The 53732-nt window shown below is 42.1% G+C and carries 53 protein-coding genes, 1 tRNA gene and 1 rRNA gene; 52 read left to right on the top strand and 3 right to left on the bottom strand.

Annotated features, from left to right (window positions below; all coding sequences use genetic code 11):
* The 12 genes from rrf to rsmI all read left to right on the top strand — a co-directional run.
* A 5S ribosomal RNA gene (gene rrf, locus ACFQ38_RS19060) occupies window positions 1-78 on the top strand; the annotation flags it as partial.
* A gap of 441 nt (window positions 79-519) precedes the next feature.
* Entirely contained in the window at window positions 520-981 is a 462-nt protein-coding gene (locus ACFQ38_RS05135; protein ID WP_336825541.1) for a hypothetical protein, read from the top strand.
* 344 nt (window positions 982-1325) lie between these two features.
* A complete protein-coding gene (locus ACFQ38_RS05130; RefSeq protein WP_381479950.1) occupies window positions 1326-2765 on the top strand; it encodes an aminotransferase class I/II-fold pyridoxal phosphate-dependent enzyme in 1440 nt (479 codons plus the stop codon).
* Window positions 2759-3397, top strand: coding sequence for a dTMP kinase (tmk, locus tag ACFQ38_RS05125; RefSeq protein ID WP_336825545.1), 639 nt, complete (start codon window positions 2759-2761; stop codon window positions 3395-3397). The genes ACFQ38_RS05130 and tmk overlap by 7 nt, the downstream gene beginning before the upstream one ends.
* Before the next feature lie 221 nt (window positions 3398-3618).
* Window positions 3619-3948 (top strand): cyclic-di-AMP receptor, encoded by a 330-nt coding sequence (locus tag ACFQ38_RS05120; protein ID WP_336825547.1) that lies wholly within the window; start codon window positions 3619-3621, stop codon window positions 3946-3948.
* Window positions 3949-3966: 18 nt separating this feature from the next.
* Window positions 3967-4407: a YaaR family protein gene (locus ACFQ38_RS05115; protein ID WP_336825549.1), complete on the top strand. Its 441-nt coding sequence runs from the start codon at window positions 3967-3969 to the stop codon at window positions 4405-4407.
* A gap of 51 nt (window positions 4408-4458) precedes the next feature.
* Window positions 4459-5463 carry a DNA polymerase III subunit delta' gene (gene holB / locus ACFQ38_RS05110; protein ID WP_336825551.1) on the top strand — a complete coding sequence of 335 codons (1005 nt, stop codon included), beginning with the start codon at window positions 4459-4461 and terminating at the stop codon, window positions 5461-5463.
* The gene (locus ACFQ38_RS05105; protein ID WP_336825553.1) at window positions 5456-6283 is read left to right on the top strand and encodes a PSP1 domain-containing protein; all 828 of its coding nucleotides are present in this window, start codon (window positions 5456-5458) and stop codon (window positions 6281-6283) included. The genes holB and ACFQ38_RS05105 overlap by 8 nt, the downstream gene beginning before the upstream one ends.
* A gap of 13 nt (window positions 6284-6296) precedes the next feature.
* Window positions 6297-6653 carry a DNA replication initiation control protein YabA gene (gene yabA / locus ACFQ38_RS05100; protein ID WP_336825554.1) on the top strand — a complete coding sequence of 119 codons (357 nt, stop codon included), beginning with the start codon at window positions 6297-6299 and terminating at the stop codon, window positions 6651-6653.
* 65 nt (window positions 6654-6718) lie between these two features.
* Entirely contained in the window at window positions 6719-7468 is a 750-nt protein-coding gene (locus tag ACFQ38_RS05095; protein WP_336825556.1) for a tRNA1(Val) (adenine(37)-N6)-methyltransferase, read from the top strand.
* Window positions 7452-7721 carry a GIY-YIG nuclease family protein gene (locus tag ACFQ38_RS05090; RefSeq protein WP_336825558.1) on the top strand — a complete coding sequence of 90 codons (270 nt, stop codon included), beginning with the start codon at window positions 7452-7454 and terminating at the stop codon, window positions 7719-7721. The genes ACFQ38_RS05095 and ACFQ38_RS05090 overlap by 17 nt, the downstream gene beginning before the upstream one ends.
* Window positions 7718-8593, top strand: a complete 876-nt coding sequence (gene rsmI / locus ACFQ38_RS05085; protein ID WP_336825560.1) for a 16S rRNA (cytidine(1402)-2'-O)-methyltransferase — start codon at window positions 7718-7720, stop codon at window positions 8591-8593. Before ACFQ38_RS05090 ends, rsmI begins: the two co-directional genes overlap by 4 nt.
* A 56-nt stretch (window positions 8594-8649) precedes the next feature.
* Here the strand turns inward: rsmI and ACFQ38_RS05080 are convergent, their stop codons facing one another.
* Complete coding sequence (locus tag ACFQ38_RS05080; protein ID WP_336824309.1) at window positions 8650-8925, bottom strand: AbrB/MazE/SpoVT family DNA-binding domain-containing protein; 276 nt, start codon at window positions 8923-8925, stop codon at window positions 8650-8652.
* A gap of 429 nt (window positions 8926-9354) precedes the next feature.
* Here ACFQ38_RS05080 and metG point away from each other — a divergent pair, with 429 nt between their 5' ends.
* From metG to spoVT, 18 genes are all read left to right on the top strand, one after another.
* Entirely contained in the window at window positions 9355-11307 is a 1953-nt protein-coding gene (gene metG, locus ACFQ38_RS05075; protein WP_381479948.1) for a methionine--tRNA ligase, read from the top strand.
* Between the two features lie 129 nt (window positions 11308-11436).
* Window positions 11437-12207, top strand: coding sequence for a TatD family hydrolase (locus ACFQ38_RS05070; protein WP_381479947.1), 771 nt, complete (start codon window positions 11437-11439; stop codon window positions 12205-12207).
* 269 nt (window positions 12208-12476) lie between these two features.
* Entirely contained in the window at window positions 12477-13700 is a 1224-nt protein-coding gene (locus ACFQ38_RS05065; protein WP_381479946.1) for a ubiquitin-like domain-containing protein, read from the top strand.
* A gap of 257 nt (window positions 13701-13957) precedes the next feature.
* Window positions 13958-14518: a ribonuclease M5 gene (rnmV, locus tag ACFQ38_RS05060; RefSeq protein ID WP_381479945.1), complete on the top strand. Its 561-nt coding sequence runs from the start codon at window positions 13958-13960 to the stop codon at window positions 14516-14518.
* Entirely contained in the window at window positions 14511-15404 is an 894-nt protein-coding gene (gene rsmA / locus ACFQ38_RS05055; RefSeq protein WP_336824304.1) for a 16S rRNA (adenine(1518)-N(6)/adenine(1519)-N(6))-dimethyltransferase RsmA, read from the top strand. The genes rnmV and rsmA overlap by 8 nt, the downstream gene beginning before the upstream one ends.
* A gap of 145 nt (window positions 15405-15549) precedes the next feature.
* Window positions 15550-15816 carry a biofilm formation stimulator Veg gene (gene veg, locus ACFQ38_RS05050; protein ID WP_336824303.1) on the top strand — a complete coding sequence of 89 codons (267 nt, stop codon included), beginning with the start codon at window positions 15550-15552 and terminating at the stop codon, window positions 15814-15816.
* Window positions 15817-15934: 118 nt separating this feature from the next.
* Entirely contained in the window at window positions 15935-16120 is a 186-nt protein-coding gene (locus ACFQ38_RS05045; protein WP_336824302.1) for a small, acid-soluble spore protein, alpha/beta type, read from the top strand.
* A 327-nt stretch (window positions 16121-16447) separates the two neighbouring features.
* The gene (gene ispE / locus ACFQ38_RS05040) at window positions 16448-17314 is read left to right on the top strand and encodes a 4-(cytidine 5'-diphospho)-2-C-methyl-D-erythritol kinase (protein WP_336824301.1); all 867 of its coding nucleotides are present in this window, start codon (window positions 16448-16450) and stop codon (window positions 17312-17314) included.
* Between the two features lie 279 nt (window positions 17315-17593).
* The gene (gene purR / locus ACFQ38_RS05035; RefSeq protein WP_381479944.1) at window positions 17594-18427 is read left to right on the top strand and encodes a pur operon repressor; all 834 of its coding nucleotides are present in this window, start codon (window positions 17594-17596) and stop codon (window positions 18425-18427) included.
* Window positions 18424-18798 carry a RidA family protein gene (locus tag ACFQ38_RS05030; protein ID WP_381479943.1) on the top strand — a complete coding sequence of 125 codons (375 nt, stop codon included), beginning with the start codon at window positions 18424-18426 and terminating at the stop codon, window positions 18796-18798. The genes purR and ACFQ38_RS05030 overlap by 4 nt, the downstream gene beginning before the upstream one ends.
* A 210-nt stretch (window positions 18799-19008) precedes the next feature.
* Complete coding sequence (spoVG, locus tag ACFQ38_RS05025) at window positions 19009-19293, top strand: septation regulator SpoVG (protein ID WP_336824298.1); 285 nt, start codon at window positions 19009-19011, stop codon at window positions 19291-19293.
* 293 nt (window positions 19294-19586) lie between these two features.
* The gene (gene glmU / locus ACFQ38_RS05020) at window positions 19587-20957 is read left to right on the top strand and encodes a bifunctional UDP-N-acetylglucosamine diphosphorylase/glucosamine-1-phosphate N-acetyltransferase GlmU (RefSeq protein ID WP_336824297.1); all 1371 of its coding nucleotides are present in this window, start codon (window positions 19587-19589) and stop codon (window positions 20955-20957) included.
* A gap of 14 nt (window positions 20958-20971) precedes the next feature.
* Window positions 20972-21931, top strand: coding sequence for a ribose-phosphate diphosphokinase (locus ACFQ38_RS05015; protein ID WP_336824296.1), 960 nt, complete (start codon window positions 20972-20974; stop codon window positions 21929-21931).
* An 83-nt stretch (window positions 21932-22014) separates the two neighbouring features.
* Window positions 22015-22635 (top strand): 50S ribosomal protein L25/general stress protein Ctc, encoded by a 621-nt coding sequence (locus ACFQ38_RS05010; RefSeq protein WP_381479941.1) that lies wholly within the window; start codon window positions 22015-22017, stop codon window positions 22633-22635.
* Window positions 22636-22918: 283 nt separating this feature from the next.
* Window positions 22919-23491: an aminoacyl-tRNA hydrolase gene (gene pth, locus ACFQ38_RS05005; protein WP_381479953.1), complete on the top strand. Its 573-nt coding sequence runs from the start codon at window positions 22919-22921 to the stop codon at window positions 23489-23491.
* An 85-nt stretch (window positions 23492-23576) separates the two neighbouring features.
* On the top strand, window positions 23577-23807 hold the full coding sequence (locus ACFQ38_RS05000; RefSeq protein ID WP_336824294.1) for an anti-sigma-F factor Fin: 231 nt from the start codon (window positions 23577-23579) through the stop codon (window positions 23805-23807).
* A 231-nt stretch (window positions 23808-24038) separates the two neighbouring features.
* Window positions 24039-27572 (top strand): transcription-repair coupling factor, encoded by a 3534-nt coding sequence (mfd, locus tag ACFQ38_RS04995; RefSeq protein ID WP_381479940.1) that lies wholly within the window; start codon window positions 24039-24041, stop codon window positions 27570-27572.
* An 89-nt stretch (window positions 27573-27661) separates the two neighbouring features.
* The gene (gene spoVT / locus ACFQ38_RS04990) at window positions 27662-28198 is read left to right on the top strand and encodes a stage V sporulation protein T (RefSeq protein WP_336824292.1); all 537 of its coding nucleotides are present in this window, start codon (window positions 27662-27664) and stop codon (window positions 28196-28198) included.
* Between the two features lie 1233 nt (window positions 28199-29431).
* Here spoVT and ACFQ38_RS04985 read toward each other — a convergent pair.
* On the bottom strand, window positions 29432-29980 hold the full coding sequence (locus ACFQ38_RS04985) for a GNAT family N-acetyltransferase (RefSeq protein WP_381479938.1): 549 nt from the start codon (window positions 29978-29980) through the stop codon (window positions 29432-29434).
* Window positions 29981-30304: 324 nt separating this feature from the next.
* Here ACFQ38_RS04985 and ACFQ38_RS04980 point away from each other — a divergent pair, with 324 nt between their 5' ends.
* The 8 genes from ACFQ38_RS04980 to ACFQ38_RS04945 all read left to right on the top strand — a co-directional run bounded on the left by ACFQ38_RS04980 (window position 30305) and on the right by ACFQ38_RS04945 (window position 36469).
* Window positions 30305-31897 (top strand): putative polysaccharide biosynthesis protein, encoded by a 1593-nt coding sequence (locus ACFQ38_RS04980; protein WP_381479937.1) that lies wholly within the window; start codon window positions 30305-30307, stop codon window positions 31895-31897.
* Window positions 31898-31902: 5 nt separating this feature from the next.
* Window positions 31903-33360, top strand: a complete 1458-nt coding sequence (yabN, locus tag ACFQ38_RS04975; protein ID WP_381479936.1) for a bifunctional methyltransferase/pyrophosphohydrolase YabN — start codon at window positions 31903-31905, stop codon at window positions 33358-33360.
* Window positions 33357-33647 carry an RNA-binding S4 domain-containing protein gene (locus ACFQ38_RS04970; protein ID WP_336824288.1) on the top strand — a complete coding sequence of 97 codons (291 nt, stop codon included), beginning with the start codon at window positions 33357-33359 and terminating at the stop codon, window positions 33645-33647. The genes yabN and ACFQ38_RS04970 overlap by 4 nt, the downstream gene beginning before the upstream one ends.
* A gap of 417 nt (window positions 33648-34064) precedes the next feature.
* Complete coding sequence (gene yabP / locus ACFQ38_RS04965; RefSeq protein WP_336824287.1) at window positions 34065-34361, top strand: sporulation protein YabP; 297 nt, start codon at window positions 34065-34067, stop codon at window positions 34359-34361.
* Window positions 34358-34825 (top strand): spore cortex biosynthesis protein YabQ, encoded by a 468-nt coding sequence (yabQ, locus tag ACFQ38_RS04960; RefSeq protein WP_336824286.1) that lies wholly within the window; start codon window positions 34358-34360, stop codon window positions 34823-34825. The genes yabP and yabQ overlap by 4 nt, the downstream gene beginning before the upstream one ends.
* 54 nt (window positions 34826-34879) lie before the next feature.
* Complete coding sequence (locus ACFQ38_RS04955; protein ID WP_381479933.1) at window positions 34880-35293, top strand: FtsB family cell division protein; 414 nt, start codon at window positions 34880-34882, stop codon at window positions 35291-35293.
* Window positions 35294-35422: 129 nt separating this feature from the next.
* Window positions 35423-35839 (top strand): S1 domain-containing RNA-binding protein, encoded by a 417-nt coding sequence (locus ACFQ38_RS04950; protein WP_336824284.1) that lies wholly within the window; start codon window positions 35423-35425, stop codon window positions 35837-35839.
* 147 nt (window positions 35840-35986) lie between these two features.
* A complete protein-coding gene (locus ACFQ38_RS04945; RefSeq protein ID WP_381479932.1) occupies window positions 35987-36469 on the top strand; it encodes a DinB family protein in 483 nt (160 codons plus the stop codon).
* Window positions 36470-36507: 38 nt separating this feature from the next.
* On the opposite strand, the gene ACFQ38_RS04940 is transcribed toward ACFQ38_RS04945, so the two are convergent.
* Window positions 36508-36581 (bottom strand) — tRNA-Met (locus ACFQ38_RS04940).
* A 406-nt stretch (window positions 36582-36987) separates the two neighbouring features.
* Between ACFQ38_RS04940 and ACFQ38_RS04935 the strand changes: the two genes are divergently transcribed.
* The 14 genes from ACFQ38_RS04935 to lysS all read left to right on the top strand — a co-directional run bounded on the left by ACFQ38_RS04935 (window position 36988) and on the right by lysS (window position 53382).
* On the top strand, window positions 36988-39411 hold the full coding sequence (locus ACFQ38_RS04935) for a SpoIIE family protein phosphatase (RefSeq protein WP_381479931.1): 2424 nt from the start codon (window positions 36988-36990) through the stop codon (window positions 39409-39411).
* Window positions 39412-39443: 32 nt separating this feature from the next.
* Window positions 39444-40877, top strand: coding sequence for a tRNA lysidine(34) synthetase TilS (gene tilS / locus ACFQ38_RS04930; protein ID WP_381479929.1), 1434 nt, complete (start codon window positions 39444-39446; stop codon window positions 40875-40877).
* Window positions 40871-41413 carry a hypoxanthine phosphoribosyltransferase gene (gene hpt, locus ACFQ38_RS04925; protein WP_381479928.1) on the top strand — a complete coding sequence of 181 codons (543 nt, stop codon included), beginning with the start codon at window positions 40871-40873 and terminating at the stop codon, window positions 41411-41413. Before tilS ends, hpt begins: the two co-directional genes overlap by 7 nt.
* Before the next feature lie 231 nt (window positions 41414-41644).
* Entirely contained in the window at window positions 41645-43663 is a 2019-nt protein-coding gene (gene ftsH / locus ACFQ38_RS04920) for an ATP-dependent zinc metalloprotease FtsH (protein WP_381479927.1), read from the top strand.
* Between the two features lie 269 nt (window positions 43664-43932).
* Window positions 43933-44697 carry a type III pantothenate kinase gene (locus tag ACFQ38_RS04915; RefSeq protein WP_336824275.1) on the top strand — a complete coding sequence of 255 codons (765 nt, stop codon included), beginning with the start codon at window positions 43933-43935 and terminating at the stop codon, window positions 44695-44697.
* A 12-nt stretch (window positions 44698-44709) separates the two neighbouring features.
* On the top strand, window positions 44710-45600 hold the full coding sequence (gene hslO, locus ACFQ38_RS04910) for an Hsp33 family molecular chaperone HslO (protein ID WP_336824274.1): 891 nt from the start codon (window positions 44710-44712) through the stop codon (window positions 45598-45600).
* A complete protein-coding gene (locus tag ACFQ38_RS04905; RefSeq protein WP_456242985.1) occupies window positions 45491-46498 on the top strand; it encodes a peptidyl-prolyl cis-trans isomerase in 1008 nt (335 codons plus the stop codon). The genes hslO and ACFQ38_RS04905 overlap by 110 nt, the downstream gene beginning before the upstream one ends.
* A 124-nt stretch (window positions 46499-46622) precedes the next feature.
* Window positions 46623-47549, top strand: coding sequence for a cysteine synthase A (cysK, locus tag ACFQ38_RS04900; protein WP_381479924.1), 927 nt, complete (start codon window positions 46623-46625; stop codon window positions 47547-47549).
* Between the two features lie 109 nt (window positions 47550-47658).
* Window positions 47659-49062 carry an anthranilate synthase component I family protein gene (locus ACFQ38_RS04895; RefSeq protein ID WP_381479923.1) on the top strand — a complete coding sequence of 468 codons (1404 nt, stop codon included), beginning with the start codon at window positions 47659-47661 and terminating at the stop codon, window positions 49060-49062.
* Complete coding sequence (gene pabC, locus ACFQ38_RS04890) at window positions 49059-49910, top strand: aminodeoxychorismate lyase (RefSeq protein ID WP_381479922.1); 852 nt, start codon at window positions 49059-49061, stop codon at window positions 49908-49910. Before ACFQ38_RS04895 ends, pabC begins: the two co-directional genes overlap by 4 nt.
* A gap of 5 nt (window positions 49911-49915) precedes the next feature.
* Window positions 49916-50776: a dihydropteroate synthase gene (gene folP / locus ACFQ38_RS04885; protein WP_381479952.1), complete on the top strand. Its 861-nt coding sequence runs from the start codon at window positions 49916-49918 to the stop codon at window positions 50774-50776.
* A gap of 14 nt (window positions 50777-50790) precedes the next feature.
* The gene (gene folB, locus ACFQ38_RS04880; RefSeq protein ID WP_336824268.1) at window positions 50791-51159 is read left to right on the top strand and encodes a dihydroneopterin aldolase; all 369 of its coding nucleotides are present in this window, start codon (window positions 50791-50793) and stop codon (window positions 51157-51159) included.
* A complete protein-coding gene (gene folK, locus ACFQ38_RS04875; protein ID WP_381479921.1) occupies window positions 51156-51665 on the top strand; it encodes a 2-amino-4-hydroxy-6-hydroxymethyldihydropteridine diphosphokinase in 510 nt (169 codons plus the stop codon). Before folB ends, folK begins: the two co-directional genes overlap by 4 nt.
* Before the next feature lie 226 nt (window positions 51666-51891).
* On the top strand, window positions 51892-53382 hold the full coding sequence (gene lysS / locus ACFQ38_RS04870) for a lysine--tRNA ligase (protein WP_381479920.1): 1491 nt from the start codon (window positions 51892-51894) through the stop codon (window positions 53380-53382).
* The last annotated feature ends 350 nt before the right edge of the window (window positions 53383-53732 follow it).

Here is a 53732-nt window from a genome sequence, read left to right as displayed (position 1 = left end):
CCCGAACACGGAAGTTAAGCTCTTCAGCGCTGATGGTAGTGGGGGGCTTCCCCCTGTGAGAGTAAGACGTCGCCAGGCAAAGGCCATTCCCTGTGGGGAATGGCTTTTTTTGTGCGTTTAATAAGCAAACTTTTGATTTGTCTATTTCATTTCCTTCGATAGTTTTGCGACCTAACAAATCTTTTTCTTTTTTGAACCCTGCATTTATAAAGGAATAAATTTATAGGGGGCTGAATTATATTCATGTTGAATCGTAATTACATTGTTTTACGGATAGTTAAATAAGACCTTATTATCTATCACAACAAAAATGGTTATAGAAGCTCTTCTGTATTCTCCTGAATGCAAGAAAGACTTTTCTTTCCTCATTGTGGAAAGAGTTCCTTTAGTTCATTATAGAATGGTAGGAGCATTAGGTTCCTCGTAATATACGGTCCGAAGAATTAAGGGGAGTGGTATCGCATAGCGTTTGTTGACGAAGAACAAACCGCTTTCTCCGAGCATATTGTGCAACGCCTTATGGTAGATGAGATGATTTCCTATGAATTAGTTCCTGCCAATGAAGCGAAAGAGCTGTTGACCGACCAGGAGGTGCAAGGCATTGTGATGTTAGAGAAAGGAATTGCAGAAAAGCATCGAAATGGCGAAATTGCCGTTTATTTTCAACCTTCTCCGGGCATGCCGACTGCACCTCTCATCGAACAGCAAGTAATTCAGATTTTGAACAGCATCAATATTTACGCTGCTGCAGTAAAGGTCGGCAGCGACTATCTGAACGAACAATGGGAGACTGTCTATAGCAAGCTTACCGAGAATGAAGGACTGCTTCCAGCATGGACTGAACAAAGATCAATCAATTTCGCTGGAAATTCGATGATCGGAGTTTCCTACAGCTCCACTGGTTTCTCCATTATTCCGGTGTCTCAGCTTGTTGACAAACGCTCGCATACTGCGTTGCTCGTCTCGCTCGTCCCCTCATGAACCTTAAGTTCTATTCGGGTCTTCGCTCGACTTCACGCGGGCTCACAGGAAGCGAGTCATGCAACCGTTGCCAATCGAACGGCGAGGGGTTCGATTTGCCGTATTTCTGCGTTCTTTGCAGAAATTAGGGCACCTCTAGGACGTGGCGTTCTTAGGTTCCCTTCCTTGACAAGCGTTTTCAAGCCAAGCTGGGCAAACACCTATCTCATGACTACAAACCTTAAAAGACTGTAGACAAAGTAAAAAGATACTTTGTCTACAGTCTGTGACACCGGAGATTTCCGGTGTCTTTTTATACTTCCTCCTCTATAATAGGAAGTGCGTAAAGGAAGTGGAACGTTAAAATGAAGCAAGAGAACCGTCCGCTTGTGCGGGCTTTACAAACTTTTAAGAGTCAGGAACCAATATCATTTCACGTACCAGGGCACAAGCATGGTCTTCTATCAGACTTGCCGGATGAATTGGGAAAAGCTTTAACTTATGACGTTACAGAATTGTCCGGATTGGACGACCTCCATGAGCCAGAAGGCGTTATCCAGGAAGCCGAAGAACTTCTTTCAACACTTTATCAATCCAACCAAAGTTTTTTTCTTGTCAACGGTTCTACGGTAGGGAATTTGGCGATGATCTATGCTACTTGCCAAGCGAATGATACGATTATTGTTCAGCGCAATGCACATAAGTCAATTTTCAATGCGATTGAATTAACAGGCGCCCGTCCTGTGCTACTTTCTCCTCCGTGGGATGAATATACACGGACACCGGGTATACTGACGCTATCACAAGTTAAAGAGGCATTAGTAGCATATCCAGATGCGAAAGGAATTGTTTTAACGTACCCTACTTATTATGGTGTAGTGGGTGAAGGACTTCGAAAGATTATCGAACTTTGCCATGAACGTTCTATTCCGGTACTCGTAGATGAGGCGCATGGAGCGCACTTTATCGCTGGTCGATCATTTCCGGATTCTGCTTTGGAGGCCGGGGCAGATGTCGTTGTCCACTCCGCACATAAGACATTGCCCGCGATGACGATGGCATCTTATTTACATGTGAAGTCAAATATAGTATCGGTTGATAGAATTGCACATTATTTAACGATGCTTCAATCAAGCAGTCCTTCCTATTTATTAATGGCATCGTTAGATGATGCGCGTGCATATGTGCAATCCTATACACTTGAGGATGAAAGGCATTTCATGAATACACGGAAGTTTTTTATAGACAAATTGCGCGAACTACAGAATATTGAGGTGGTCGAGACCGACGATCCATTAAAATTATTGATCCGCAAAAAGGGATATTCAGGGTTTTCGCTCCTATCAGAGTTTGAAAAGCAAGGCATTTTCGCTGAGCTTGCGGACCCGTTTCAAGTGTTGTTCGTCTTGCCATTATTGAAAGAGAAGACAAATTACATGTATGAAGAAAGCGTGGAAAGGATTAAAAGGGCAGTCCGCCGATTAAATGAAAAAGATATGGAAGAAGAGGCGGAGGTTATTTTATTAGATGAAGGCATTTCCACACTGTCTTACCCGATTCAAGAGTTGAACGGTATGAAAAAGGAATGGCGCCCAATGGACCAAGCGGAAGGCTGTATTGCTGCATCCTCGATTATTCCTTATCCGCCGGGCATCCCTTTATTAATTGGTGGTGAAAGGGTAACTGAAAAACATATTAAAAGGCTCGAACAGTATCTTCGTTTACAGGCGAAGTTTCAGGGAGCTATTCGAATAGAAGAGCGGCAAATAGAAGTAGCCGTTATAGATGGAGGCATATCATGTTGAAAAATGGGGTATTTATTACCTTTGAGGGGCCGGATGGTGCAGGAAAAACAACTGTGCTTGGCGAAATAGTAAAGAGGTTGGAAGAGAAGGGTGTTTCAGTCGTAGCAACGAGAGAACCAGGTGGCATCCGGATTGCTGAAAAAATTCGGAATGTCATATTGGATAATGAACATCAAGAAATGGATAGCCGGACAGAGGCCTTGCTATATGCCGCTGCGCGCAGACAGCACTTGGCAGAAAAAGTTCTGCCGGCATTGCAAGAAGGAAAAATCGTCCTTTGCGATCGTTTTGTTGACAGCTCGCTTGCCTATCAAGGAATGGGGCGTGGATTAGGAATGGATGAAGTCATGTCCATCAATGCTTTTGCAATTGATGGCACAATGCCGGATCTGACTATATACTTTGACATCACTCCGGAAGAAGGGCTGCAAAGAATTGGTAAAAACGAGGCACGTGAACAAAACCGCTTGGACAACGAAAGCATGCGCTTCCACAAAAACGTCTACGAAGGCTATCAAAAGCTGTTAAAACAATATCCAAAGCGCATCATCTCAGTAGACGCTACAAAACCGTTATTAGAAGTAACAGAAAACGTATGGAAAATCATAAGTGCACAACTCAACCAAGAGTGAAAATCATGATATAATAAACAAAAGCGGAGGGGGGCGTATAGCTCCGACAGGCGTTGGAAGACTTAAAATAAAGGCGCTTTATGCCTTTACTTTTAAGTCTGAAACGACCCGAGGAGCTGCTGCCTCTTGCAGTGACTTAAAGAAGGAGCGAGTTACTCCACTTTAATAACAGTTCTAAATTACTATCGTTAACATAAAATGATTAAAAAGGAGAGATTACCGTGAAATTGATTGTGGCAGTTGTACAGGACCAAGATAGCAACCGATTATCTGCGGCTTTAACGAAGAATGACTTCCGGGCAACAAAATTAGCGAGTACCGGAGGATTTCTTAGATCTGGAAACACAACTTTTTTAATCGGGACAGATGATAGCTTAGTGCCAAAGGCAATGGAGCTTATAAGGGAAAATTGTCGTTCACGGGATCAGATGGTAGCACCAGTTTCTCCGATGGGTGGAAATGCGGATTCTTATATCCCTTATCCGGTGGAAGTAGAAGTTGGCGGGGCGACAGTATTTGTTCTTCCAATTGAACAATTTCATCATTTTTGATGAATGAGGTGAATGGAAATGAAAGTAAATAGCGATTATCGGACCGGCATGGAGAAATTGAGGAATGATCCTTTACGGTCGCAGCAGAATGGTGCAAAATTCGGCAACATGGTACTGAAACATGGCGAGCGCCTTCATGGCGAGCAAATTACAAGACTATTAGGTGATATTTCTACTGCTGGAGATCGACTTGCCCGTTCTCGTAATTTGAGAGATATGGCTAAATTTAAAATGCTTGTCCGTCGCTTTTTACAAGAGGCTGTAGAATCAGGGATGTCTTTGAAACAATCCCATACTTGGAATCAATATGGAGAAGGCCGCAGACTGAAAATTGTCCAAACAATTGATGAGAAACTTATCGAATTGGCGGAAGCCTTGTTGAATGAAGAGCAAACATCAATTGATTTATTAGATAAAATTGGTGAAATCAAAGGGCTTCTTATTAATTTATATACATGACCCGTGTTTTTGATAAACACGGTTTTTTTACAACAAAGAGGAGGTGTCAGCTTGGAAAATAGGAAAAGAGATATTCAATCCCGTCAAAAAGTAGCGATTGATCGGCTACGTACTTCTTTTCTTAATAATCGGATTGCCCATGCTTACCTATTCGATGGAGAAGCAGGAACAGGAAAAGAGGAGGCTGCAATTTATTTTTCCAAGCTGCTTTTATGTGGACAGCCTACAGAAGGTGTTCCATGTGAAACATGCCCTTCTTGCCGAAGAATTGAAACAGGTATTCATCCGAACGTTACGATTGTTCGACCAGATGGACAAGATATTAAAAAAGAACAGATGTCTTCATTAATTATGAAAATGACGAAAAAAGGATACGAGGCAGGTAGAAAAATATATATCATTACACAAGCTGAGAAAATGAATACGGCTGCTGCAAATACATTGCTTAAATTTTTGGAAGAGCCAGATGGCGAAGTGACAGCAATTCTTACAACAAATTCATACCAAACGATCCTTCCTACAATTCAATCTCGGTGTCAGCGGATCAACTTTCTTTCTCCGCAGAGGGAGGATATGATAGAAGAGCTTGTAAGACGTGGCATTACAGCATCGATGGCGGCTTCAGTAACTTCAATTACTGCGGATATTGAGCAGGCAAATGAACTTGCTCAGGAAGATCAGTTTGCACACATTAGAAAAACAGTGTTAAAATTGATTGAAGCATCGGATCGCAATGTAAATGAGGCGCTTCTGTTCATCCAATCGGAATGGGTGTCAACATTGAAGGAAAGAGAAGATATTGAAATGGGTCTAGATTTGCTTCTCTATGCCTTCCGTGATATCGTTGCGATAAAGGCGGGATTACCGTCAACATTGACTTTCCCTGACCAGCAACAAGTTTTCAACAATATGTCGATGAAAATGACCTATAGCCGATTATCTGAAAATATGGAAGCGGTTTTACAGGCGAAAAAGAAGTTAAAAGGCAATATGAACCGCACCCTTTTGATGGAACAATTGGTGCTCAATTTGCAGGAGGGGTTAACGCTTGTATAAAGTTGTAGGTGTCCGCTTTAAAAAAGCGGGTAAAATATATTATTTCGATCCACTCGATTATCTACTTAATGTAGGGGATTATGTTATCGTAGAAACAGCACGTGGCATCGAATATGGTAAAGTTGCAAGTCATGTGAGAGAAGTTGAAGAAAATGATATCGTCTTACCATTAAAAAAAATCATACGCAAAGCGCTCGTTGAGGATCAGGTGATTGTTGAAGAGAACCGTCTCGAAGCAGAGATAGCTTTTGAAAAATGCGTAGATAAAATCCGTGAGCACGGATTGGAAATGAAACTGGTGGACGTTGAATATACATTTGACCGGAATAAGATTGTCTTTTATTTTACTGCTGAAGGAAGAGTTGATTTCCGAAATCTTGTCAAAGACCTTGCCGCTATTTTTAGGACTCGGATTGAATTGAGGCAAATCGGCGTAAGGGATGAGGCAAAAATGCTTGGCGGTATTGGACCTTGTGGCAGAATGCTTTGCTGCTCGACATTTTTAGGGGATTTCGAGCCTGTCTCGATTAAAATGGCGAAAGATCAAAATCTTTCCCTCAACCCTTCGAAAATTTCAGGGCTATGTGGTCGTCTCATGTGTTGCCTGAAGTATGAGAATGACGAGTATGAAAAAGCGAAAGAGCTCATGCCGGACATTGGCGAAAAAGTTCAAACGCCGGAAGGTCCAGGAAAAGTAGTCGGGTTAAATTTATTGGAAAGGGTTTTACAAGTCAGTTTGACTGAGCATGAGCAAACATTAGAATATGCTTGGGAAGAAATAGCAGGTCGTGAAGAAACGATTGCTCAATTGACGAAATAACGAGGTGAACAAGTTGAAAGAAGGGAACTTTCTCGATAGAGTAATGGATTTTGAACAGCAATTAGAATCCATCCATGAGCAATTCCGGGATATTATAGGATTTGTAGCAAAGTTGACGGAAGAGAACCATTCACTTCAACTAGAAAATCACCATCTCCGGGAGCGGCTAAATGAGCTGGATAAGGTGCATGCATTGGATGCACAACACCCACCCGAAAAATCGCATAAGGTTGATATCGGTGAAGGGGTAGACAATTTAGCGAGAATATATAATGAAGGATATCATGTTTGCAATGTCCATTACGGCAGTAGCCGAAAAGGGGAAGACTGTCTGTTTTGCCTCGCATTCCTAAGCAAACAAAATGTGTGATTTTTAATAAATATTAAGGGGCCGATCAACAGGATCGGCTCCTTTGTTCGTAAAAGGAGATAAAAATGGAGATAAAGTTAAAAGAGGACGAACGGTTGGACTATTTATTGGCGGAAAACTTGCGGATTATCCAAAGTCCCTCTGTATTTTCATTTTCATTAGACGCTGTGCTTCTCGCAAAATTTGCTTATGTGCCAATACGTGCCGGTAAAATCGTAGATCTTTGTGCAGGAAACGGGGCAATCCCTCTTTTTTTAAGCGCACGCACAAAAGCCCATATAACTGCAGTTGAACTACAGGAAAGACTTGCCGAAATGGCGAATCGGAGTGTTGAATACAACGGATTGGGCATGCAAATTGAAGTGCGACAAGACAATGTTGTTGGAATTGCCTCGAAAATTGGGTATGAAAAATATGATACAGTCACTTGCAATCCTCCTTATTTTCCTGCGATCGATGCGAGCGAAAAAAACATTCGTGAGCACGTAGCAATTGCAAGGCACGAAATTCATTTAACTCTTGAGCAAGCGGTGCAATCAGCTAGCGAACTGCTCAAACAAGGCGGAAAAGCTGCATTTGTCCATCGTCCGGGCCGCTTATTAGATATTGTAACTGCTATGCGAGCAAACCGTTTGGAGCCTAAGCGGATTCGCTTCGTTTATCCAAAAGAAGGGCGTGAAGCGAATACTTTGCTAATTGAAGGCATTAAGGACGGCAAGCCTGATTTGAAAGTCTTACCGCCGCTATTTGTTTATGGTTCGGATGGTGAATATACCGAAGAAGTGAGGCAACTGTTATATGGAGAAGAACAGTAATCATGTGTTTTACGTATTGGAATGCAATGATGGCTCGTACTATGCAGGTTATACGAATGATTTGGAAAAGAGGGTACGAGTCCATAATGAAGGAAAAGGAGCAAAATATACACGTGCAAAATTGCCCGTTCGCTGTATTTTTCATGAAAAATATAATACAAAAAGAGCTGCCATGCAGGCAGAGTATCGTTTTAAACAGTTAACGAGAAGAGCTAAGATGCAGTATATCCGGGAGGGAAAAACAGGCGAATGAAATCACAGAAAAGCACGAATGCGACGAGTGCAAAATTGTTTTTGGTCGGTACGCCGATCGGAAATTTGGAAGATATGACGTACAGGGCAATTCGGATATTGCAGGAGGCTGACGCTATCGCAGCAGAAGATACCCGCAATACGATTAAATTATGTAATCATTTTTCAATTAAAACCCCACTCATTAGCTATCATGAACATGAATTGGAAAAAGGGGGAGAACGGATACTTTCCATGCTTTCTGAAGGAAAGACGATTGCTTTAGTGAGTGATGCAGGAATGCCTTGTATTTCCGATCCAGGATATGACATTGCTGTGAAGGCGATAGCAGAAGGATATGATGTCGTACCGGTTCCTGGAGCAAATGCTGCAATAAGTGCATTAGTTGCATCAGGCATTGAAACACAGCCTTTCACGTTTATAGGGTTTGTTCAACGTAAGAAAAAAGAGCGACTTGAACAATTGGAGCAACTGAAAATGCGTGAGGAAACATTAATTTTTTACGAAGCCCCGCATCGTTTAAAGGAAACTTTGAAAGCATTGTTGGACACATTCGGAGGAAAGCGGAAAATTGCTTTAGCGAGAGAATTGACGAAGCGCTACGAAGAGTTTTTAAGAGGGACATTGAATGAGGCTGTACAGTGGGCAGCAACGAATGAAGTGCGAGGGGAATTTTGTATCATAGTAGAAGGTTATCAGGGAGGCTATGAAGAACAAACTGACTGGTGGAAAGGTTTGAGCATACGAGCGCATGTTGAAGTCGTAATGGAGAAGGACGGAATTCCTTCTAAAGAAGCTATTAAATGGGTGGCAGCCGAGAGAAGGCTGCCGAAACGTGATGTTTATCAAGCATACCATATAGAAAATGAGTAATGAAAATCCAGAACTCTGTATAGTTCTGGATTTTTATTACTATTATAATAATAATATTATTGCATCTTCTCTTCAATTTCTTTGATCAGTTGCTTTGCGCCTTCTTGGCTTAAGATTAATTTACCATCGATTAGACGCAAATTATCGTCAGACACTTCACCAGTAATCGAGCATGTCATATTTGGCATGTATTTCTTAAGAATAATTTTGTCATCGTCAACGTAAATTTCTAAAGCGTCTTTTTGTTCGATGCCTAACGTTCTACGAAGCTCGATAGGTATAACGACACGACCTAATTCATCAACTTTTCTGACAATACCGGTAGATTTCATGACAAGAATCCTCCTAAATGATTAAATTTTCGTCAAAATTCGACATATTTCTCTTGTCTATTAATCATCATACCAACTCTTCCAATTATCGTCAATAATAGAACTTATACATTATAGTAAATATAATAGATTTTTGGAAAAGACACTCTCTTTTCTTGTTATTCTACGCATAATAATAGGCCGACAAAAGGCGGAATGGTGGATATTTATAAGAAAATACGTATGAATCTTAATTTCATTGTATAGTACTTGATTGATAAATGAAAAAATATTGCTCGCAAAGACATATTTAAGTACATATAGTATTCTCTACTATTATATGTAGGAATCTATTCTGTTAGCATATGAACACATTAGGTTTCACTGATAGCACTTTTGTTGAAATTTAGATAAAATGGATAGCATAGATAAAACACTGGAGGTATTTTCGTGGCTGAACAGCAAAAAACTTTTTATATTACAACTCCTATTTATTATCCAAGCGGAAAATTTCATATCGGCACTGCTTATACAACAGTAGCCTCTGATGCAATGGCTCGTTATAAACGCCTCCGCGGATACGATGTCCGTTTTCTTACGGGGATGGACGAGCATGGTCAAAAGATACAGGAAAAGGCAGAAGAAGCTAATCTTCCTCCACAGGAATATGTAGATCAAATTGCAGAAACTGCGAAAAAACTTTGGGCTTTAATGGATATTTCATACGATGACCTCATTCGAACGACTGAAGAGCGCCATAAAAAAGCTGTTGAGAAAATTTTTAAAAAGTTTTTGGACAATGGCGACATCTATAAAGGCGAGTATGAAGGATGGAAATGTGTTCCTTGTGAGTCCTACTTCACTGAAGCGCAGCTCGTCGATGGAAATTGCCCTGATTGCAATCGGCCGGTAGACCGCGTGAAGGAAGAATCGTATTTCTTCAATATGAAGAAGTATGCGGATCGACTACTTCAATTTTATGAAGAAAATCCGACGTTCATCGAACCTGAATCGCGTAAAAATGAAATGATCAATAACTTCATTAAACCGGGGCTTGAAGACTTATCTGTCTCCCGAATGTCTTTTGACTGGGGTATTAAAGTGCCTGGCGATCCAAAACATGTCATTTATGTTTGGGTAGACGCACTGACGAACTACATTACAGCTTTAGGGTATGGTTCCGATGATGATTCCCTATTCCAAAAATATTGGCCTGCTGATGTTCATGTTGTTGGGAAAGATATTGTTCGTTTCCATACTATCTATTGGCCAATTTTCTTGATGGCACTTGATTTGCCGTTGCCGAAAAAGGTTTTTGCTCATGGATTTATCATGATGAAGGATGGAAAAATGTCTAAATCGAAAGGAAACGTTGTCTATCCTGAAATGTTAGTTGAAAGATACGGATTGGATGCAACACGTTACTTCCTATTAAGAGAGCTTCCATTTGGGCAAGACGGCACTTTTTCCCCAGAGTCGTTCGTAGAGAGAACGAATTACGATTTGGCAAATGACCTCGGAAACTTATTGAACCGTACCATTTCAATGATCAATAAATATTTTGATGGTATTATTCCAACAGAAGGATTGGAACCAACAGAATTCGACGAATCATTAAGGAGTTTTACAAGAGAGACAATTTCCAAATATGAAGCTGCAATGGAGAAAATGCAATTCAGCGTTGTGTTGTCTGAACTTTGGGCACTAATATCACGGACGAATAAATATATTGATGAAACGACTCCTTGGGTACTTGCCAAGGATGAGGCGGACAAAGGAAAACTAGGGGCGGTAATGTCAAATTTGTCGGCTTCCCTGCGACAAATTGCCGTATTGCTTCAACCTTTTATGACGAATGCTCCGAAGCAAATCATTGATCAACTGGGTCTCGATGATGATTTACTATTATGGGAAACATTGGGAGACTTTAATGCTGTTCCAACAGGTACGAAAGTAGTAGAAAAAGGAGTTCCTATTTTTCCGCGTTTAGATCCAGAAATTGAAATTATTTACATTAGAGATCAAATGGCAATTACTGCTCCACAAGAAAAAGAACAGGAAAAAGTTGAAGAGGAAATTGATGAAATTTCTATAGATGATTTCATGAATGTTGATTTACGAGTAGCTACAGTAACAGCTTGTGAAAAGATGCCGAAAGCGGACAAATTGTTAAAGTTACAGCTTGATTTAGGATACGAACAGCGTCAAGTCGTATCTGGCATCGCGGAGCACTATGATCCAGCTGCTTTAATCGGTCAAAAAGTAATTGTCGTAGCCAACCTAAAACCAGTGAAATTGCGAGGAGAGCTTTCCCAAGGTATGATTTTAGCAGGACAAGCGGATGGTGTATTGAAATTAGCGACAGTCGATCCAAGTTTGGCAAATGGTGCGAAAGTGAAATAATTCCTTTCAAAGGATATAAAAAGACGGCGGAACTTTACGCCGTCTTTGTTTTTTAATCATTTTGTTATATGTTTGTAACGAAAGAAATAAGCGGTTCAAATAAAATGAAGCTATTGTGAGGCGAAAATAATGTTTATTGATACACATGTGCATTTAAATGCAGACCAATATGAAGAAGATGTGAAAGAAGTTATCCAAAGAGCTTTGGATGCGAAGGTTGAAAAGATGGTCGTAGTCGGGTTTGATCGCAAGACGATTGAAAAGGCTATGGAACTGACTGAACAATACCCATTCATATACGCAGTGATTGGCTGGCATCCAGTCGATGCGATCGATTGCACGGAAGAGGATTTAAAGTGGATCGAGTCGCTTGCTGCTCATCCAAAAGTGGTCGGTATCGGTGAAACAGGATTGGATTATTATTGGGACAAGTCTCCAAAGGATATCCAACAAGAGCTATTTAGAAAACAAATAAAGTTGGCGCAAAAATTGGATCTTCCAATTATCATTCATAATCGTGATGCGACCGCTGATGTTATCCGTATTTTGCAAGAGGAGCATGCTGAAAAAACGGGTGGCATTATGCACTGCTTCGGTGGCAGTGTAGAAACAGCAAAAATTTGTATCGGGATGAATTTCATGATTTCGCTCGGGGGACCTGTCACTTTTAAAAATGCAAAAATGCCAAAGCAGGTGGCAGAGGAAATTTCATTAGACCATTTATTAATTGAAACAGATGCCCCATATCTTGCACCGCACCCGTATCGCGGCAAACGGAATGAGCCATCATTAGTGCCATTGGTAGCAGAAGAAATTGCTCGCTTAAAAGGGTTATCGGTAAATGAAATTGCTAAAAAGACGACAGAAAATGCACTGAAAATATTCCGCATAAATGAATAAAGAACGACATCGTCAGTTGAGGCAATTAACAATGTTTTCTTTAAAAATAACTAGTAAGCTTGCGGTCAATTTTTGAAATATATTCGTCTGGTGGAAAAGTTTTGCCCTTCGGATTTTTTGAAAGAACAATAATGCCTGGAAAGGCTATCGTCTGGGCGACCTTGCATCTATTGAAGCCCGAACATATTTACGTATAGCGTAATAGATTAGTTGACACATCGAAAAGGAACCTATATAATCAGCCGAGTGATAAAGGAGGAGTTTTTTTCATGTCAAATCGACCCATGGAAAATCTGTTCTTTACGTCATTGAGGAGTAAACAAATTGCTGTGATGGCAGTTGTATTCACACTTTTTGTTTCAATTATTTCATTAGTCCTTTTCGAGGGATCTAAAAAGTCGGTCACGCTAAACGTGAACGGTGAGCAAATAGACATTAAAACAAATGCACATACAGTTGGGCAACTTCTTTCCAGTGAGGAAATTGAAGTTGCTGAACATGATAAAGTAACACCCTCAGTGAATACGCCGATCGAGGAAGGTTTATCGATTAGCTGGGAACAGGCAAAGTTAGTTGAGATTCAAACAGATGCAGAAAAAGAAACGTTGTGGACGACGGAAAAGAAAGTCCGCGATATTTTGGAACTGGCAAATGTCAAGCTTCAGAAACACGATGAAGTAATTCCTAATTTAGATGCGAAAATTGGGAAAGACAATCGCATAACAATCCAAAAAGCGTTTCAAGTTACACTTGTAGATGGCGGGAAGGAAAAACAGGTCTGGTCAACTTCGACTACGGTCGCTGACTTTTTAAAGAGAGAGAACATCCAAATGGATGAACACGACCGCTTGAATCGGAAAGCGGATGGAATGGTCAAACCAGGCTCCGTTGTTGAGGTCGTGCGGGTGGAAAAGGTCACCGATGTAGTGGAAGAACCAACGAATTTCGCAGTTGTGACACAAAAAGATGCCCAATTGCTCAAAGGCCGAGAAAAAGTGGTCCAAGAAGGCAAGAAAGGTACTGTAGAGCGGAAGTTCGAAATCGTTAAAGAAAACGGAAAAGAAGTCTCCCGGACTTTATTAAGTGAAAATGTCATCGAAGAACCTCAAAAGAAAATTGTCTCAGTAGGTACGCGTGTTATGATGGCAAGCGCCTCGACAAATGGCAATTCAACTGTGTCACGTAACAACTCGTCTTCCAGCGGCAAGGAGTTCTATGTGACAGCTACGGCATATACTGCTTACTGTAATGGCTGCAGTGGAAAAACAGCTACAGGTCTTGACTTGCGTGCAAACCCTAATTTGAAAGTAATTGCGGTTGACCCTAATGTTATCCCTTTGGGCTCTAAAGTTTGGGTAGAAGGCTATGGCTATGCAGTTGCAGGCGATACAGGCGGAGCAATTAAAGGAAAACGCATCGACCTGCATGTGCCTACGAAGTCTGACGCTTACAAATTTGGACGCCGGCAAGTTAAAGTAAAAGTTATGAATTAAAATCATCTACATGCATTTGGAATTGAACATATATCCGCAGGACAGCTATTGTCCTGCGGAGTTTTTTTGTCGCTGTAACTAAATAGCTTAAAGAACAGAGGGAAGTATAAGCATGAGGGTGCAAATGCAGAGTGACTGCATAAGGCATTGTTACGTGTGGATCGGCGTTCTACAATCTCTGTGCATTGAAGAATTGTACTTCTGCTTGTGGACATCGTAAAATTAAAAGATAGTGAAATGGTGAAAAGAGGATGCATGTGAAAATCAAAGAGATTATCGTTGTGGAAGGAAAGTCGGATACGGTAGCCATTCGGCGTGCGACTGGGGCGGATACGATCGAAACGAACGGTTCAGCTATTAATGAAAAAACATTAAGGCAAATTCAACTGGCGTATGAAGCTCGTGGCGTTATTGTATTTACAGATCCCGATTATCCGGGGAGAAGAATTCGGGCTATTATTGAAGAAAAAATTCCAGGCGTAAAACACGCTTTTTTGAATAAATCCAAAACGATTGCAAAAAATGGGCAGAGCCTTGGCATTGAGCATGCTTCAGATGAAGATATTCGTAAAGCTTTGGAATTAGTCTATACTACAGCTTCTGAACAGGTGGAAGAAATTCCACTAGCTCTTTTATTGAAAGAAAGGCTGATCGGCCATCCTGAAGCGAAAAGAAGACGTGAACGGATTGGCGAGCTGCTGCATATCGGGCATGTGAATGGCAAAGGATTGAAGAAGAGGCTGGAGATGTTCCGGATCGGGCAACAGCAATTAAAGGAGGCCCTATCAGTGTTAGAGGAGGAAGAAGCGAATGAATAAAGATATTGCGACACCTATACGGACGAAAGAAATATTGGAAAAGCATGGATTTTCATTCAAAAAAAGCTTGGGGCAAAATTTCTTAATTGATCCAAATATTTTGCGGAACATCGTAGGCCATGCAGAGTTGACTGAGCGAACAGGGGTCATTGAAATCGGCCCGGGGATCGGTGCTTTGACGGAACATATTGCAAGAGCAGCGGGAAAGGTTGTTGCCTTTGAAATCGACGGCCGATTGCTTCCTGTGCTAAAGGATACGCTCTCTCCTTATCATAACGTGGAAGTAATTAATCAAGACATTTTAGAGGCTGATGTGCAAAAGATCATCGATGAAAAGTTGTCAGACTATGATGACATAGTAGTCGTTGCCAATCTTCCTTACTATATTACAACGCCAATCATTATGAAATTCTTATTGGAACGAATACCATTGCGCGGTATGGTGATTATGATGCAAAAAGAGGTTGCAGATCGTATTACAGCTGAGCCAGGCACGAAATCTTATGGGTCGTTGTCCATTGCTATTCAGTATTATATGGATGCTGAAGTTGCAATGATTGTGCCTAAAACGGTATTCATGCCACAACCGAATGTTGAATCTGCTGTTTTGAAATTGACGAAGAAGGCAGAACCGCCCGTTGATGTCATCGATGAAGAATTTCTTTTTGAAGTCGCAAGAGGATCTTTTGTTCAGCGTAGAAAAACTTTGTTGAACAATTTGCAGACTTCGTTGCCAGACGGAAAAGCGAAAAAAGAAGATATTTTATTGGCTTTGAATGAAACCGGGATTGAAGCGGCTAGAAGAGGAGAAACTTTGACGATCGAAGAGTTTGGGAAATTATCGAATGCTCTCTACAGGGATTTCCATTTTTCGCACAAATCTTAACAAAATTGTGGCGATGCAGGAAGAGAATGGTCAATAATTGTAAAAAAACAATTGACAAAAGGATTGTGTTACTGTTAAAATTTCTATTTTAATTGACAGAACTTTTTAAAAGTGTTATACTTATTTCCAGTGAGGTGTAAGCGACATGCCGAAAACATTAGCGGACATTAAGAAGTCATTGGATGCTCACTTAGGGAAACGTTTGCACTTGAGAGCAAACGGCGGCCGTAAGAAAACAATCGAACGGGCCGGTGTCCTACGTGAGACGTATCGGGCAGTTTTTGTTGTAGAACTGGACCAGGACGAAAATGCTTTTGAAAGGGTATCTTACAGCTACGCAGATATTTTGACTGAAGCAGTCGAAATAACAGTTCTGGATGATGGCGATGCGACAGCATTTGTCATCAAATAAGTATAGCATTTCTATTTCAATTTATTTTTTTAAAAACACTTATGCATTCATTTGCATAGGTGTTTTTTTATTCTATATGTCCATACTAGTTTTGTCAGTCGAAAAGGAGGTAAACCGAATGGCGAGAAGACGTGGTATTATGTCTGAGCACTTGAAAGAGGAAATTGCGAAAGAGCTTGGCTTTTACGATGTTGTTCAGCGAGAAGGTTGGGGAGGCATCAAGTCCCGAGACGCCGGTAATATGGTTAAGCATGCCATCAAAATGGCAGAGCGTGGAATGGCGGAAAGAAATAATAACGGATAGATTCACCTTTCATCTCATGAACGGCTGACAAAAAGGCTGTCCGGAAAGTTTCCAAGCGGAGCTTTCTTGGACAGCCTTTTCTATACAGCATCGTTTAATGTAGAAGTTTGACTTTGGATCATTGCATTGATGTTTGGAGCGACCGATGTACGTAATTCTGTGTAACTGGTACCAAGTTTCTCCCTATAACGGAGTCGATTTGACCAGCCAATAATCGTTTCGAATCAAGTCAGTTCCATTTCCGTCCAAGAACGAATTTATCGGGTACAATTTGAACGGCCTATGGTAAAATAGGGGAACATGACAAGCTGGAATGGAGGAAGCTGGATGTTGTATGAAAAAGCACCGGCAAAAATTAATCTGACGCTCGATGTTTTACATAAACGTCCGGATGGTTTTCATGAAGTCGAGATGATCATGACGACAGTCGATTTGGCGGATCGTGTTTGGCTGCGTCAAACGGACGATGGCCGAATAACAATCAAAGTTTCTGAACGGTTTGTGCCGAATGATCGGAAAAACTTGGCATACCAAGCCGCGGAAATTTTGAAAAAACGATACGGCGTTGTAAAGGGTGTTGAAATTACGCTTGATAAAAAGATTCCTGTCGCCGCAGGCCTTGCTGGGGGCAGTTCTGATGCAGCGGCAGTTTTGAGAGGATTGAATCGTCTCTGGAATCTTGGCATAAGTGCGGATGAATTGGCTCAGATCGGCTCTACTATTGGTTCGGACGTTTCTTTTTGTGTTCACGGTGGAACGGCGCTTGCTACAGGTAGGGGAGAAAAAATTGAGCATTTAAAAGCTCCGCCAAATTGTTGGGTCATTTTAGCCAAACCTTCCATCTCTGTTTCTACTGCAGATATTTATCGCAACCTTGATTTGAATTCAATTGCCCATCCGGACACTTCAGCGATGATATCAGCTCTAAAATCAGGTGACTACGACAAGATGTGCAGTTCTGTAGGGAATGTTTTAGAGTCGGTAACGATGAGGTTATATCCTCAAGTTGTTGATTTAAAGGAGAAGATGGAAAAATTCGGAGCAGACGCTGTTTTAATGAGTGGCAGCGGTCCTACGGTGTTTGGATTTGTTAAAAACGAGTATCGAGTATCCCGTATTTATAACGGCTTGAAAGGCTTTTGTTCAGATGTGCATGCTGTTCGCATGTTAGGTGAACGGCTCAACCTTGATTAAACACGTACAATTATGTTAATGTTCAATTAAAACATTCGGATTAATACATATTGCGGCTTCCGCCCATATATGGTTAGCGGGATGAGTGACACATCGTTCTCTATTCGGCTAATGTTCAATAAACAATTGGACAAAGATAAAGCCTTCGGCGGATGTTGTGGATTTTGGGGTTTAAAAAGCCCAGAGGCAGTTTATCCTCGAGAGATAGCGTCAAAAGAAGATTGAGAGCGAGCCCAAAAATTCCGGGCGCAGAGGCGTGATTGATAGGAGTTGTTTTTTATGAAATGGAAACGGAGCGAACGACTTGTCGATATGACAAGTCATTTATTAGAAAATCCGCATTCGTTAATTCCGCTTACGTTTTTTTCACAACGTTACCAAGCTGCCAAATCGTCAATCAGTGAAGATTTGGTCATCGTTAAAGAAACGTTTGAAGAGAATGGAACTGGAAAGTTAATTACTGTTTCTGGAGCTGCCGGAGGTGTCAAATATATCCCGACAGTAACGGAAACGGAAGTAAGGGAAGTAATGGCACTAACGAAAGGGATATTGAGTCATACTGATCGATTGTTGCCTGGCGGTTACTTATATATGACAGACTTCTTAGGCGATCCTAAAATGATGGATCGCATTGGGAAAGTGTTTGCTTCCGCTTTTGCAGAAACGGAAGTGGATGTCATAATGACTGTAGCGACTAAAGGAATCCCTATTGCTAACGCCATTGCAAGGCATTTGAATGTGCCGGTCGTCATAGTTCGTCGAGATAGTAAGGTGACGGAAGGATCGACCGTCAGCATTAATTATGTATCAGGGTCGACACGTCGAATTCAAACAATGGTATTATCAAAAAGAAGCATGAAAAGCGGTCAACGAGTATTGATTACGGATGATTTCATGAAAGCGGGCGGCACGATGATCGGTATGAAAAATCTATTGGAAGAGTTTGATTGTGAACTTGCTGGCACTGCCGTCCTTGTCGAGGCAGAGCATACGGAAGAAGTTTTAGTAGATGATTATATATCGCTCATTAAATTGCACGCTGTAAACGAGAAAGACCGTACAATTGAGTTGGAAGAAGGAAATTATTTTGAGAAAGGTGGAATCGTGTTATGAAATATGTAGCTACTGAAAAAGCGCCTCAAGCAATCGGGCCTTATGCACAAGCTGTCATTTCCAACGGATTTGTCTACACTTCAGGACAGCTTCCAATGACGCCGGATGGTTTGCTCGTTGAGGGAACAATTGAAGAGCAGACAAACCAAGTATTTGAAAACTTGAAAGCTGTATTAGCAGAGGCGGGCACATCACTTGATAAAGTCGTTAAAGCAACGGTATTCATTAAAGACATGGATCAGTTTGCGGCGCTTAACGATGTGTATGCACAGCACTTTGGCTCCCACACTCCTGCCAGATCTACAGTGGAAGTAGCGAGATTGCCAAAAGATGCGCCGGTTGAAATTGAAGTCATCGCAAAAATTGATTAATAAAAAACTGTTCCGCTACTGTGGAACAGTTTTTTTGCGATTCATATAGTTCCTTCCTCACTTTTATTGATTTTCTTCTATAGTCCTATTTATTAAGAATTTGCAATAATGAAAACCGGGTAAAAAAACTTTGGAAAAAACAAAGGATATTAAATACTTTTGTAGAATATAGACGGTGTGCCTGTAAATATAAAGGGAGTGGTAAAGAGAATGGAAGTTACAGATGTCAGGCTTCGAAAGGTAGAAACAGACGGAAGAATGAGAGCGATTGCATCGATCACGTTGGATGGGGAATTCGTCGTGCATGATATCCGTGTCATTGAGGGGAATGAAGGATTATTTGTAGCGATGCCAAGCAAACGGACACCTGAAGGAGAATTCAGGGACGTTGCCCACCCGATTAACTCGAATGCGAGAACAAAAATTCAAGAAGCAATCCTAACTGCTTATCACCAGGTAGAAGAGGAAGGAGTTCTTGAAGAGGCGGGAGCTTAACAACATACTTCAATGGTCTGGTAAACTTGATCAATCGATTGGGGTCGAGTTTGTAAATTCCGGATATGAATGTGCATAATTGCATTCTATTAACTTCCTGCGCTGATTGTAAGCTGCCCGAATATGGAGCAGCTTTTTTGTTTTTACAGGCGATGAGCAAATCGTATAAACAGATTAGGAAAATGAAACGAATAATAGTAAAATAAAACATAATCCTTGTCAAGTGGGGATAGTTGAAAAAAATATACTTTTCAGCTATAGTCAATAATGAAATTATGGATGGGGGCCAGCACATGACGAATACATATGCAATCGTCCTTGCTGCAGGACAAGGAACAAGAATGAAGTCCGATTTATATAAAGTTTTACATCCTGTTTGCGGAAAGCCGATGGTCGAACATGTTGTCGATCATGTAATTGGCATCGGTGCAGATAAAATCGTTACCATTATTGGCCACGGTGCTGAAATGGTAGAAGGGACGCTTGGCGATAAAAGCGAATATGCCCTTCAAGCGGAGCAATTAGGCACTGCACACGCTGTCCAGCAAGCGGAAAGCAAATTAGGCGACTTGGAAGGCGTTACGCTCGTAGTATGCGGAGACACTCCGCTCATTAAATCCGAAACAATGCAATCGTTGTTGGATCACCATACAAAAACGAATGCAAAAGCGACGATTTTGACTGCAAATGCAGATGATCCTACAGGCTATGGACGTATTATCCGTGACGAAAATGGCAATGTTTTGCGCAATGTCGAACATAAAGACGCAACAGCAGAAGAACGCAAGGTGACTGAGATCAATACTGGCACGTACTGTTTCGATAACCGCGCACTTTTTGAAGCTTTGAAAAAAGTGAAAAATGACAATGCGCAAGGTGAGTATTACTTGCCTGATGTGATCAGTATCTTGAAGGATGAAAATGCGCTTATAGCTGCGTATGTCACAGACGACTTTAGTGAAACGATTGGCATCAATGATCGTGTCATCCTATCGGAAGCTGAAGCAGTATTACGCCGCCGTATTGCAGAAAATCATATGCGAAACGGTGTCACAATTATCGATCCAAGCAATACGTATATCGGTGTTGATGTCAAAATCGGCCGTGATACAGTGCTTCAACCGGGTACAATGATAGAGGGTCAATCTATAATTGGTGAAAAATGCGTAATTGGTCCAAACAGCCATATCGTCAATAGTGAAATCGGCAATGAAACAACCATTCATTCGTCAGTCATACGAGACAGTACGATTGGGTCAAGTACGACAATAGGGCCGTTCGCACATATCCGTCCGGATTCCAATCTCAGCGACAATGTCAAAATAGGCAATTTTGTTGAAGTGAAGAAATCAAAGTTAGGTGAAGGCAGTAAAGTTTCTCATCTTAGCTATATCGGTGACGCGGATGTAGGTACCCATGTCAATGTCGGCTGTGGCACGATAACAGTGAATTATGATGGAAAAAACAAGCATAAAACAACAATTGAAGATGACGCATTCGTAGGCTGCAATTCCAACTTAATCGCTCCAGTAACTATTGGAAAAGGGGCGTATGTTGCTGCAGGCTCGACCGTCACAAAAAATGTACCTAATCATTCACTTGCAATTGGTCGTGCACGGCAGGAGAATAAAGAAGGTTACGTAACAAAATTAAATCTAAAATAAACAGGGGGACCATGATGGCTAATCATTATCCTAACGATAAACTGAAGATATTCTCTTTAAATTCAAATGAATCACTTGCGAAGGAAGTCGCTGATGAAATCGGGCGCCCGCTTGGCAAGTGCTCCGTCAAACGATTCAGTGACGGTGAAATTCAAATCAATATCGAAGAAAGTATCCGAGGCTGCGATGTCTTTGTCATCCAGTCCACGTCTAACCCTGTCAATGACAATTTGATGGAACTCCTGATTATGATCGATGCATTGATGCGTGCTTCTGCACGTACGATCAACGTCGTCATGCCTTATTATGGTTATGCGCGCCAAGACCGGAAAGCACGTTCACGCGAACCGATCACGGCTAAGCTTGTCGCGAACCTTCTTGAAAAAGCTGGTGCAACTCGAGTGATTGCTGTTGACTTGCATGCACCGCAAATTCAAGGTTTCTTTGATATTCCGATCGATCACTTAGTTGCAGAACCGATCTTGACGGAATATTTCAAAGGAAAAGGCTTGGAAGGGGACGATTTAGTCATTGTTTCTCCTGACCACGGCGGGGTAACACGCGCCCGTAAAATGGCCGACCGCATGAAAGCACCAATTGCAATTATTGATAAGCGTCGTCCGCGACCGAATGTAGCGGAAGTGATGAATATTGTCGGTAATGTGGAAGGCAAAACAGCTATTTTAATCGATGACATCATCGATACTGCTGGCACAATTACAATCGCAGCGAACGCGATTATCGAAAATGGTGCCAAGGAAGTGTATGCTTGTTGTACACACCCTGTACTTTCCGGCCCTGCCATCGAGCGAATCGACAATTCAAAGATCAAGGAATTGATCATTACGAATTCGATCGAATTGCCGGAAAGCAAAAAATCACCAAAAATCAAACAGCTGTCAATCGCGAAGCTTTTAGGCGAGGCGGTCATTCGAGTATTCGAGAAAAAATCCGTCAGCACATTGTTTGAGTAATCTACCAACCTTAGTTTAATGTCGTCTGATTTTGGGTATTTCAATAGTTAGAATAACTTTTTTCTGGAAAGGTGACTAAACGTATGAGTACAGCAATTCAGTCGAAATCAAGAGAAGTTAAAACACGATCTGCATTAAACGCATTAAGAAAAGATGGTTATATTCCATCCGTTGTATATGGTTATCAAACGGAGTCTACACCAATTGCCATACAGGAAAGAGACCTGATCAGCACATTGCGTGAAGTAGGACGCAACGGCGTCATAAAGCTAAACGTCGATGGCAAAGTATTAAATGTCGTTTTGGGCGACTACCAAGAAGATGCCCTTAAAGGCGACATCCGCCACGCGGATTTTTTAGCAATCAATATGACAGAAGAGCTTGAAGTCGAAGTGACGATACACTTAACAGGTGAATCGATCGGTGAAAAGGAAGGCGGAATTGTCCAGCAGCCTAATCGCGAGGTGACAATCAAAGTAAAACCTTCAGATATACCGGAAAACATTGAAGTTGATGTATCTAATTTGCAAATTGGAGAAACGATTTCAGTCGGAGATATTCGCCAAAAAAGTAAGTTTGAAATTCTAAACGATGATGATTTTGCTCTCGTTTCCATTTCTGCTCCTCGAACAGAGGAAGAGTTGGATGAAGCGGATGCAACAGATGGAGAGCCAGAAGTCATCGGAGAAAAAGAAGAAGCATAAGCAGGATAACAGAATAAATAGGAGCGCACGATTTGCCGTGCGCCCCTTTTTGCTTTGTAACTTGATTGTGCAATTGCACTACGTCAGGTGTAGAAATCACGCGACTGTGACAACTGTCTAAAAGCATTTCAAATAGTGAGAGACGATACACCATGCCGATTCAAGTTAAACCTTTGGCAAAAGACTTTTGATTATGAAAGGAATTATATGAGAAAGTTTGATTCTATATGAAGGATCAATTATGCCAAAGATTCATTCAAAAGAACGCAAAGGAAGACGAAATATGAAAATGATGATCGGCCTCGGTAACCCGGGAAAACAATATGAAAAGACGCGTCATAATGTTGGATTTCAAGTTATTGATGAGTTAGCCGAGCGATTTGCGGCTCCTCCAATGCAATTGAAATTCAACGGATCCTATACAATCCTTCATCGGCCAGAAGGCAAAGTGTTATTAGTGAAGCCTTTAACTTATATGAACCTTTCTGGTGAATGTGTAAGGCCACTGATGGATTACTATGACATTGACGTAAATGACATTGTCGTAATGTATGACGATCTTGATTTAGCACCTGGTCAATTGCGGTTGCGCCAAAAGGGGAGCGCTGGGGGCCATAATGGCATGAAATCGTTAATTGCCCATATTGGGACATTAACTTTTAATCGTGTACGCATGGGAATTGGCCGCCCGACAGGTGGCATGAAAGTTCCTGATTACGTCCTTTCTACTTTTAGCAAAGAAGAATTACCTCTAATTGAGGATATGGTGCAAAGAAGTGCGGACGCATGTGAGGAATGGTTGAAAAAGCCGTTTTTGGAAGTTATGAATACATTTAATCAGCAAAAAGAAAATTAGAATCATTGTGAAATGAATCGTTGCACTTTAAAGGAATAATCGTATTGTCATCTGCCTATACTTTCATAAAAAGGGGCCGATGAACATGTCGATACGTTATGCTTGCAGACATTGCAACACAGAGATCGGAAATATTCCGTTCGAGTCCGTGAAGGACGTCATCAATGACTTGAAAAAGTCTGATGAAGGACAAGGGGATCACTTCTTGGAATACGATCAAGACGGATCCATGACGGTCAAATGCATTTGCGAACAATGCGAACAATCATTGCGAATGTTTCCGAATTATTACGCTTTAAAAAAATGGTTACAATAGAGGTTTCTGCTTTGGCGCAAAATAAGCGCACAAAGCTTTTTCTACTTTAAATTATTTTTATTCAGTGGTGTAGTTTACGGACAAAATGATGAGGTGCGAAGGAGTGCATGATTTCTTCGCGTCGTCACAGATGAATAAAAATAAATTCCTCGGTAGATGAGAGCGTGTAAAAATACGGATTCCCTTATGCCGAGCTGAGATCGATTTTTTATAAAGAGAGGAACAAGATCATTGGATGCGCTTATAGATATATTTTTACAAGAAAAAGAGATTCATAATGTTGTGGAAGATCTGAAGGACGGACAGGATCGGCATCTTTTATCCGGCTTGTCTGGCGGTGCAAAATCTGTCTTTTTCAAAGCTTTGCAGCAATCTATGGCGAAGCCGATTTTGATCGTCGCTCCGAATATGCTGCAGGCGCAACGCACATATGATGATTTGGTCAAAATGCTTGGGGAAACGCATGTTCATCTTTACCCTGCGGAAGAACTGATCGCAGCAGATTTTTCCATTTCAAGCTATGAGCTTCGTGCAAACAGGATTGACACGATAGATCATCTATTACGTGTAGGTAAAGGTATTTATATAACGCCTGTTGCAGGAATGAAAAAACTGCTGCCCGCTAAGGAACAATGGTTGAAAAGTTCGTTGTCAGTTGAAGCAGACGGAGAGATAGATGTTCATTATTGGACAAATCAACTATCTGCCATGGGCTATTCACGTCAGGAGATGGTGACGACTCCTGGGGATTTTGCATTGCGTGGCGGTATTTTAGATATATATCCTATAACATTGGAAAACCCGATCCGTATTGAACTGTTCGACACGGAAGTAGATTCGATTCGTACTTTTTCGGCTGATGATCAACGATCAATAGAAAAATTGGATCGCGTGACGATATTGCCCGCTACTGAATTTATTTTTAGTCAAGAAGAGTTAGCTAAAATAGGAACGAACCTTGAACAAGCGCTTAGTAATAGTTTGAAAAAGATTAAAAAAGATGAAATAAAAGAACTGCTTATGCTAAATATGAACCGAGACATTGGTTTGTTGAAAGAAGGAATTATACCTGATGGCATGATGAAATATATTTCATTTGCCGATCATCCGCCTGCCTACTTAGGGGATTACTTTCCGCAAAATGGTGTCGTTCTTTTCGATGAAATTGGAAGGATTGTAGAAGTGGCACATGCCCTCGAATCCGAGGAGAAGGAGTGGTATCTGACCCTTTTAGAAGAGGGGAAAATCCTCCACGATGCTAAAATTTCTTTTTCTTTTGATGAAATGCATAAAATGATCGAGCAACAAAAATCATATCTCTCTCTTTTCATTCGTGCCATTCCGGGAATAACATTGAAAAAAACGGTTACATTTTCCTGTAAACCAATGCAGGAATTTCACGGACAAATGAATTTATTGCAAAATGAAATTGAACGATGGAAGCAAGGCAAATACAATGTCTTCGTCATAGCTGATGGCGAGGAACGGATGAAAAAGATCCAAGCGATTTTAGCGGATTATGATATGAAATTCTCGCTAAACACAAAGCCGTCCAAAGAAGGTGGAACTTTAACCATTTTAGACGGTGACTTGTCCGCGGGATTCGAATTGCCTTTTCAGCGCCTTGCTATCATAACAGATGCCGAGCTGTTCAAAGGGAAGACAAAGCGAAAGTCGCGCCCTCAAAAGATGACGAATGCTGAACGAATTAAAAGCTATTCGGAAATAAAGCCCGGTGACTACATCGTACATGTCCATCACGGAATTGGTAAATACTATGGTGTTGTTACATTGGAAGTTAATGGTGTCCATAAAGATTATTTGGACATTAGATATCGAGGCGAAGATAAACTATTCGTTCCGGCAGATCAAATCGATCTTATCCAAAAGTATGTTGCCTCCGGTGAAAAGGAACCGAAGCTGCATAAATTGGGTGGCACTGAATGGACGAAGACAAAGAAGAAAGTAACAACGGCAGTAAAGGATATTGCAGACGATTTGATCAAATTATACGCAAAGCGGGAATCAGAGAAGGGATATGCATTTTCTCCTGATGACGATTTGCAACGGGCATTTGAAAATGCCTTTCCGTATGACGAAACAGAGGATCAGCTGAGGTCCATTATTGAAGTAAAACAGGATATGGAAAGAGAGCGTCCGATGGATCGTTTGCTTTGTGGAGATGTCGGCTATGGGAAAACAGAAGTTGCCATCCGAGCGGCTTTTAAAGCGGTGTCAGATGGTAAGCAAGTTGCCTTTTTAGTGCCGACGACCATTTTGGCTCAACAGCATTATGAAACGATGAAAGAGCGTTTTTCCGGATTCCCGGTCGAGGTGTCATTGCTCAATCGATTCCGCACAAAAAAAGAGCAGACGGAAACATTAAAAGGATTGAAAGCTGGAACGATTGATGTCGTTGTTGGGACGCATCGTCTTTTATCTAAAGATGTCGTTTACCATGACTTAGGGCTGCTGATTGTGGATGAAGAGCAGCGTTTCGGTGTAACTCATAAAGAGAAAATTAAGCAATTGAAATCAAATGTGGACGTCCTCACGTTGACGGCAACGCCGATACCGCGTACCTTGCATATGTCTATGTTAGGCGTGCGCGATTTGTCTGTTATTGAAACGCCGCCAGCGAATCGATTCCCTGTGCAGACGTATGTAATGGAGCATAATTTGCCGCTTGTCCGGGAGGCGATTGAACGTGAAATGGCACGTGGAGGACAGGTGTTTTATCTATATAATCGCGTCGAAGATATGGCGAAAAAGGTAGATGAAATCAAGCAGTTGGTTCCAGATGCCCGCGTTGCTTTTGCACATGGCCAAATGGGAGAATCTACGCTTGAATCCGTTATCCTATCTTTCCTCGAAGGAGAATACGATGTTCTTGTAACGACAACGATCATTGAGACGGGAATTGATATTCCGAACGTCAATACATTGATTGTCCACGATGCAGACCGTATGGGCCTCTCACAGCTTTATCAGCTCAGAGGGCGTGTTGGCCGATCCAATAGAGTAGCTTACGGGTATTTCTTGTACCAGCGGGATAAAGTGCTGACAGAAGTTGCGGAAAACCGATTACAGGCAATTAAGGAATTCACTGAATTAGGCTCTGGATTTAAAATTGCCATGCGGGATTTATCGATCCGCGGTGCAGGGAACTTGTTAGGTGCCCAGCAACATGGATTTATCGATTCGGTTGGATTTGATCTTTATTCTCAAATGCTGCAAGAAGCGATTGAAGAAAAACAGACGGGCATTGTGAAATCAGAAATTCCTGATGTAGAAATTTCATTGCCAATTAACGCTTATTTGCCAGATACGTATATACGAGATGGCTTCCAAAAAATCCAAATGTACAAACGAGTAAAAGCAATAGAGACGGACGAAGATTACACAGAGCTTGTCGATGAAATGACAGACCGTTTCGGAGATTTACCTTTAGAGGCTGATCTATTGCTTCGTGTTGGCAGAATAAAAGCGTGGGGAAGACTGGCAGGCGTTGAATCCATCAAAAAACAGCGATCCATTATTGAAATCATCCTTTCGCAGGAAGGAACAAACCGTGTTGACGGCGGAAAAGTTGTATCGGATTCAATGAAATTTGGCCGTGCAATTGGTTTTAAAATGGAAGAAGGCAAACTCATCCTAACAATTGACGAAAAACATGTTGGAAAAATGACCGAGTTCGATGTTGTAGAGGAAATGATGGAAATTCTAAAGAATGCGTTGAAAGAACAAAACTCTAATGCCGTGTAAAGGTACTGTTGCATAAAATGTCCATGCATGAAGCATACTATATCCGAACGGAAGACGGTTTTCAATTTTGGGAAAGTGAGGCATCATGCATGAAAGCAACAGGTATCGTGCGGAGAATTGATGATTTGGGAAGGGTTGTTATTCCTAAAGAAATTAGACGAACCCTCCGTATTCGAGAAGGAGATCCGCTGGAAATTTTCACTGACCGGGATGGAGAAGTCATTTTAAAAAAATACTCCCCTATTTCCGAATTAGGTCAATTCGCGAAGGAGTATGCAGAAACACTATATGAAACATTAGGCACGCCCGCTCTCATTAGCGATCGAGATGAAATGATCGCGGTATCCGGTTTATCGAAAAAGGACTATTTAAACAGGCAATTGACTCCGGATGTAGAAGAAGTGCTGTCTGGACGCACAATGGTAATGGAAAAACTTGAAAAAGCAGTTGAATGGGTACCAGGACAAGTAGAACAGGTTAAATCATATTGCATCATGCCAATTGTTGCTGGCGGCGATACGATTGGAGCCGTTTACTTACTGTCCAAAGTGCATTTTTTAGGGGAAGCTGAACAAAAAGCAGCAGAAACAGCGGCTCACTTCCTCGCAAAACAAATGGAACAATAAAAAGCAGCCTGCAAGCACCAAAAATTCGGTGCAAGTGGGCTGTTTTTCATTAATATATCCGCGATTTATTCAATTGCCTTCAAATCTATCTACTATCTCTTTGATAATCCGCTTCGGCGCTAGCGGATGCCTCCCGCCATAAGCCTCGCCAGCGTTTGCACGCTGACAGTCTTATGGCTTCGGCTGCTGCTTGGAAGGCGCCTGCGCTGCTGTTACACTTATAATTCTTTTCTCCCCAAATAATTACAGAAACGCATAACCACCATTCAATACGCATTAAATTGGTTTCGAAACGCATAACGCTCATAAAGCTCGCATAAAACGATACAGAGACGCTTAACTCCTATTTGCCGCGCATAAAACTGCTTTTCCACGCATAACTGCTTCCGTCCCACTCATAAAGTCAGATGCAAACGCATAAATCTATCTACTCTCTCTTTGATAATCCGCTTCGGCGCTAACGGATGCCTCCCGCCATAAGCCTCGCCAGCGTTTGCACGCTGACAGTCTTATGGCTTCGGCTGCCGCTTGGAAGGCGCCTGCGCTGTTGTTCCACTTATAATTCTTTTCTCCCCAAATAATTACAGAAACGCATAACCACCATTCAATACGCATTAAATTGGATTCGAAACGCATAACGCTTATAAAGCTCGCATAAAACGATACAGAGACGCTTAACTCCTATTTGCCGCGCATAAAACTGCTTTTCCACGCATAACTGCTTCCGTCCCACTCATAAAGTCAGATGCAAACGCATAAATCTATCTACTCTCTCTTTGATAATCCGCTTCGGCGCTAACGGATGCCTCCCGCTATAAGCCTCGCCAGCGTTTGCACGTTGACAGTCTTATGGCTTCGACTGCCGCTTGGAAGGCGCCTGCGCTGTTGTTACACTATAAGTTTCACTCCATATCACTAATGTTGCATAAAGAAATGATTGAGTATTCGGTTTAAAAATATATAAAATTTTGCCGAAAAGACAATTACCTTAATAGAGGTAGCGCTGTCCATAGTTATTTACAAATAGACTAAGGGAATCGGTTAGAGGTTCATCATTATGGGCCTCTAACTTTCCTAAATTGTCGTAACCATTACCGAGCTTCTTTCCAAAGTGTCGCCTTTAACCAACGAGTAATTTGTAAAAGTGACTTTTTGCTTTCTGTATCGGATTGGATAAGCTATGAATCATAATCGGGGCGATCAATCAATGAAATTGTCGTATTTACAATTCATTCAATTGCTATCATTATACTCCGTCCGCAACAATGAAAAGATGAGCGCATCGTGAGATTCATTATTTTGATAGAGATATCCCCTTAATAAGCCTTCCTGAACAAAACCAAATCGGTGTAATAAGCGTATCGAAGACACGTTCTCCGGGTACGTGACGGCACCCATTCTAGACAAATGTAAATCTTCAAATGCATAGTGTAATACCTTTTTCACGGCTTCGCTCGTTATGCCTTTATTCCAATGGGAAGGGTGCAGTTCATACCCAATCTCAGCCTTCTTGCTCCATGTGCTAAGATTATTCAAACCGACTGTTCCAATAAAGTCGCCTGTCTCCTTTAATACAATCCCCCAACGGATGCCTCTTTTGCTTTCATAGGTGCTTTGCATGGATTGGATTATTTTTGTAGCATCCTCTATACTTTGCAAGCTATCCATCCCATAGTATTTCGTAACTTCATCTTTAGACATAATTTCAAAATAAGGACATGCATGTTCCTCTTTTATTTGAATCAATTGTAACCTGTCTGTTTCTAATAAAGGAAAACCCATTATCTTTAACCCCCAATGCTGTCAGTGTATTTGGCTAAGAAAAATAGAATATAAAAGGCAGAGCATATACAACTGGTTATCAATCTATTATATAGCGCTTCTCGAAAAAACAATCTATTTATTTTTAGAATCGTTGTTTAATATGAGAAACAAAATCGTAAGCTCTGCAGGAAAGCGATTCATTTGAGCTGCGAAACTTCAAATGAATCGCTTTCTTTTTGGTGTTCCGATAGACTGTTTATATTCCTCTTAATTGGAATCGCTTTAACGAGTAAATTTGCCGATGATATAATAAGGCTAATCTATAGTAAACGAGGAATTACAATGGTCAGCAAAGAGTGGAATATGAAAACGTTCATGAAAGGTGCGTCGATTTTGACGATTTCGGCCATCATCGTCAAGCTGCTTGCCGCGGTGTATCGAGTTCCGTTCCAAAATTTAGTAGGCGATAAAGGATTTTATATTTATCAGCAAGTGTATCCGTTTATCGGGATTTTCATCATTTGGACATCCTATGGATTTGCTGTCGCGGTGTCCAAGCTACTTGCGAGCAGCAAAAGTGAACGTGAATCCAAAACGGTAAAACGCATCGCCTTGCTTTATTTGTCGGGCCTTTCCGTATTGTTTTTTACTTTATTAATGGTTTTCGCTCCATTTCTATCAAGTTCAATGGGGGATCCTGAACTAACTTCCTTGCTGCGTGCAGGTGCATATATCGTTCTCGTCATGCCGATGCTTGCAGTATTGAAAGGATCGTTCCAATCGACAGGGAATATGACGCCCGTTGCTGTATCGAATGTTGCTGAGCAGGTATTCCGCGTCTCGATTATTTTGATTGGGACATGGATAGCTGTGCGTGCCGGTGCTTCATTTTATAGAACGGGTGAAGTGGCGATGTGGGGTGCGGTAATCGGGCAAGCGATGGGCGTTCTGACTTTGCTGCTATTTTACAGAAATGAATATAAAGGTCCTGCTGAGCGTGTTAACGGATGGTACATCGTGAAGGAACTAACGCTCATCAGTTTAAGTGTTAGCGCAAGTTCCCTTATTTTACTGTTATTTCAGCTTGTCGATTCTTTCACGGTTTTCAATAGTTTGCTTGCGAAAGGTATTACTAGTGAGACAGCTATGGAACTGAAGGGCGTCTACGACCGGGGACAGCCGCTAGTTCAAATGGGGATTTTAATCTCTTCAACATTAGCGTTAGCGATTGTACCGCTAATTGCCCATCACTCTTCTAAAAAAGAAGGGAGAGGTGCGGAGCCGTTTATTCAGTTAACCTATAGAACCGCGTTTCTTTTTGGATGGGCTGCTGCAATGGGTCTAGCGCTCGTTCTTCCCTATGTAAATGAAATGCTTTTTGAAACACGGGACGGTTCCGTTGCGCTCATCATTTTCTGCTTCCAAATTTTCTTTTTGTCGCTCATCTTGCCGTTGACAGCTATTCTGATTGGGGCAGGGAAAGTGAAAATACCAACGTTATTGCTTTTTGTCGGGCTAACTGTAAAGGTTTTTGCGAACAAACTACTCGTTCCGCGATACGATATTATTGGCGCTTCAATCGCCGGCAATATCGGCTTCGTCATAATTGCCGTGGGACTGCTATTTTATTTTAAAAAAGTGTGGCCGCTCAACTTAGCATCAAAGCGATTTTACAGTTGGCTGTTACTAGCAACTGTAGCGATGGCGGCAGTCATCTTGCCATGGATGATCATAGCGGACGGATATCTATTCGATAACATTTCTTCCCGGATAGGGGCGGCCTTGACAGCTTTGACAGCTGTAGTTTTAGGTGCATCCGTATTTCTGATCATCATTATGAAAGTGCGCCTGTTTGCGGAGAAAGAATGGTATTTGCTGCCGTTCGGAAGAAGATTGGCGTATGTTCAGTTATGGCTTACTAAAAAAAGAAGGTGAACGGATTGAATACAATCACAATAATCGGCCTTGGCGCCGGAGACTTAGACCAATTATCTTTAGGTATCTACCGAAAATTGAAGGAAGCGGAATTTCTTATTGTTAGGACGGAACAACACCCGGCAATTGAGCAATTGAGAGCGGAAGGAATAAAAATCGACAGCTTTGATGAAGTGTATGTGGAAAACGATGCGTTTGAAACAGTCTATGAAGAAATAACAGAGAGGCTGTTGGCCCTATCTAAAGAAAAGCACATCACGTATGCTGTGCCTGGACATCCGTTAGTAGCCGAGCGGACCGTGCAGCTTTTGATCGAAAAAGAAAGGGAAGGCTTCGTGAAATTACAGTTTGCCGGCGGAAACAGCTTTTTAGATCCGATTTTTGCGGCGTTGCGAATTGATCCGATTGAAGGGTTCCAGCTAGTAGATGGAACGGATATGAAGCGCGATGATGTACAGATGACACAACATGTGCTCATTGGACAAGTATATGACGCATTTGTTGCTTCCGAAGTGAAGCTATCCCTTATGGAAAAGTATGCATACGATCATCCAGTTACAATTGTAACAGCAGCGGGTTCTTCATCAGAAAAACTCCGCACAGTGCCGTTATTCGAACTTGATCGCGAGACGGAAATCGACAATTTGACGACAGTATATGTGCCGCCGGTTATCGAGCGGGAAAGGCGATTGAAGGAATGGTCTGCATTTAGAGAAATCATTGCTGCACTACGTGCCCCAGATGGGTGCCCTTGGGATCGTGAACAGACACATGAATCGCTGAAACGCTATTTGATTGAAGAAGCGCATGAACTATTACAAGCGATCGATCAAGAGGACGATGAAGGAATGGTCGAAGAGTTGGGCGATGTTCTGCTGCAAGTATTTTTGCATGCGCAAATCGGGGAAGATAATGGCTATTTTGCAATGGAGGACATTTTACAGGCAGTTGGAGAAAAAATGATCCGTCGCCATCCGCATGTATTCGGTGATCGAAATGTGGAAAATTCCGATGAAGTTTTGAAGAATTGGCAGGAAATCAAAAAAGCTGAGAAGCCACACGTTGAAACTCTGTTGGAAGGGCAAGAGCGTCATAGCTCCTCATTGCTCACATCTTTCAATTACCAAAAGGAAGCAGCGAAAGTCGGCTTCGATTGGCCAGACATATCAGGTGCTTTTGACAAATTTGAGGAAGAATGGCAGGAATTCAAGGAAGAAGTGGCGAATGGAACGAAGCAGAGCCAAACGGATGAGTTGGGGGATGTCCTCTTTACATTGGTCAATCTATCCCGCTTCTTAAAGCTGTCACCAGAAGAGGCGATGCAGCATGCCAATCAAAAATTCAAATCGCGGTTCAGCTATGTTGAGCAATGTGTTAAAGCAGGTAGAGGCGATTTTAAAAACTATACATTAGATGAATTGGAAGAATTTTGGCAGCGAGCGAAAGGAAGGGAAAAGAAATGAGATTAGATAAGTTTTTGAAAGTATCGAGGCTAATTAAAAGAAGAACGTTAGCAAAGCAAGTGGCCGACCAAGGAAGAATTACAATTAACGGAAAAGTTTCTAAAGCTTCTTCGGTCGTAAAAGCAGGTGATGAACTGTCCATCAGATTCGGGCAAAAAGTTGTTACGGCAAGAGTCGATGAACTAAAGGAATCGACAAAAAAAGAAGATGCCGCATCGATGTATACAATTTTAAAAGAGGAAAAGCTTGAAAAAGTGGAACCGGAATTTATCGATGATGAAGATTAAGTAGCAAGCAACTATGTCATTTCATAGCTGTCTGTCCGTGCAGTATTTCATTATTAATTTGGAAATTGGCTTATCAGCAACCATTGGAACGCATAGAAATCAATTCGCATGACAGGAAAATTCCCTGTCATGTCAGACTGTAGACAAAGTATCTTTTCACTTTGTCTACAGTCATTTAAAGGTTTGTAGTCATGAGAAAGGTGTTTGCCCAGCTTGGCTTGAAAACGCTTGTCAGACAAGGCGCGAAGTCGAGCGAAGACCCGAATAGAACTATAGGTTCATGAGGGGACGAGCGAGGCGAGCAACGCAGTATGCGAGCGTTTGTCAACAAGCTGGCATGACAGGAAAATTCCCTGTCATGTTTTTTTATCCTCCCGCATAAGATGGCTGTGAACGTACAAGCAAAGGAGGAATAGTATGCAAATCCAGACGGATAGTCCAACATACGCAATTCCATCGGGTGATCATGTCGTCACGATGCGAAACAGAAAACGAATGGATATTACATCTGTAAAAACGATTGATCGTTTTGATCAAGAGGAGTTTATCGTAAGGACATCGCAAGGTGTTTTGCAAATTCGCGGGGAGGAGCTGCGCATCGTCCATTTAGACGTTGATAAGGGTCTTCTCACATTGGAGGGAACGATAGCAACAATACAGTACGATGAAGAAGAGTCAGGGTCTCGTAATTTCCTCCATAAATTATTTGGATGAGCCTCTCTGTCCAGTTTCTTAGTTTGCTTGCGATGATCGGGACAGGGATAGGTGCCGGAGCAATAATGGACTTGATCGGCACCGGCGTTTCAGCAACACGGAAAGGGTCCTTCATCCGTAGACATGCCGTATGGTTTGAAGTGATTGGTTGGATCATCATCGGCAGCGCGTCTTTCTATATTCTTTTTCTTGTTCGGGATGGAGCTTGGAGAATGTATGATCCATTTGCACAAATTTCTGGAATGTTACTGTATGCGTCTGTATTCTATCGTCCTTTCCGCTTCGTTGGAAGAGTGATCCAACTGTTGGTGATTAGGCCGATCGTATTCGTCATCCGCCTAATCGTCAACATAATCCGTTTTATTGTACGGATGATTATAAAAATCATTCTTCTCATCATCTCCCCTTTTACATTGCTATATCATTACATTTCGAATAAAGTCTTTAAAAATACTAAAGGATAAGGTATAATTAATAGACTTATCGAATTTCTGTTGTAATGAGAGGGAGTGCAGGACATGGAGCAAAGGAATAGGAAACCATCCGCAACCGTTGCATCGATTGAAACTGAATATGTCCGCTCGTTGCGTAAAAAAGAAATTTGGAGACATAAGCAGAAAAGACGTCTTCAAAAAAGGCTTATTGTCTACGCTGTTATCACATTCGTCGTATTTGGAGGATTAACGAATACGTTTATCCAGCAAAAGCAGACATTGAGCGCAAAAGAAGCTGAAAAAGAAAAGGTGCTTGCACAACTAAGCGAAGTTCAGGAAGAGCAGGAGATGCTCAAGAGGCAGCTTGTGAAGTTGGATGATGAAGAGTACATTGCCAAGCTTGCACGAAAAGAATATTTCCTGTCGGATAAAAATGAAATTATCTTTTCGGTTCCTGAAAAGAAAAAGACAGATAAAAAAGATGACGGAAAAGAGTAGTCTTATTGACACTCTTTTTTTGTTGGCTATAATGAAAGTAAGGATCTTGCAATTTTGCAGGACTCGCCCATACGGTAAAAAGGCTTCTAACAAGGGGCCGTTTAAATCTTAAGGAGGAGCATTTTTTTTATGTCAATTGAAGTAGGCAGCAAGTTACAGGGGAAAGTTACAGGAATCACAAACTTCGGGGCATTTGTTGAGCTGCCGAACGGTTCAACTGGTCTGGTCCATATTAGTGAAGTGGCGGACAATTATGTAAAAGATATTAATGACCATTTAAAAGTAGGCGACATGGTTGAAGTGAAAGTGATGAATGTCGGAACAGATGGCAAGATCGGGTTGTCGATTCGTAAAGCGAAGCCTGAATCCGAACGCCCTCAACGCCCTCAGCGTCCTCGTCACGGCGGCGGTCGACCAAACCAAGACCGTCCAGAAAACTTTGAGCAAAAAATGGCAAAGTTTATGAAAGACAGTGAAGAACGTTTATCTACTCTGAAGAGAGCAACTGAGTCTAAACGTGGTGGCCGTGGTGCAAGAAGAGGATAACTTGCTGGCTGTTTCAATCTATGAGTAAGTTTGTAATAGATCACAAAAGCGATTTTATAGTCGATTTTCGGCTATAGAATCGCTTTTTATTTTTTAGAGGAATTTCTTCTTTTTTGGCGAATGAATTATACAAAAGGGGGAGAATTTATGGAGAAAGAACAAGTTCTTAGCAAATTGAATGACTATATCATTTGGATGGAGTCGTTAAAAACGATACCCGAGCAAATTGCTTCCTTACCGTATAAAGAGGGAAAGTGGTCGCCAAATGAAATCGTAATGCATATGGCTGAATGGGATCGCTTTACAAGAGAAGAACGGCTACCGGACATGAAAGAAGGAAAGGAGCTTGAGGATGTTCCGTGGGGGCCTTTCAATGATGCTGCTGCAAGTTTGGCCCGTAAGCAGACATTTGCCGAAACGATTGAATATGCAAAGAAACAAAGACAAAGAAATATCGACGCATTAAAAAAGATAGATGACTCTCAGTGGGACGAATCGTTTAAAATTGGCGGACATGCATTGTCAATACGTGAATATTTCTCAGATTTTATTCACCATGATTTGCATCATAAGGAGCAAATTGAATCGGTGAGACCTGCTGTAGAAAACAATTATAGTAATGGTATATAAAAAAGCAGCTTCCTATATAGGAGCTGCTTTTTTCTATATAGCGGCGGAGGGGATCGAACCCACGACCTTACGGGTATGAACCGTACGCTCTAGCCAGCTGAGCTACGCCGCCATTATGTCTGAATATGTTTTTCAGAACAACAATACTCATAATACATGCGCCGGGGCGGTCTGTCAACCTATACTTTGAGTTTATAGAGTAGAATATTATCGGCTTATAGATAGGTAGAAAACTCTCTAAATTCCATTTAATTCGCCAAGTTTTTGCGCATCCTCAAATAGTGAAGAAGACTGCGTAAGCAAAGGGGTTTTCCTCTAACTATTGTTCATTGCTTATACAAAATATAAGTGGCTGACGTTCAAGATTTTTTGATTGAATGGCTCTATCTGTCATCGAAATGATAAAAAACCTTCGTAAATAGTCGAAAGGTTTTTTAGTTGACCTGTCACGAATGGACAAATTCTTCTGTCAATTCTATGTATACTCGTTGCAAAGGAAACATAGGGGGAATGTAGAGATGAAGATGATAGGTAATTTGGAAAGACCGATTAGCAGTCAATTCAGGCAGACGATCGAATCAATTGGAAAACGAAAGATGCATATTTTGTTAACGGCTCTATTTTTATTAGTTTCATTTTTCTTATCTCAAGCAGTTTTGTTCGACACGGCGGTTCCGTTCTTTTTGCCGGTATGGGCACTTGCACAGACCCGTTTTCGTAAATATTTATTATGGGTCTTTATTGGCGGGATGACCGGAAGTGCTTTCTTAGGACTTGGACAAGCCGTCATTCATTTATTTGAGCTCATATTATTTACGGTCGTCGTGAAACATCCGTTTTTCCGAAAATCAATTCCCTTGACGGTAGCCGGCACAATAATTGTCGTACAAGTGTTATGGCAGTTCATTATGTATAGCGGCCATACGCCTGTGCCGATCCAGTTGACGATCGGTTTTGAAGCAGTGTTGGCTCTGTTCATGACGTTCTTCCTTTTTATTGCATTCCCTCAATCAGAACGAATTTTCTATGGCAAGTGGACACCTGAAAGACTAGGGGCTGTTTGCATTATCGGGACGATGGCTACGACTGGGATGGGTGGATTAATGATCGGTCCAGTATCTATTTCGGGAGTATTGCTTCATCTGACAATACTATTAGCTGCACTATCTGGCGGACTGCCATTTTCAACGACAATCGCAATGATGATTGCAGCGATTGCAGGCATTGCAGAACTTTCATTTACAGGAATGATGGCCGTCTATGGCATGACCGGTTTATTGGCCGGGGCTATGAAACGCTTGGGCAAATTAGGTATTGCAACGGGAGCCTTTGCGGTATCTGTCTTTTTCTTACTATATGATTTAATGCTCCCATTAGATATATCCCATTTTATATCCATTGGCGTGGCAACCATTCTATTTTTTATGATTCCAACAAAAATAGTAGAGCCAATTAAACATATTATTTATCCGGAAAAACAGGATCTTTCTAAGAAACGGCAAAAATGGATGGCGGATCGTTTAGATGAACAATTATCTGATTTTCAACAGTTTGCAGAATTCATGTCCAACCTTGTCAGTGACCGAATCCCTTCAAATGAAGCTCAAGAGGCGCGCCCCATTCCAACCATATGCCAGTCTTGCTTCCGTTATTCGAAGTGTTGGGAGGGCAATGAAGGAATGCCGGATTTATTGAATGAATGGGACATGACATACTCCGCTACAAAGAAAGCGGCGAGGCATCGGGTGGAGGAGAAAATTAAATATAAATGCATACGCTTCAACGGATTAATTAAAGAAATGGAGGAACAGTCGGCAAATCGGTTGTTAATGGGCCAGCTGCAGCATGGAAGGAGAATGTTGGCACTGCAGTTAAGAGATATGAGCAACCATCTTGAAAAAGTAATGAATGATATTAAAGGGGAGCTGTCGATTCATAAACATTCAGAGGAAGAGTTTTCAAATCGCTTAAAGAGTCAAGGTATTGAGTTTTTCCAAGTGGACATTTTATCGGAAGAACCCGGTTCACATCGCGTTGTTTGCTCGATACCTGAAAGAAGATCTGATTATGAAACGGATACGACAGTGGCGGAACGGCTTATTCTGCCAATATTGGAGGAGATGTATAACGAACCTTTTAAAGTGGAGAAATCATCTGCGCAGCAAGATCCTTTCCCTCATATTCAATTGACGTTTTCATCCGCTGTAAGATTTTCCTTGGAATATGGCATTGTTGCAACAGCAGGAGGGGGGACTTTTCAGGCGGGAGATGCATATGAAGTATTTCCGATTCACGACGGTCTTACCGCAGTTCTGCTGTCGGATGGCATGGGTCAAGACTTGAATGCATACCGAGAGAGCAGAAAAGTAATTCGACTAATGCGGGAATGCTTGAATCGGAAAATGGATCCGGAAACAGCGATGCATACATTGCATTACATTATGTCACTAAATGGATTGGATGATATGTATGCGACATTGGATTTAGCACTGATTGATTTGCAGGACGGAAGGCTCTGGTCTTGGAAAGCGGGGTCGATGAGTACGTATATAAAAAGGGGACAAGACTTTCTGCGGCTCGATAGTCGCTCTGTCCCTGTAGGATTCCTGCCATCATTTTCAGTAGAAGCGAAAAATGAACAATTGAAATCGGGCGATTTAATTGTCATGTTGACGGACGGGATGTTCAATGGAGGGGTAACGATTGAAAAGCAAGAAGAGACATTGTACGGTATATTAGAAAGACATCAACATGCAACCGCAGAAACGATTGCGGATCGGATCATGCATGAGATGGAACGGAAACACGGAGTCGTCGATGATGATCGTACCGTTTTAGTCATGAGGGTAGATCATGTATTGCCGAAATGGCAGACAATTAAGCCAAATGCCAAAGAAACCTTGGGAAGCCGATTTATTTCCCGGGAAAAGGTCGTCGGATAAACTATATTGTACGTAATAGTGGAGGATCGAAAATGAAGCAGTTCGAGCGCAAGGTTTTGGCATTTATCGAAAAAGAAGAACTCGTTACATCTGGTCAGCGAATCCTCATCGCCTGCTCGGGTGGTGTGGATTCGGTGGCGCTTTTGCTTTTTATGGCCAACCACCAACAACAATTGGGGATTGAGGTTGGAGCCGTTCACGTAGACCATATGTTGCGCGGAGAAGAATCTAAAGAGGATGGCAGATTCGTTAAAGAGTTATGCGAACAGTTAAAGGTACCTTTTTACGGTGGATCGGTCCCTGTCCCTGAAATTGCCGAAAGAGAAGGCGGTAATCTCCAGATGATTTGCAGAGAGGGACGGTACGAATTTTTTAAGAGGATTTTAAAGTCCCATCGCTATGATGCGTTGGCCACTGCGCATCATGCGGAGGATCAATTGGAGACTGTCCTTATGCAAATTTCAAAAGGGAGTTTGCCGGAAGGCATGCTTCCTGTAAGGAAAATGGAGCAAGGAATACTCATTCGTCCGTTTCTCTTGGCGAAGAAAGGGGAACTCTATGCCTATACAGTACAAAAGGGCGCTATTTTCAGAGAGGATCCGAGCAATGAGAGCGATGCATATTTAAGAAATCGTATTAGGCACCATATTGTGCCTTTGCTTTTATCGGAAAACCCTGCAGCTGCTTTAAATTCGGTGAAGATGACTAAGAAATTGCAACAGGACGATGATTTGTTGATGCAGTTATCATTAAAACAATTTCAATCGGTCGTATCAATTTCAGAAAAAGGCTTTCCGACCGTGCAACAACATCGTTTTGCAGCTATGCACCCTGCTTTACAAACCCGTCTCATTCCACTACTATTGAAGTATCTTTATAATGGGGAAAGTATACCTGTCGAGTTTACTCATGACTTGTTGGAACAGTTGCAATATCATATGCAATCCGCTGAAGGGAACGTTTCGATTGATCTTCCGCGCGGCTTACGTTTCGTAAGGGAGTATGGGAGAATTTCCATTGTCAAAGATGAGAAAGTCAATTGTGAAGATGTAATTTTATTGCCAAAGGGAATTTGGACCCGCTGGGCGGATGTCCTTTTCTATTGGAACACAATAGAAGCTGATGGAGTCGGGCATGCTGATGCAGCATCGGAGCACCGCTTTTTTAATTTATCTGAATCTGAATTGCCTTTATACGTACGGGGGAAGCGGGATGGAGATCGGATACTTCTGCCGGGAATGACTAAGCCAAAAAGGCTATCGAGGCTATTTATTGATGAAAAAATTGGTGCGTTGCAGAGAGAGAAGCAACCTGTGCTGCTAACTGCACAACACGAAATATGCGCAGTTCCGGGAATCCGATATGGGACACGGTTCACCCATCAGTGGACGGGTAGGGAAAAGTACATATTCAAGATGAAAGAGGCATCATCACCCAATTTAGGAAGAGAGGAATTTCGATGTTAAAGAAAGATATCGAAGAAATATTAATTTCTGAAGAGAAAATACAAGAAAAAGTAAAAGAATTAGGAACACAGCTCACTGAGGAGTATCAAGATAAGTTTCCGCTTGCGATCGGCATACTAAAAGGAGCGTTGCCGTTCATGAGCGATTTGATCAAACATATCGATGCGCATATTGAGCTTGATTTTATGGATGTTTCAAGTTATGGGAACGCGACTGTTTCGTCAGGCGAAGTGAAAATTGTAAAAGACTTGAATACAAGTGTCGAAGGACGCGATGTGCTTATTATTGAAGACATCATTGACAGCGGTAAGACGTTGAACTACCTCGTAGAATTGTTTAAATACCGTAAAGCAAAATCCATCAAACTTGTCACTTTGCTTGATAAGCCATCAGGCCGAAAAGTGGATTTGAAAGCGGATTATGTAGGCTTCCTCGTTCCAGATGCCTTCGTTGTAGGATATGGACTTGACTATGCAGAAAAGTACCGGAACTTACCTTATATCGGCGTATTAAAAAAAGAAATCTACTCTTTTTGAAAGTTTTTCAACAAACCTTTCTTAGGGGCGATGGAAAGCTTTTTCCGCCGTTTTGCGTAATATGGTTCGCTATACGGATGTTGGTAGTTGACGATGTTGTTGAAGAGACATGTGATTGCCCGATTTCACTTCTTTCAACCTAAGTGAAAAAGGCATTTTCGTTGTAGATGGAATCTGTTATATGATAAGATTTACAATAGTTTTCTGTTGAAAGAAATGAGGAGGCTTGGGATGAATCGTATACTTCGATACTTTCTATTATACGGATTGATTTTCCTCGCAATAATGGGGATATTCAGTTCACTAAATAATCCAAATCCGAAGATGAAAGAGATTCGGTATGATGAATTTCTCACACAGCTAAAAAATGGCGCAGTCGAAGAAATGACGCTCCAACCTGTCCAAAGCGTTTTGGAAGTTAAAGGTGTGCTGAAGGGAGCTGAAAAGGGTGAGCAGTTTACGACTAATACGTTGTTGAATGATACTGCAATCACCAGCGAAATCAGCCAAATTAGTGAGATTGGCCAAAAGAACAACACGAAAATCGAAATTTTGAAGGCACCCGAAACAAGTGCTTGGGTATCCTTCTTTACTGGTTTAGTGCCATTTATCATCATTATCATCCTCTTCTTCTTCTTATTAAATCAAGCGCAAGGCGGCGGTGGCGGACGTGTGATGAACTTCGGAAAAAGCAAGGCGAAGCTTCATACAGATGACCGCAAAAAAGTCCGTTTTTCCGATGTGGCGGGAGCGGATGAAGAGAAAGCTGAGCTTGAAGAAGTTGTTGACTTCTTGAAGGACTCCAGAAAATTCTCGGAATTGGGAGCTCGTATTCCAAAAGGTATTTTGCTGGTAGGACCTCCAGGTACAGGTAAAACGTTATTGGCACGTGCGGTAGCTGGTGAAGCGGGCGTTCCATTCTTCTCGATTTCTGGTTCTGACTTTGTTGAAATGTTCGTCGGTGTCGGTGCATCCCGAGTTCGTGATTTGTTTGAAAATGCGAAAAAAAATGCGCCATGTATCATTTTCATTGATGAGATAGATGCTGTTGGTCGTCAACGGGGCGCAGGTCTTGGCGGCGGTCATGATGAACGTGAACAAACATTGAACCAGCTTTTAGTTGAAATGGATGGCTTTGATGGCAATGAAGGTATTATTATCGTTGCTGCAACGAACCGACCTGATATTTTAGATCCGGCATTGCTTCGTCCGGGACGCTTTGACCGTCAAATTACAGTCGGTCGTCCAGATGTAAAAGGACGCGAAGCAGTCTTGAAAGTGCACGCACGCAATAAGCCTCTTGACGATTCTGTCAATATGAAGGCACTTGCACAGCGCACGCCAGGATTCTCAGGAGCGGATCTTGAAAACTTGCTGAACGAAGCTGCGCTCGTCGCGGCAAGACGCAAGAAACCGAAGATTGATATGGCTGATATTGACGAGGCGACGGATCGTGTAATTGCTGGTCCTGCGAAAACAAGCCGAGTCATCTCCGAAAAAGAGAAAAATATTGTTGCTTTCCACGAAGCAGGTCACGTCGTCGTCGGGCTTATGTTAGATGATGCGGAAATCGTGCATAAGGTTACAATCGTACCGCGCGGTCAAGCGGGTGGATATGCGGTTATGCTTCCGAAAGAAGATCGCTACTTCATGACAAAGCCGGAGTTGCTTGACAAAATTTCCGGTTTGCTTGGCGGCCGTGTCGCTGAAGAAATCGTTTTAGGCGAAGTGTCAACTGGCGCTCATAACGACTTCCAACGTGCGACTGGCATTGCCCGTTCGATGGTAACTGAGTACGGGATGAGCGATAAGTTAGGTCCAATGCAATTTGGCCAAAGCCAAGGCGGAAATGTGTTCCTTGGTAGAGACTTTAATTCCGAGCAAAATTATTCCGAGTCAATCGCTTATGAGATTGACCAAGAAATGCAGCGGATCATTAAAGAGCAATACGAGCGGACAAGAAAAATCTTAACGGATAACCGTAAATTGCTTGATTTGATTGCGACTACGCTTCTTGAAGTGGAAACATTGGATGCGGAACAAATTAATCATTTGAAAGATCACGGTACATTGCCAGAACGTTCGTATGAACAAAACGGAAATGGTAACAAACAAGCCGATGAAAATACAGACGATGAAGTGAATCCGGATTCAACGGGTGCGCCGAATGATCCTTCCGTTGCAGATTTACCGAAGGAAGAATCGACGGATCGCACACTCCCTCCAATTGATGAGCAAAGAAGAGATTGATCTTATAACAGTCAACCGATTAATGGCGGTTGGCTGTTTTTTGATAGGGTGCTTTTTATTTTCACGTAAAAAAATCAAGCGATGTCAAAAAGATTTTGCATAGACTTTGCGCAACATCTTAATTCAAAGCGGAAACTACAAGTAATTGCCTTGATCGGATGGATTCAAAAATAAATAGAAGTTGATTGCATGTTGTCAGTTGCTTTTATACTCTCTGTCCATTGTGGTATGATGTTTTGGAAAATGTCGAAGTTAGCGAGGAAAAGAATATGATATTAGTGTTGGATACAGGGAATACAAATATTGTCCTCGGCGTTTATGAACAAGGGGATTTGAAATACCATTGGAGAATGGAAACGTATCGACATCGGACAGAAGATGAGTATGCAATGTCTGTAAAGTCGATGTTTTCACATGTAGGTCTCCGTTTTGAAGATATTAACGGCATCATTATTTCATCGGTTGTTCCGCCGGTCATGTTTCCGTTGGAGCAAATGTGCAAAAAATATTTTAATTTACGGCCGCTGATCGTGGGCCCAGGTTTGAAGACAGGTTTGAATATTAAATATGAAAACCCCCGGGAAGTTGGGGCTGATCGGATCGTTAATGCGGTGGCGGCAATCCATGAGTATGGCAGTCCGTTAGTGATCGTTGATTTTGGGACAGCAACGACTTTCTGTTATGTGAATGAAAAAAGTGAATATATGGGTGGGGCGATCGCACCAGGCATAGGCATTTCCATGGAGGCGCTATTCGACCGGGCATCGAAATTGCCACGTGTTGAACTGACACGTCCGGAACATATTATTGGGAAGAACACCGTTTCGGCGATGCAATCGGGCATCGTTTTTGGATATGTCGGGTTAGTAGAGGGTATTGTAGAGAGGATGAAGGCTCAAAGTAAGGTGGAGCCGACAGTCATTGCGACAGGCGGTCTTGCTGAACTGATCGCGAGCGAAACGAAGTCGATTGATATCGTAGACAATTTCCTTACTTTGAAAGGATTGCACTTGATCTACGAAAGAAACGTTTAAAGGAGATATTACATGAAAGACTACTTAGTGAAGGCATTATCATTTAATGGGACAATCCGAGCGTATGCGGCCCGCACTACTGAAACTGTCGGAGAGGCGCAAAGAAGACATCATGTTTGGCCGACTGCTACAGCCGCTTTAGGACGTACGATGACAGCGGGCGTCATGATGGGTGCCATGATGAAGGGCGAAGAGAAATTGACGATTAAAATTGAAGGCGGAGGCCCGATTGGTCCTATCGTTGTCGATGCAAATGCCAAAGGAGAGGTCCGTGGCTATGCAACATCCCCTCAAACTCATTTCGATTTAAATGACAAAGGGAAGTTGGATGTCAGGAGAGCTGTCGGAACGGAAGGTATGCTGACAGTAGTAAAGGACTTGGGGTTGCGCGATTTCTTTACAGGGCAAGTTCCAATTGTTTCTGGTGAAGTGGCAGAAGATTTTACCCAATATTTTGTTGTATCCGAACAAGTTCCTTCCGCTGTGGCGTTGGGCGTTTTAGTAAATCCCGACAACACAGTAAAAGCTGCTGGAGGATTTATTATCCAAGTGATGCCAGGAGCTACAGATGAAACGATTAGTCTTTTAGAAGAGAGAATTGCCAACGTTGAGCCGATTTCTAAATTAATTGATCGTGGCTTAACGCCAGAAGAGATTTTAAGCGAAGTATTAGGATCGAACAATGTAGAGATCCTTGAAAAAGTGGATGTTGAGTTCTCGTGCAATTGCTCAAAAGAACGATTCGGTACGGCAATCCTTGGGTTGGGGGAGCAGGAAATTCGCGAAATGATTGATGAGGACGGTCAAGCGGAAGCAGAATGCCATTTCTGCGGCGAGAAATATTTATTTGCAAAAGACGAGTTGGAAGGTTTCATTGATGAACTACGGGCGAAATCGGAATAATTCTGCTCCGAATCCGCCGGAGCAGAAGAGAAGACTGAAGACGAAGCCGTTATTAGTACTGATTGGCATACTGTTAGCCGGCAACTTGCTATGGTTCATCGCTTTTCTGATCCCTAACAAATCGGAGCAGCCTCCTGAAGAGGTTGCTTCGGTGGCAGGGGAACCGATTACTCGGCAGGAATGGATGACCGCAATGGAAAAAGAAGTTGGACGGGAAGTGCTTTTGGAGTTAGTAAATGAAAAAGTAATGGAAACAGCTGCCGAAAAGTACGGTATTAAGGTTACGGACGAGGAAATAGAGCTTGAATTATCGCTGATCACCTCTGTAGATGGAAGGTTCCATTCCGGCTTGGATGTGGAACAGACACGGCAAAAAATCCGCTCCACACTTATTCTGGAAAAGGTTTTGACGAATGATGTCGTCATTAGCGATGAATCCGCAAAGAAGTTTTATGAGGAAAATGAACAGCTATATAATATTTTAACAGCATATAGAACCTCCATTATAATCGTACCGACGAAAAAGGAAGCTGAGCAAGCGCTCGACGAATTATCTAAAGGCTCCAATTTCGATGCGTTAGCGAAGGAGCGTTCTGTTGATTTGTCATCAGCTAATTTAGGCGGAGATATCGGATATATTAATGCGACGACAGAAACGGTGGATCCGGCAATTTATAAAGCTGCAGAAGGAACGAAAGAAGGCAAGGTTAGTAAAGTCATAAGTTTGGAAGATGGTACATATGCAATTGTTCGTGTAAATGAAGTGATTGAAGGTCAATCGTTTTCATTCAAGGATGTGAAAGAGCATATTAAGCGTGAATTGGCGCTTGAGCAANAAATGCCGTCCATGCGCCTAAAAAGGGCGTGGACGGTTTTTTTTTTTGCCTCGAAAATTTAGATTAATCCAATTGTGTAAAGGGAAAGGAAGAGAGAGAAGACTTGCGATTGACAGTTGTCACCAAGAAGTTGTATGATTAATACAATAAATCATATCAAACAAGTAGGGATTGGGAGGAAGAACAATGAGTATAGTTGGAAACACGATTGCAGATCTTGTTGGCAAAACGCCTCTTGTCAAATTGAACCGTTTATCAGGGGCGGATGATGCGGAGATTTATTTGAAATTGGAGTACTTCAACCCGGGATCAAGTGTAAAGGACAGAATCGCACTTGCAATGATTGAAGCAGCTGAAAAGTCCGGTGAACTGAAGGAAGGCAGCACAATCATTGAGCCGACGAGCGGTAATACCGGAATTGGATTGGCCATGATCGCAGCTGCAAAAGGATATAAGGCAGTACTCGTCATGCCTGACACGATGAGCTTAGAGCGACGGAATTTATTGCGTGCTTATGGTGCAGATTTAGTGTTGACGCCAGGCGCAGAAGGGATGAAAGGCGCGATTGCCAAGGCTGAAGAATTGTCCGAGAAAAATGAATGGTTCATGCCTCAACAGTTTAACAATGAAGCGAATCCTGAAGTTCATCGTCTCACGACTGGCCCGGAAATTGCGGATGCATTGGACAGGGTGGATGCGTTCATTTCAGGCATCGGTACAGGCGGAACGATTACAGGTGCGGGTTCTGTGTTAAAAGAGCGTTTCCCAGAAGTGAAAATCGTCGCAGTAGAACCTTCCGACTCTCCAGTTCTTTCAGGAGGCCAGCCGGGACCTCATAAAATCCAAGGAATCGGTGCAGGTTTCGTTCCAAAAGTATTGGATACAGATATTTACGATGAAATCATTCAAGTGTCAAATGATGACGCATATGATACTGCAAGACGTGCAGCGCGGGAAGAAGGGATCTTAGGTGGTGTTTCTTCCGGAGCGGCTATTTTTGCAGCGTTACAAGTGGCAAAAGAGCTTGGAAAAGGGAAAAAAGTGGTCGCCATTCTACCATCTAATGGCGAGCGCTATTTAAGCACCCCGCTTTATCATTTTGACGAAGAATAAAAACTTATTTGAGAGGGCTTATGCTCTCTCTTTTTTTTATGCTTAATGGTATCCTAAATTGATAAGCAGACGTTAAGATGTTGATAGATTGATTAATGGGGGAATGGCGATGAATCCTGAATATAAAAAGGTAAACATGACAAAAGATCAGTTTTTTTATGCGTACAAAGAATTGGCAAAGAAAAGCCTACAGCATGCACTATTAGAGAGTGGCCGTTCGGGGAAATTATGCATTGCTGGCATCGATCCGCTCGTCACTTTCCGTGCGATGCCGGGTGAATCATTGGAATTCATTTGGCGTGATGGCAAAAAAGAGAAGAAAGATGGAGATCCGCTTTCTGTTGTTAATGAATGGGTAAGCTCGCTGAACATAGCGTATGATTCGGAGTTGCCCGATTTTCAAGGCGGTCCGATTGGTTTTGTGAGCTATGACTATGCACGCAGGTATGAGCCGATCCCCAATATTGCGGTGGACGATTTGCAGACGCCGGATTTGCAATTTTATTTGTTTGATCGTTGGGCGGTTTTGGATATTGAAAAGGAGTCTGCATATTTCATGACATTGCCAGATCGTGGATTGGATCCTAATCGTTTGGCAGAGCAGTGGTTGGAGGCGGCATCTGCAAATGAAGGATGTAGACATACTGATATCCCGAGAGATATTTTGGCACCAGAAAGGATTGATGTTTCCGTTTCCGGCCCGCAATTTGAGCAAATGGTTCGTGATGTACAAACATACATCGAGCAAGGTGAAGTGACTCAAGTGAATTTATCCGTCCGCCAATCGGATAGATTAACTGTGACGCCTCTAACGATGTATGAACAACTGCGGAAGGTAAATCCATCGCCATATATGGCATTTATCGGAGCTGAAGATTTTGCTGTCGTTTCCGGTTCGCCTGAGCTATTGCTTAAAAAACGGGGCACCGAATTGAGCACTCGTCCGATTGGAGGCACAAGGCCGCGAGGAAAGACTGATGAAGAAGATATCAATCTTGAAAAAGAATTATTGTCTAATAAAAAGGAAAAAGGCGAGCATGTAATGCTTGTCGAAGTGGAACGCGAAGATTTTGAACGAGTTTGCGAAAATTATACGGTGGAAGTAAATGAATTTATGGTCATTGAAAGGTATTCACATGTCATGCATTTAGTATCGAACGTAAGAGGGACTGCAAAAGAAGGCATGTCAAATGCGGAAATTATAAAAGGACTTTTTCCCGGTGGTTCAATTACGGGGCAGCCAAAGCTTAGGACGATGGAAATTATTGAAGAGTTAGAACCGAACAGGAGAGGCTTATATACTGGTTCGATCGGCTGGATCGGGTTTAACGGAGATATGGAGTTCAACATTGTTATTCGGACAGCGTATGTAAAAAATGGTGTTGCACATATTCAGGCAGGAGCCGGCCTCGTTGCTGATTCGATTCCGGAAGCCGAATATAAAGAGTCTTTAAATAAGGCAAAGGCGCTTTGGCAGGCGAAGCGCATGGCGGAAAAGGATTTGGTTAAATGACGTACTGTTTTTTTAACGGAATATATATGCCATCGGAGGAAATGCGGATTTCACCATTCGATCACGGTTTCTTGTATGGGGTCGGTTTTTTTGAGACATTCCGAACGTATGAGGGCAAGGTGTTTTTATTTAAAGCACATATGGACAGATTGCGGGAAGCGCTATTAGAATATCGAATTGAAATGCCATATACCGATGAGGCAATTTTAGAGGCAGTCGGTAAATTAGACCACCTTTCGGGAGGCACCGATGGCTATTTTCGGCTGAATGTTTCGGCGGGCGTCCATGACATTGGTTTATCCCCGTCCGAATATAAAGAACCGAACGTTATTTTATTTCGAAAAGAACTGTCCGTTGCACCAAGAGGCACCGAGAAAGAGGCTGTTTTTCTTCAAACGCCGAGGAATCTTCCGGAAAGCGGTGTGAGGCGGAAATCGCATAATTTCTTAAATAATGTGCGTGGTCGGCTGGAATTGCCTTCTTTAAAGGAGAAGGAAGGCATCTTTTTAACTAAAGAAGGTTACGTGGCAGAAGGTGTGACGTCGAATGTTTTTTGGATGAAGGACGGAGAGTTGTTCACTCCTTCTATTGACACTGGAATTTTACCGGGAACGACCCGGGCTTACATGATCCAGTTAGCGAATGAGATTGGCATAGCTGTTCATGAAGGGTGTTTTGATAAAAAAGAGGTTGAGAATGCGGATGAAGCATTCGTATCCAATGCGGTTCAAGAGATTGTACCGTTAAGAAAAATAGGAGATCGGCTATTTCCTGGAGCATCAGGGGTTTATTATGAAAATTTGCACGGTCTATATAGCGAGGCTGTCGAGAATATGAAAGAAGGATGAATGTGTTGGAATTGGCGAATGCAAAAGAAAGATATCGTTTTGGAAATACAGAATGGGATTTTGGAAAAGAAACCGTCATCATGGGAATTTTGAATGTGACTCCTGATTCCTTTTCCGATGGAGGCAAGTATGCACAGATCGATGCGGCGTTAAAGCATGCAGAACAAATGCTGAAGGATGGCGCAAAAATAATTGATATTGGTGGGGAGTCTACAAGACCGGGGCATGCGCCGGTTTCATTGGAGGAAGAAATGGAACGGACAGCCCCAGTCATCGAGGCATTGACAAGGGAATTGGATTGCGTCATCTCAATAGATACATATAAGGCGGATGTGGCGGAAGAAGCGCTAAAAGCTGGCGCGAAGATCATTAACGATATTTGGGGCGCAAAACGTGAACGCAGAATCGCGGAAGTGGCGGCAACTTATGGTGCACCGATCATACTAATGCATAACCGGGAAGTAGCGAAGTATGCTGGTCCGTTTATAGAAGAAATAATTAGTGACTTATCCGAAAGCATAGAGATTGCGCGGTTGGCGGGAGTGCCGGAAGGAAATATTTGGCTCGATCCTGGCATTGGCTTCGCGAAAGACACTGAGCAGAACGTGTTGGCGATGAGAGGGTTGGACCGAATTGCAGAAATGGGATACCCGGTTTTATTAGGAACTTCACGGAAGTCGATGATCGGCAATATTTTGAATTTGCCGGTTGAGGAAAGAATGGAAGGTACAGGCGCAACGGTTTGCTATGGGGTTGAGCATGGCTGTCACATTATGCGTGTGCATGATGTGAAGGCGATTAGCCGCATGGTCCGAATGATGGATGTACTGACGGGAAAAGCAAATGTCGAAGATAAGGATTTCTGAAGGAGGCAGCGGAGATGGATTATATCCACGTCAATGAAATGGAGTTTTACGGATACCACGGAGTACTGATGGAAGAGACAAAGATTGGTCAGCGTTTTCGAGCAACCGTCTCTCTTGCGGTAGATACGAGTAAGGCGGGGAAATCGGATGATCTGGGCAAGACAGTGAATTATGCAGAAGTATATGCAATTTGTCGATCAATTGTGGAAGGGAAGCCATATAAGCTGATCGAAGCGGTCGCTGAACAAATTGCCGATGCGCTTTTGAAGGAATTCAAGGAGTTCGTTTCCGGCGTGAAAGTATTGCTTATCAAACCTGACCCTCCCATTCCGGGACATTATGCTTCTGTATCTGTTGAGATTACAAGGGGGCAATTCGTTTGAATACAGCCTATTTATCGATCGGCTCCAATATAGGAGATCGATATGAACATTTAAAGGAAGCAGTTCGCGCACTTCATTCCAATGAAAAGATTGAAGTGGCGGATGTATCTTCTATTTACGAGACATCCCCGGTCGGCTACATTGATCAAGCAGATTTTTTAAATTTAGCCGTTTGTGTCAATACTGAACTAAAGGTGCAAGAACTATTGAAAGTTTGCCAGCAGATCGAAAACGGACTTGGCCGTGTCCGGGAAATTAGATGGGGCCCAAGAACTGTAGACCTTGACATTTTGCTGTATAATAACGACAATATTGAAACGGAGAACTTAGTTGTACCGCATCCGCGCATGCATGAGCGAGCGTTTGTACTTGTACCCTTGTTAGAAATCGCTCCCGGAATTAGCCATCCAGCTACAGGTGTGCCATTTTCAGAAGAACCTGCTGTAAATGACAGCGGCGTTCGTTGTTGGAAAAAAATAACGGGAGCTGAAAGCTTTTTGAAATAAATGGCTTACATATTTATCAAGTTCTCCTTCAGTTCGTTTGTGGTATATAGGATGGATTCTCGGTGATGATAGGTTTCGAAAGCAAACGACTAAAGGAGAACGACCGCTATAAGTGGTTGACAAACGATGCCGCCATAATTGTGGCGGCTTTTTTTACATAGAAAGATTGTGTACAATAGGAACATGCCATCCGGCGTGAGGGATAACTGAAGAAGGAGTGAAGGAAATGTCCCATTTGGATGAATTGAACGATCAGCTTTTGGTGAGACGCCAGAAGATGGATGAACTTAGGGAAAAAGGTTTGGATCCATTCGGCTCAAGATATGAAAGGACCCATCTTTCTAATGAGGTTCGTGAAGCATATGATGAACTTTCTAAAGAGGAGTTGGACGAAACACCTCATGAAGTAAGCATTGCGGGACGGATCATGACAAAACGCGGCAAAGGAAAAGCTGGCTTTGCCCACCTTCAAGACCTTGGTGGCCAAATTCAAATATATGTCCGTCAAGATGCCGTGGGAGAAGAAGCGTATGAATTATTCACTGACGCTGATCTCGGCGACATTGTCGGAGTAAAAGGGAATGTTTTCAAAACGAAGGTTGGAGAACTTTCCATTAAAGCAACTGAGTTTACATTTTTAACGAAAGCACTCCGTCCGTTGCCGGATAAGTTTCATGGCTTAAAAGACATTGAGCAAAGATATCGCCAAAGATACTTAGATTTGATCTCTTCTGAAGAGAGCAGGGAGACGTTTATTACAAGAAGTCGCATTATCCAATCGATGCGCCGCTATTTGGATGGACAAGGCTATCTTGAAGTGGAGACGCCAATGTTGCATTCGATTGCCGGCGGAGCAAGTGCACGCCCTTTCATTACTCATCACAACGCATTGGACATGACGCTCTATATGCGAATTGCGATCGAACTTCATTTGAAACGCCTTATTGTCGGCGGTCTTGAAAAAGTATATGAAATCGGGCGGGTTTTCCGAAACGAAGGGATATCGACTCGCCATAATCCGGAATTTACAATGATTGAGCTATATGCAGCGTATGCTGATTACAAAGATATCATGGAACTGACGGAAAATATGATCGCCCATATTGCACAAGAAGTTTTAGGAACAACACAAGTGCAGTACGGTGAAGATATCATTGATTTATCTCCTGGCTGGAAGCGTCTGCACATGGCGGATGCCGTAAAAGAATATACAGGTGTAGATTTCTGGAAAGAGATGTCTGTTGAAGAGGCACGTGAACTTGCAAAGGAACACGGCGTTGAAATTACGAATATGATGGAAGTCGGACATATTTTAAATGAGTTTTTTGAACAGAAAGTGGAAGAGCAACTTGTTCAACCAACATTCATCTATGGACATCCGGTTGAGATTTCTCCTTTAGCTAAGAAAAATTCAGAAGACAGCCGATTCACAGATCGCTTTGAGTTGTTTATTGTAAGACGTGAGCATGCGAACGCCTTCACTGAACTGAACGATCCAATCGATCAGCGCAAACGTTTCGAAGCGCAGTTAATTGAAAAAGAACAAGGCAATGATGAAGCACATGAAATGGATGAAGATTTCATAGAAGCATTAGAATATGGTTTGCCGCCAACAGGAGGACTCGGCATAGGTGTCGATCGTCTTGTCATGCTGTTGACAAATGCACAATCAATTCGCGATATCCTTCTATTCCCTCAGATGCGCTCAAAAGAATAAGTTATAAAGCTGTACAATGCTGGATACATAAGCCTTGTGCAGCTTTTCTTTTCGAGGAAATAAAAGAATATTCTTTTTCTGGAAAAAGTATTGCATTCAAAAAGACAAGCTGATATAGTAAATAACGTTGCGTTTCCAATAAACGAAACAAACAAAAACAACTTTAAAAGTTTTTTAGAAAAGTTGTTGACATGAAAAACGCAAGATGGTATTATATAAGAGTTGCTTCTCTAAGAGGTGACAAAATGAACCTTGAAAACTGAACAGCAAAACGTCAACAAATAAAGTCTCAAAGCCGACCCCGTCGGCGGAAGAGACAAAACGAATCTTCAGATTCGAAATTGACATCT

Origin of the sequence: Sporosarcina contaminans (genome assembly GCF_042679045.1) — a bacterium.
GTDB lineage: Bacteria > Bacillota > Bacilli > Bacillales_A > Planococcaceae > Sporosarcina > Sporosarcina contaminans.
Note: the sequence above shows the minus strand (reverse complement) of the source record. Positions and strands in the feature narration are given on the sequence as shown.

What these genes read in the sequence shown, in the direction of transcription:
- ACFQ38_RS05135 (WP_336825541.1), top strand. Translation starts at nt 520, where the DNA reads ATGGTAGATGAGATGATTTCCTATGAATTAGTTCCTGCCAATGAAGCG.
- ACFQ38_RS05130 (WP_381479950.1), top strand. Translation starts at nt 1,326, where the DNA reads ATGAAGCAAGAGAACCGTCCGCTTGTGCGGGCTTTACAAACTTTTAAG.
- tmk (WP_336825545.1), top strand. Translation starts at nt 2,759, where the DNA reads ATGTTGAAAAATGGGGTATTTATTACCTTTGAGGGGCCGGATGGTGCA.
- ACFQ38_RS05115 (WP_336825549.1), top strand. Translation starts at nt 3,967, where the DNA reads ATGAAAGTAAATAGCGATTATCGGACCGGCATGGAGAAATTGAGGAAT.
- ACFQ38_RS05095 (WP_336825556.1), top strand. Translation starts at nt 6,719, where the DNA reads ATGGAGATAAAGTTAAAAGAGGACGAACGGTTGGACTATTTATTGGCG.
- ACFQ38_RS05090 (WP_336825558.1), top strand. Translation starts at nt 7,452, where the DNA reads ATGGAGAAGAACAGTAATCATGTGTTTTACGTATTGGAATGCAATGAT.
- rsmI (WP_336825560.1), top strand. Translation starts at nt 7,718, where the DNA reads ATGAAATCACAGAAAAGCACGAATGCGACGAGTGCAAAATTGTTTTTG.
- ACFQ38_RS05080 (WP_336824309.1), bottom strand. Translation starts at nt 8,925, where the DNA reads ATGAAATCTACCGGTATTGTCAGAAAAGTTGATGAATTAGGTCGTGTC.
- ACFQ38_RS05070 (WP_381479947.1), top strand. Translation starts at nt 11,437, where the DNA reads ATGTTTATTGATACACATGTGCATTTAAATGCAGACCAATATGAAGAA.
- ACFQ38_RS05065 (WP_381479946.1), top strand. Translation starts at nt 12,477, where the DNA reads ATGTCAAATCGACCCATGGAAAATCTGTTCTTTACGTCATTGAGGAGT.
- rsmA (WP_336824304.1), top strand. Translation starts at nt 14,511, where the DNA reads ATGAATAAAGATATTGCGACACCTATACGGACGAAAGAAATATTGGAA.
- veg (WP_336824303.1), top strand. Translation starts at nt 15,550, where the DNA reads ATGCCGAAAACATTAGCGGACATTAAGAAGTCATTGGATGCTCACTTA.
- ACFQ38_RS05045 (WP_336824302.1), top strand. Translation starts at nt 15,935, where the DNA reads ATGGCGAGAAGACGTGGTATTATGTCTGAGCACTTGAAAGAGGAAATT.
- ispE (WP_336824301.1), top strand. Translation starts at nt 16,448, where the DNA reads ATGTTGTATGAAAAAGCACCGGCAAAAATTAATCTGACGCTCGATGTT.
- purR (WP_381479944.1), top strand. Translation starts at nt 17,594, where the DNA reads ATGAAATGGAAACGGAGCGAACGACTTGTCGATATGACAAGTCATTTA.
- ACFQ38_RS05030 (WP_381479943.1), top strand. Translation starts at nt 18,424, where the DNA reads ATGAAATATGTAGCTACTGAAAAAGCGCCTCAAGCAATCGGGCCTTAT.
- spoVG (WP_336824298.1), top strand. Translation starts at nt 19,009, where the DNA reads ATGGAAGTTACAGATGTCAGGCTTCGAAAGGTAGAAACAGACGGAAGA.
- glmU (WP_336824297.1), top strand. Translation starts at nt 19,587, where the DNA reads ATGACGAATACATATGCAATCGTCCTTGCTGCAGGACAAGGAACAAGA.
- ACFQ38_RS05015 (WP_336824296.1), top strand. Translation starts at nt 20,972, where the DNA reads ATGGCTAATCATTATCCTAACGATAAACTGAAGATATTCTCTTTAAAT.
- ACFQ38_RS05010 (WP_381479941.1), top strand. Translation starts at nt 22,015, where the DNA reads ATGAGTACAGCAATTCAGTCGAAATCAAGAGAAGTTAAAACACGATCT.
- pth (WP_381479953.1), top strand. Translation starts at nt 22,919, where the DNA reads ATGAAAATGATGATCGGCCTCGGTAACCCGGGAAAACAATATGAAAAG.
- ACFQ38_RS05000 (WP_336824294.1), top strand. Translation starts at nt 23,577, where the DNA reads ATGTCGATACGTTATGCTTGCAGACATTGCAACACAGAGATCGGAAAT.
- spoVT (WP_336824292.1), top strand. Translation starts at nt 27,662, where the DNA reads ATGAAAGCAACAGGTATCGTGCGGAGAATTGATGATTTGGGAAGGGTT.
- ACFQ38_RS04985 (WP_381479938.1), bottom strand. Translation starts at nt 29,980, where the DNA reads ATGGGTTTTCCTTTATTAGAAACAGACAGGTTACAATTGATTCAAATA.
- ACFQ38_RS04980 (WP_381479937.1), top strand. Translation starts at nt 30,305, where the DNA reads ATGGTCAGCAAAGAGTGGAATATGAAAACGTTCATGAAAGGTGCGTCG.
- ACFQ38_RS04970 (WP_336824288.1), top strand. Translation starts at nt 33,357, where the DNA reads ATGAGATTAGATAAGTTTTTGAAAGTATCGAGGCTAATTAAAAGAAGA.
- yabP (WP_336824287.1), top strand. Translation starts at nt 34,065, where the DNA reads ATGCAAATCCAGACGGATAGTCCAACATACGCAATTCCATCGGGTGAT.
- yabQ (WP_336824286.1), top strand. Translation starts at nt 34,358, where the DNA reads ATGAGCCTCTCTGTCCAGTTTCTTAGTTTGCTTGCGATGATCGGGACA.
- ACFQ38_RS04955 (WP_381479933.1), top strand. Translation starts at nt 34,880, where the DNA reads ATGGAGCAAAGGAATAGGAAACCATCCGCAACCGTTGCATCGATTGAA.
- ACFQ38_RS04950 (WP_336824284.1), top strand. Translation starts at nt 35,423, where the DNA reads ATGTCAATTGAAGTAGGCAGCAAGTTACAGGGGAAAGTTACAGGAATC.
- ACFQ38_RS04945 (WP_381479932.1), top strand. Translation starts at nt 35,987, where the DNA reads ATGGAGAAAGAACAAGTTCTTAGCAAATTGAATGACTATATCATTTGG.
- ACFQ38_RS04935 (WP_381479931.1), top strand. Translation starts at nt 36,988, where the DNA reads ATGAAGATGATAGGTAATTTGGAAAGACCGATTAGCAGTCAATTCAGG.
- tilS (WP_381479929.1), top strand. Translation starts at nt 39,444, where the DNA reads ATGAAGCAGTTCGAGCGCAAGGTTTTGGCATTTATCGAAAAAGAAGAA.
- hpt (WP_381479928.1), top strand. Translation starts at nt 40,871, where the DNA reads ATGTTAAAGAAAGATATCGAAGAAATATTAATTTCTGAAGAGAAAATA.
- ftsH (WP_381479927.1), top strand. Translation starts at nt 41,645, where the DNA reads ATGAATCGTATACTTCGATACTTTCTATTATACGGATTGATTTTCCTC.
- ACFQ38_RS04915 (WP_336824275.1), top strand. Translation starts at nt 43,933, where the DNA reads ATGATATTAGTGTTGGATACAGGGAATACAAATATTGTCCTCGGCGTT.
- hslO (WP_336824274.1), top strand. Translation starts at nt 44,710, where the DNA reads ATGAAAGACTACTTAGTGAAGGCATTATCATTTAATGGGACAATCCGA.
- cysK (WP_381479924.1), top strand. Translation starts at nt 46,623, where the DNA reads ATGAGTATAGTTGGAAACACGATTGCAGATCTTGTTGGCAAAACGCCT.
- ACFQ38_RS04895 (WP_381479923.1), top strand. Translation starts at nt 47,659, where the DNA reads ATGAATCCTGAATATAAAAAGGTAAACATGACAAAAGATCAGTTTTTT.
- pabC (WP_381479922.1), top strand. Translation starts at nt 49,059, where the DNA reads ATGACGTACTGTTTTTTTAACGGAATATATATGCCATCGGAGGAAATG.
- folB (WP_336824268.1), top strand. Translation starts at nt 50,791, where the DNA reads ATGGATTATATCCACGTCAATGAAATGGAGTTTTACGGATACCACGGA.
- lysS (WP_381479920.1), top strand. Translation starts at nt 51,892, where the DNA reads ATGTCCCATTTGGATGAATTGAACGATCAGCTTTTGGTGAGACGCCAG.